The organism is Bifidobacterium sp., assembly GCF_022640935.1.
GTDB lineage: Bacteria > Actinomycetota > Actinomycetes > Actinomycetales > Bifidobacteriaceae > Bifidobacterium.
In genome coordinates this window covers 1-57,671 of record NZ_JALCCV010000009.1, presented here as the reverse complement: position 1 = coordinate 57,671, position 57,671 = coordinate 1, and the positions used below count along the sequence as shown (strand labels likewise).

Below are 57,671 nucleotides of genomic sequence, written 5' to 3'. Positions count from 1 at the left end.
TCATTGCGCAGCTTCTGCTCCTCATCGGTCTCCTCGGAGCCATCATCGACGATAGCGCCGATGAAGGGCACCGCATTGAACGCGATCGTGCGCACGACCTTGGTCGGCTCGGGGAAGTCGATCGCCGAACCGTCGAACACGAGCTTGTCCGCCCCCTGCTCGACGGCGGCCGCAGCCTCGTTCATCAGCTGCTCGACTCCTGCGCGGCCGGCGCCGGAAACCGCTTGGTACGAGCTCACGATCAGCCGCTTCAGGCCGAACTGGGCATCCAGCGCCTTCAGGACCGGGATGCAGGCCATCGTCGTGCAATTGGGATTGGCCACGATACGGGTCGGAATGTCGTCCAGATCATCGGGATTGGCCTCGGCCACGACCAGCGGCACGTCGTCGTGCATGCGCCATTGCGAGGAGTTGTCGACCACATACGCGCCGGCCGCTGCGAAACGCGGCGCCCAGACTTTCGACGTGCCCCCGCCCGCGGAGAATATGGCGATATCGATGCCCGACAGATCGGCCTGCTCGACGTCCTCGACGGGGATATCGACGCCGCGCCATGTGAGCCGGGTGCCGGCGGAGCGCGCCGACGCCAGGAAACGCAGGTCGCGCACCGGGAAGTCACGCTCGTCGAGCACGCGGCGCATGACCATGCCCACCTGGCCGGTCGCGCCCAGCACCGCTACATTCACGCCGCGTTCGTGCATCTGCACCATATCTGATCGACTCCTTCACGCCGGATTCGCCTGCCATGCATGCGCGTTTGGGAGTTATCGCCGCCAACGCGCGCATGCCCGGCATATGCCTATGCCTTATAGTGTCCACATCGCAGCGACAAAACCGACGAAACGACCTCATGCCTATGGTCGCGCCCGGCAATGGACCCATTCACCAGCATGGAGGCCGCGACGACGGAAATGCACGAGTCGCCTCAGCGGCCGGTGCCGCCGTAGACCACGGCTTCAACCTTGTCGGCGTCCAAGCCGTAGGCCGTGTGCAGCGCCTTGACAGCCTCGTCCAGGTCCTCGAGCGGCACGAGCGCGGCGATGCGGATCTCGGATGTCGAGATCATCATCACATTGATGTCATGCGCGCTGAGCGCGTTGAAGAATTTCGCCGCCAGCCCGGAGTGCGTTTTCATGCCCACGCCTACGACCGCCACTTTGCCGACGTTGGAGTTCACATCGAAGGATTGGTAGCCGAGGTCCTCATGCTTGTCTTCGAGCACGTCCTGCACATGCCTGGCCGTCGAACTGGGCACAGTGAAGGAGATGTCCGCCGTGCCGGTCGAGGCGCCGGCCTGCACAATCATATCGATGTTCACGCCGGCCTGGGCGAGCGAAGTGAAGACCCGCGCCGCCATGCCAGGCTGGTCGGGCATGCCGCGCACGGTCACCAGGGATTCGCTGCGGTCGTGCGCCACGCCGGATATCACCGGCGCCTCGGGGCCGAGGTCCGGGAAAAGATCGCCCATTGAGACATTCGCGTTATCGGTCATAGGTTTCTGGCCTTTCGATTCGTTGTTGTATTGAGTGAGTCATTGGGCAGGTTGCGCCGGATGGAATCGCACTGGGTGCGGTTCCATCGTGCGGCAGTTCGTGCTGGGCTGCCGCACGCGTTTCCGGAAAAATGAACATCCATTCGAACCGCGTCCTCGGCTGTCCCTCATGCCGCTTGGCTGAGGTTCGGCAGCGTGCGGGGGTCGACGCCGTCAGGCACGATCAAGGTTCCCATGCGGTGTGAAAAAGAGCTGCGCACATGCAGCGGCATGCCGAAGCGCTGCGCGTATTCGACGCAACGCAGCGCCAGCACCTTTGAGCCGCACGAAGCCATTTCCAGAATGGAGTCGTAGTCGATCGCAGGGATGCGGCGGGCCGTCGGAACGATGCGCGGATCAGCCGTGAAAATGCCATCGACGTCAGTGTAGATTTCGCACACGTCGGCGCCGAGCGCCACCGCGAGCGCCACCGCCGACGTGTCGGAGCCGCCCCGGCCCAGCGTCGTCGCGTCACCGATTTCGCTCACTCCTTGGAATCCCGCAGCAATGGCCACGCAGCCCTCTTCCATCGCCTGACGCACACGCGCCGGCCGCACAGCCTTGATGTGCGCGGTGCCGAACTGCGCGTCGGTCATGAAGCCTGCCTGCGAACCGGTGAAGGAACGCGCCTTCGCGCCTTCGGCGTGGATGGCCATCGCCAGCAGACTCATCGAGATGCGTTCGCCCGCGGTCATGAGCATGTCCATCTCGCGCGCCGGCGGATTCGAATCAATGCTCAGCGCCTGGTCGATGAGGTCGTCCGTGGTGTCGCCCATGGCAGAGACCACGACAGCCACGTCATTGCCCGCCCGCTTCGTCTCGACGATGCGCTTGGCGACGCGCTTGATCGAATCCGTGTCAGCAACCGATGAGCCGCCGTACTTCTGCACGATAAGAGCCACGACTGTCCAATCCTTGTTTTCGCTGATTTGCTGCGATCATTGTACGCAAATGGCACGATTATGCGGATGGTCGATTTGCCGCCGCTCGCCCTACGCCTCGCGGCGTCCGGCGAGCGCGCGTCCGAGCGTGATTTCGTCGGCGTATTCCAAGTCGCTGCCGACGGGCAGTCCGCTGGCCAGCCGGGTGACGAGGATGCCTAGCGGAGACAGGAGCCGGCTGAGATACGTGGTTGTCGCCTCGCCTTCGATATTGGGGTCCAGGGCAAGGATGATCTCCTTGACCTCGTCGGTTTTGAGGCGGTCCAGCAGCTTGGGGATATTGAGATCATTCGGCCCCACGTTGGCCATCGGGTTGATGGCGCCGCCCAGCACATGATAGGTGCCGTGATACTCGCGCGTGCGCTCGATGCTCATCACGTCCTTGGGCTCTTCGACCACGCAGATGAGGCTGTGATCGCGCCGCGGGTCGGCGCAGATCGGGCAAGGGCTGCTCTCACACACGTTGCCGCAGATGTCGCAGAAGCGCACCTTCTCCTTGACCTCGCTGATAGCCTCGGCCAGATCCTGGGATTCCTCGCCGCTGGCGGAAAGCAGGTAGAAGGCGATGCGCTGCGCGCCTTTCGGCCCGATGCCGGGCAAACGCGCGAATGCGTCGATCAGGCGCTGGATCGCGCCATCGTAAGCCAATGCCATAGGTTTTCCTCGGTTTTCTCTGCTGCCAGTCTCGCGTCTGCCCAGTCTTGTTTTATTCAGTCTTCTGCACTCAGTTTTCCTGCTGTTTGCGGGCCTTGCTGGGCGGTTGGATGTTCCTCGGGTTGTGCGGATCGTCGGCGGCGAAATCTTCGACGCCTTTTACCTCGAACAACTTCTCGATCTCTTCCAGGCCCATTGCTGTCGCCGCGCCGAGTGATTCGTCGTTCAACGAGTACTCGTCGTCTTCGGACGCGACTTGCGGATCGTTTGGGGCAGAGCTCACGGCAGCTGCGTCGGTATCAGGCCCAGCAGTCGCAGCCGCTGATGAGCTATGCGGCTCGTTATCAGCATCATGTCTTGCAGCCGACTGGCCCGACACCGCCGACGCATCAGGGCCGAGCCGCCCTGCAACGGCGAATCCGGACGCTGATTGCGTGTCTGCCTGCACATGTGGCCGCCCGCCAGGCCAAGCATCTGATTGCATGCCCGGTTCCATGGCGACGCCAAGATTCTGCGGCTGCACCGCCCAAGGGTCTTCGTCCTGGTCGTGTGCGCCGTTATGCCCGGCGAAGCCGCCGCCGCGATCCGGCGGGGCAATGCCTTCGATCTCGTCGTCGGGCATCGGTTCAGGGGGCATTGACCAAGGGTCCTCGTCATTGCTCATATCTGGGACGGCTACATGCCTGTGATGCGGTTGAGCGTGTTGGGGCCCGTGAGAGGAGCCTGCCAGCGGCTGTTGCTGCTGTTCGCGCGGCAAGAATTGCGATACGGCTGGAGATTGTTCTAGCGGATTCGGCTCTGCAGGGCCCTTGCCCGCCGCTCCCGCATCCACAGCGGAAACGCTGCCGTCTTCTTCGTGCTCGTTTCGGCCGGCATCCTGTACCTGTACGGTGGGCGACGAATGCAGCCAAGGATCTTCATTATCAAGCCCAGCCGCCGGTTCATGCGCGGTTGCGCCCTCCTGGTTGTTTTGCGCCGTCCGGTGAACGGGTTCGTCTGAGTTGTCCGAGCCGTCGGCTGCGGGCGTTTTGCCCTCTTTGGGATGGCCGGAGGCATGCGGCGCGACGTGCGCAGCGAGGCCGGCCGAAGCCAAACCGGCCTTCTCCATGACGATCTGCTTCTTGACCTGTGCAAGCTGTTGCGTGTCCATGCGCGCGGTCGGCTCCACCCGCTCGCCATTGGCCGCGACTGTTGTCGGCGCGATCATCGTGTTCTCTCCGAAAATCGTGCGCACGCCGGCGAGAACGACTTTCGCCGCCTTGCGCCCTTGATGCTCCTGATCTGAGGAGACGGCGAGCGCGAAAGCATGCTGGCTCAACGGCCGGTCGAAGGTCATCGCGACCCGTTGCTTGCCCGCCGAATTCGAAGCGAGGGCGACGCGCACGACCTTGTCGCGCGTGACGTATTCGCGCACATCGTCAGGCAGCGCGGCGACGACGGCGTCCCACCGTTCATCCACGCTGCGGGCGTCCGCCACCGACACCGCACCATCGCCGGCACCCTGCGAGGCGGCCGGCGCAGCATTCGTTGCAGGGCTTGCGCCGCGCGCCGCCGTTTGCGATGCGGGCGAGACCGATGCACCAGCGTCGGCAGACGCGGCAACCGACGCCGATTCGAAGCCCTCGGCAGCAGCGGGCATATTCGCGGCGGCGTGAACTGCGCCGGCATGTTCAACGGACGCGGAAATGGGTTCCGTATTCCTTTGCGCAACAGCATTGGGTGTGGCATTGGTCTGCCCGGGGGCATTTCTTCGGTTCGAGCCGGCAAAACCGCTGCGGGCCGAGCCCTGCCGATCCCGCCCTGAGTGCCCGGCGGCGCCCGGTGCAGACGCGATGCCGTCGGCATCCGCATGCGCATTCGTGGTGCCCACAATGAGCGTGGTCTGAGGATCGCGACCGGCCAGCAGGCGTGCGGCCAGCAGCTCCAACCGCATGCGCGGAGACACCGCCCCGGTCATGGCGGCGAGCGCCGCATTGATCGTTTCGGCCATGGTGCTCAGGGCAGTCAAGCCCAACGCCGAAGCCTGCATGCGCAAATGCTTCATGTCCTCGGCCGCGGAATCGTCGCCGAGCATGCTTTCCGCGCGTTCTCCGCCCAGAGTCAGCACGAGCAGATCGCGGACTCGCGAGAGCAGGTCTTCAACGAAGCGGCGCGGATCAAATCCTCCGACAACGACTTTCTGCACGACGCCGTACAATTTTCCGCCATCGCGGCCGATCACAGCGTCTATAGCTTCGCCGATCAGAGCATCCGGCGTGAACCCGAGCAGAGAAATGGCCGAATCACGCGTGATGGTGCCATTCACCGAACCGACCATCAGCTGGTCAAGCACGGAGAGCGTGTCCCGCACTGAACCGCCACCGGCACGCATGGCGATCTTGAGCACGCCGGGCTCTGTTTCGATATGCTCCTGTCTGCAAATCCCTTGCAGATACGGGCCCATAACCTCCGTCGGCACAAGTCGGAAGGGGTAATGATGCGTGCGCGATCGGATCGTGCCGATGACCTTCTCCGGCTCAGTAGTAGCAAAAATGAACATCACATGCTCGGGTGGTTCTTCGACGATTTTCAGCAGCGCGTTGAAACCTTGCTGCGTGACCATATGGGCCTCGTCGAGGATGAAAATCTTGTAGCGATCACGCGCAGGGGCAAATGTAGCGCGTTCGCGCAGTTCGCGGGCATCATCGACCCCGTTGTGGCTTGCCGCGTCGATCTCGACGACATCGATCGATCCCGGCCCTCCGGTCGCCAGATCGCGGCAGCTCTCGCATTCGCCGCATGGATGCGATGTCGGCCCTTGCTCGCAGTTGATGCACCGGGCGAGAATGCGGGCGGAACTGGTTTTGCCGCATCCGCGCGGCCCCGAGAAAAGATACGCATGGGTGAGCTTGCCCTCGTCGAGCGCGCGGGAGAGCGGCACCGTGACCTGATCCTGTCCGATCACGCCGGCGAACGTGTCGGGCCTGTATCTGCGGTATAACGCCAATGCCATTATCTTGCTCCCTCAAGCGATCCCATCACGTATTTCATTCGCTGCAGCCGCTGCAGCCTGCATTCCCGCGGCTCGTGTGTCCACGCCCGCTGCATCCACGCGGTATATGCGTCCGCAGGCTATATATTCCCACAAGCTGCGTTTCCTTGAACCCATGTTCCCCGCAAGGCGCGACCCTTGCCCAAGCGCGATCACCGCTCAAGGCCGGTCTGCCGCGTCGGCGCGCCGACCGGAAACCGCATGCTATGCCTTTGCAGGAACAAGCAGGTTCAGGCCTTGCGGTCGCACTGTGACCGTTACAGGCAAATGCCCTGCGTATTCGCCATCCGCCATCAGGGCAGGCGGCTCGACCCCTTGAGACGAGCCCTCGATGTGGATGGCGCGCACGCGCTGCCACCCGAATAATCCGGTAGTGAACAATGTTCCGTTGTAGGCTTTCGACAGCGCATTCACGATCTGCGCCGGCGACGGCATGCGATTGAGCCATACCAGATCGAGCAGCCCGTCATCGAACTCGGACTTCGGCGACAGCTCGATGCCGCCGCCGACATGGCGCGAGTTGGCGACGGCCAACAGCGGTGTCACGATGGTGCGCTCGTCTGTATTCCCGTTTGGCAGCACGGCCCGGATATGGTAACCATACTGTTGCAAATGGATGACTTCCCTAAGCGTTGCAGCGAAATACCGCATCGGGCCGATGGGCAACCTCGAATGATTCGCGCGGTCGTTGATGCTCGCATCCAGCCCGCACGACAGCATTCCCGCGAAATACCGCGCACTCGAATCCCTAGTTGATTCCAACAACTCGCCGTCCGAATCACTCGCGCCTCCCGCCACGAATCTGATAACACCCATGTCGACTTTACGTCGGCTTCCAGCGACAATCGACGCGACGATGTCATGAACCGCGTCATTCATGCGATTCACGGGCATCCCCAGACCGCGGGCGAAATCATTGCCCGAACCCATAGGAACGATGCCGAGCGGCACACCATCCGATGCAGCAGCGTTGAGTCCCAAGGAGACCATGCCGTCCCCGCCCGCCACGACGAGGAAGCCAAAATCATCTCTCCGAGCCCGAACCTGCGCGAGCGAATCCTCATAGCTGCGACCCGTCAGATCAAGCACGCCGAAATCATGCCGCAGGCCCTCCTCGTTCAGGCGGGACAACACTTGTGCGCCGATCCTGGGCCCGCTGCCGCGGCTCGCGGAGGGATTGCCGACCAGGGCCACGGTCGCATGCGCAGTACTCATAGTGGCAACGATAACCGCACGGCTGCCGCCGCACCACCGAAACGGCAGCACCAGAGCAATAATGTGCGCACGGTCACACTGGCGCCGCTGTTCAACCCGGCCACCCGCTGCGTCACCCATCCGATCAGAGACAATCCACAGGCCCGGCACGGGCCGATCTGGAGATCCTGGAGATCAGCGGCACCCGGGTGCGCACCGAGACGTTGACGGCCACGACCTCGCCATCGATACGGCAGGATTCGAGCCGGCCCTTGTGCGCGAGAACGATACGTTTCGCCTCGGCACAGGGCTCCCCATTGCCATTCCATAAGGATGTTGCGGAGGAGAGCGCCGCGAGGTCGGCGGCGGAACGCGCCCGGGCCTGGACAATGAACAAGCTTCCGGCAGCTGCGATGACGGACAGCATCACGGCTGCCAGCATGATGAGTATGGCACCCGCTATCGTCCCGGTCCCCGGATCGCTGCCGCGCGCATCACACGGCGAAGCGACATTCGTTTTCTTTCGTGTCTCGGATTCAATCATCTCTTCAGCATCTTTCGCCTCCCTTGCTTCTTTCATTCCTGTCGCTTTCATAGTTCCATGACCTCCTTGCCTCTGCGGCGTCCTTGCATTCCGACGAACTTAAGTCACTGTTCGATCCCAGTTGCGGACGCATGCACCCGCGTCGGCAATATGTTCAATGGCCCCGGCAAAACCGGGCATTGGACGTTCACAGTGAACGCTCCTTCGCCGTGCGAGACTCTTGCTACAGCGCCCGCGCCCGCCACAGACCTGGCGACGGCATTCGCGTCTGCCTCGCCCGCGGTGATCACGAGCTGCCTGGCTGCTGCCGCAGCCGCATCCTGGCAGTCCATGCTCACCGTCACGGCCCTGGTGAGCGACATCAGCAGCGCCGCCATGACGATCACCGCTGGGAGCACCATCGCGAATTCAGCAGTGACAGCGCCTTGGTCATCGCCGGCTGGCGCATGCTCGAGCAATGACCGCAAGGCCGAATCCCGTCTGCGGCCCAGCGTTTGCCACCATGCTGCCGCACGCCGCTGCGCCACGAATCGACATACAGCAAGTCGGCTCGCCATGGCGATCACCCCACATTCAGCGCTTTTTTCACCAGATTGCTGAGCAGAGTCCTGATGGCATCCGATTTGAGCAGCGCCACCAGCACGGCCGCGAAGCCAGTGGCGGCGACCAGCACGACCGCATACTCAGCTGTCGCCGCGCCTTCGTCCGCTTCGCCGGCCAGAGTCCTGACATTGGCGTCGAAGAGCACCGCTTCGCGCCTGGCGCGGCGCAGCAGACCTGCCATCTGGTCTCTGGCATACTGGAAGACACCCGCCTGGCCATCACTGGTGATGGGAATTTCCGTATTCATGATCGTTCCTTTCCTCGGAATTGTCCGGTCGCTTCGCCGGCATTCCCAGTGTGGCTGAAAGGCGTCGCGGATGCGCCCGATTCCGGGTCATGTGGTCAAAGGGTCCTGGTTGTCCACAACCTCGGCGTGTCGGTGCCGCTGCATCCACATATTCGAAAAGCGTCATCCACCGTGCCGGGTTGCAGCCCCATGAGCCGGCCCCCATCGACGCCCATCTGGAACCACGCATCTGAACCGCTGCTTCGGTCGACGGCTCGGCTTCTTGACAACCGCATCGTCGCATAGCGACAGACCACCTGACCCTATGCCGCGAAAGAAGCGATGGCCGGTACCACCCCTATGAGGATGAATGATGGGAGGAAGCACAGGCCAGTAGGGATGAGCAGACGCACCGACAGTCGGGAAGCACCTTGTTCGATGGCCGCACGTTGCGCTTCGTCCTCCTGTTCGATTGCGGTTTCCAATGGCCCCACAGGCGATGAGCCATGCACCCACGCCTCGCTCAACGCATCATGCAGGGTTTGCATCGTTTGCGCATGCTGCGTATGCTTCTGCGCCCGGAGCGCATTGTTCCAGGCATCTCGCCACCCACGCCCGGCGTTGAGCGCATCAGCGACGGACAGCAGCGCAACGCCGAAACCTCCGCTGACGGTATCCCCCACTGCCTGAAGCGCCCGAGGGAGCGAGGAACCCTGCCGCACAGCCACGGCGAGCATCGCCAGCACCAAGGTGTTGGAAGGCACGGGGCGCCGGATGCTTTTGCCGCCGACAGGCGCATCAAGCAGGCCGCGCTTCGGCCGGCGGCACGCCAGCAAACAGCTCAGAAAGGCGCATATGCCAGCCAAGAACGCATAACCCATGGCGTCTCCTTGAATGTATATCGATTGATGCGATCAGCCGTTCCCGACGCGCCTATCGACGCGCATAGCACAGGGCATGCCGCTGCGAGTCGGCGCGATAGAAGATCTTATTCCGGCGCAACGTGGTGCAGGGAACGCAGCATCGCATGCACCCAGACAATCCCTATGGCGTAGGCTGCGGCGCCGGCCGACAGACAAGCCCATCCTGTCGCCGATCCAAGCAGAAAGACCAAGGGCCTGGCTCCCAGCAGCTCTCCGAGCATCAACGTGCCGAACGGAAGCGCTGAGAGAAGCCTGATGGTGGCCTCGGGCATGGCAAAGGCGCCGCGGGCGAGACCGTGCAGCATTTGCGAACGGCGGTGCGACGCCACGACCGCGTCAAGGCATCGCCGGGCTTCGCACCCCAGGCGTTCGCTCAGCCGATACGCCAGATTCAGCTCGGCGGCGACGCAGTCGATCTGGTCTTGCGTCTCCTGCTCCAAAGCCCGCGCGCGCAGCATCATGCGCAATCGTTCATAGTCCCCTGCAGACCGCCCAAAAATCCGCATACCATGGTCGCTGGGAATTGCTGCGGCGAAAGCCTGGCGCAGCGAAGCCCCCGAGCGCACGCGAGCTTTCAGGGCGGCGAGCGTCGCCGCGATGCCGATGCGGGCATACGCCGTTGCGCGCACAGCGGCTATCGCTCGAAGACGCCGCTGCGCACGCCACGCGTGCCATGTTGCCGCCCATGCGAACGAGGCCAGCGCGGCGCATAGCGCCGTCGTTCCTGTCAGCCATTGCATACGCGCACCAGTCCTTTGTCTGCCAAAACAACGCATGAAACCGGCGCGGCACCGCCGGCACAACGATATTGACACGGTCAATCCTGCATCCATCGCCGTGCGAATTCCCGCCACTGTTCCGTGTGGATCGGCGGCCCTCTGCCGTCCCACCGGGCGAGCTCACGTGTGGTCAAGACCCCGAATTCGACCCGAAAATCGCCGATTTGCGAGATGCAGCGTCCCCGTCGTGCACGCTGCACATGCACGACGACGTCGAAAGCGTTTTCGGCGAGCATAGCCAAGGTCTGCGGACTCAATCCGGCGAGCAGCCCCAACGAGGTCAAGCGCGCAGGCACTCGTTCAACGCTGTCGGCGTGCAGTGTCGCCATGCCGCCGCGATGCCCCGAATTGAAGGCGCGCAGCAGATCGGCAATCTCCTCTCCTCGGCATTCCCCGAGGATCACGCGATCCGGCCGCATGCGCAACGTGGCCTTGACCAGTTCACCGAGCCCTATGGCGCCGGCACCTTCGACATTCGCCGCCCTGCTCAGCAGCGAGACATGGTTATCGCGCCGTATGCTGCCGAGCTCACGCACCTCTTCGACGCTGACTATGCGTTCGGCCGGATCGCAGGTTTCCAACAGTGCCTTGAGCAGTGTGGTTTTGCCCGCGCCAGTGCCGCCGGTGATGAGGATGCTGGCATGGGCGCGCACCAAGGCAAGGAGCATTGCCAGCCATGGTTTGGGAAAGAGACCTTGGCTGCGCAATGCACGCAAATCGTCGTGGCCGCGCTTGGGCAGACGAATGGATATCGCTGCCCCTGCCGTCACGATGGGCGCTATTACAGCGTGGACGCGAATCCCGCTGGCTCCCGACGCATCGCCTATCGGACAGGCGTCATCAAGCCGGCACCCGAGCTGCGCACACAGCCGGACCGCGTATTCGCGGATCACGTCGGGCGAACGAAACGGGATGCTGGGATGCGCCTCGACCATGCCGTCGCCGTAATCAGCCCATACCCGGCCGTCGCCGGTCACTGCGAGGTCGGTGAGAGCTGGATCGCATGCCATGTCTTGCAACGGGCCGAGCATCAGTTCGTCAGTCATAGTTGACCGCCTTTGGCCAACGAGGCCTTGATCCGCTCCGCCAGAAGACGCACGCTGCCTGCGCTTCCCATCCCGAGGCGCCGGATGCCGGCTCCGTCAAGCAGGCTGCGTTGCAATCGTTTGGAGGAGCGGATCGGGCCGATGACCTCGCACGACAGATACTCTGCGGCTTCGTGCACGCTCAGGCTCCCCACGCCACCGCGCAGATCATGCGGCTGCATGCCGACGACCAGCAGCGAATCTTTGCGAACTACAGCATTGCGGCCACCGGTGTCGAGCGCTTCGATTCTCGCCATATGCGCCTTCGCCCGGGCCAAGCCCAGCACCGAAAGCTCGATCGCCATAACATGATGCGACCGGGCCAACGAGGGCACCACGTCCAGAACCGCCCCGTCGGCGGCATCGACCACAACCACATCATTGACTTCGGCGAGCGCTCGGATGGCCGCCTGCGTCTCCCACCACTCAGGCGCACTGCTGTTCCACGGATCGAAGGCCAGCACGCCGACATCCTCCCATCGAGGCAGGTCGCGGTTGAGCGATTCGCCGTCGACAACGCCCAGAGGGGCATCTACAGCTCCGAAGCGCGATCCTTCCTCGCCCTCGATGCCGAGCAGCACATCCAGCCCGCCGGCGCGAAAATCGGCATCGACCATAACACTGGCCATTCCACGCAGCCGCAGTTCCCAGGCCAACATCGCGCCGAATACACTCAGCCCGATGCCCCCGCTCGGCGATGTCAGCACAACCACATTGTGGTTGTGCTGTTCGGGCGCCTTGCCAGCAGGAGGCAATACCGTCTGATGCCGCGGTCTGCCCCGTTGCCCAGCTGGCCTATAGTTCGCCCCCGCGCCTTGGGAATCAGTGCCGAAAGCCGTGTTCGGCGGGCTCTGCGCGTGCGCCGTGTAAAAACGCTGTGGCGCTGCCGCGCCTTGCCTCGTAATTTGCCTCGTAGTATCCATAATTCGATTGAATCGTCTGCGCCGCTCTGCGCGCAAGCCGTACAGGCCTATGTGGTCGAAGGCTTCGAGTTATCCACATTTTGGCCGAGTCGCGAAGGATCACACGCCAAACACTTGCAAAAAAGGAGACCCGCCGAAGCGGGTCTCCTCTACAAGTCGAACCTAAAACAGAATCTCTGCACAACTTCATCGTCGTAACGGTAAGTCTTTCCATTGCCCGTTCAACGTAACAGCCATCGTGGCCATAAACTTTTTGTGGGCTTCTGCTCTTCAGTTTTCCTTGTACCTATTATTATGCCAGTTTCCCCATGCAATGCAAGCCGGAATCCTGCCTTTGTGCGCTTATTTTCCAAAGTGTTCGTTCTCGTCGAAGAACGAACGACGCATGGTGCAAACTGTAGCAAACGCCACTCGGAATGTTCATTTCTGTGTGCTTGCGACATGCCGCCGTGCGCTGTCGGCGTATCCTTGGCATCTTGCGCGTGCTTTCCGCCGATGCCTCATTGGCCGGTTGCAGCCATGGCAGGGCCAAAACCCGCGACGCAACCTGGCCCCGCCGCACCGCAAATCCCGCCGCAGGCACCGCCATAGGCCTCACGCAGGCCTTATCAAACGCTCAGACCGGATCGGCACCGTAATTCTTTGTGAACACGGCACGAATTCTGGCGCGTCTCTATGCCAAGGACCGTGTCCCCGCCTACAGTAGGAGCATGGCACAGATTTTTGACGCACCCTCCAAGGCACTGCTGCGCAGTCAGATCGCCGAGCATATCGCCGAAACCGACAAAATCGACAAGCGCGACGAGCAGTCGGGCGATAAGCCGCTGCCCCCCGATCGCTTCTTCGACAGGGAGCTGAGCTGGCTCAAGTTCAACAAGCGCGTGCTCGAACTGGCGCAGGACGAAGACCAGCCCGTGCTCGAACGCGCCAATTTCGCCGCCATTTTCGCTTCAAACCTCGACGAGTTCTTCATGGTGCGCGTGGCCGGTCTCAAGCGCCGCATCGATTCGGGCATCGCCGTCACCGCGGCGTCGGGGCTGAGTCCGCGCCAGCAACTGCGCGCGATCAGCGAGGCGGCACATCAACTGCAGCAAGAACACGCCCGCACGGTGATCGACGGGATCCTGCCGGCGTTGGAGCGGGAGCATATCGTGCTGCTCAGCTGGGACAGGCTGAGCACTGCCGAACAGGAGCGGCTGTCACGCTATTACCGTCAACAGGTGTTCCCGGTACTGACGCCGCTGGCGGTCGATCCTGCGCACCCCTTCCCTTACATCTCCGGCGGCTCGCTCAACCTTGCTGTCCTGGTCGAAAATCCTTCCTCGGGCAAATCGCATTTCGCTCGCGTCAAGATCCCCGGCAACCTCAACCGTTTGCTGCCTGTCGACGACTTGACCGACGAGGAAAGCCGCGAGGAACGCTTCGGGTTCATCACGATGGAGAATCTCATCATCGCGCATCTCGAATCGCTGTTCCCCGGCATGATCATCAAGGAGGCGCGCTCGTTCCGCGTCACGCGCAACGAGGATATCGACGTCGAGGAGGACGATGCCGAAAACCTGCTCAATGCAATGGAGAAAGAGCTGCTGCGCCGCCGCTTCGGCCCGCCGATCCGGCTTGAGATCTCCGACACGACCAGCCCGTTCCTGTCCCAGCTGCTAGCCAGCCAGCTGCGTGTGAGCGATGACGAAGTATACCGACTGCCCGCGCCCCTCGACATGACGGTGCTGTTCGAATTGCAGAGCCTTGACCGGCCTGATCTGAAGTTCCGTCCCTTCATCCCGATCACCAACCGGCAGCTCGCCGAGGTCGAATCGAGCCGCGCGCCGGATATATTCGCAGCCATTCGCAGCCATGACATTCTGCTGCATCATCCCTACGATTCTTTCTCGACCTCAGTGCAGGCATTCCTCGTTCAGGCGGCCGCCGACCCGAAAGTGCTGGCCATCAAACAGACGCTGTACCGCACGTCGAGCAACTCGCCGATCATCGACGCGCTGGTCGATGCGGCCCATGCGGGCAAGCAGGTGCTGGCGCTGGTGGAGATCAAGGCCCGCTTCGACGAAGACGCCAACATCGCATGGGCGCGCAAGCTCGAGCGCGCCGGCGTGCATGTGGTTTACGGCATCGTAGGACTCAAAACCCACTGCAAGCTCTCGCTCGTGGTGCGTCAGGAGACCGACGGCCTCAAACGCTATTGCCACGTAGGAACCGGCAATTACAACCCCAAGACCGCGCGCATTTACACAGATCTTGGCCTGCTGACCTGCGATCCGGTGGTGGGGCAGGATCTCACCCGCCTGTTCAACCAGCTTTCCGGCTACGCGCCGAAATCGAGCTTCCACCGGCTGCTCGTCGCCCCGCGCACCGTGCGCACCGGGCTGATCCAACGCATTCGCCGCGAGGAGGACGCCGCGCGCGCAGGCAAGGAGGCATGGATCAAGATCAAGGTCAATTCCGTCGTGGACGAGAAGACCATCGACGCGCTCTACCGGGCGAGTCAGGCGGGCGTGAACATCGATATCGTCGAACGCGGCATGTGCGCGTTGAAGCCCGGAGTCCCGGGTTTGAGCGATACCATTCGGGTGCGCTCCATCCTCGGCCGTTTCCTCGAGCACAGCCGCATCTATGCTTTCGCCAACACGGACGGACCACAGATCGGCGAAGGCCCTGCGGCCGGTCCAGAGGTATGGATCGGCTCCGCTGACCTCATGCACCGCAATCTCGATCGCCGGGTCGAGGCGCTGGTGCGCATCAGCGACCCTGACCAGGTCGAGGAGCTCATCCGCTACATCGATCTGCAGATGGCCGATTCCACGATTTCGTGGCATATGCAGGCAGACGGCAAGTACATCCGGCATGCGCACGATGAGGAGAATCGTCCGCTCGTCGACTGCCAGGAATACCTGATCAGAACCCACCAGCGCCACCCTCACACGGTGAGCTGAGGGCTCGCTGCTCTTGTATTGCCACTTATGCATGCACTGATTTGTATGACATTGATGCGCCGATATCCGAAACCGTTCGGGTGTCGGCGCATCGGCGTCATAGGCAAGATGGTCATAGTCATCGAGAAACGTCGTAGTATGGCACAGTTGTTCAAGGCACAGTTGTTCATGCCGTGGTCGTTTGTGAATGCAGCCGTTATGAGACGGCCACAGGGAAATCGAGCGCATGCATACAGAAGGGATGGGTCATGGCCAGACAGACCGTAGAGGCCGCGGGCGGCATCATCTACCGGCGGCGGCACAGTTCCGAAACCAGCGCCGAAACCTACGACGACAAGGCTCGGAACACTAAATCCGAAGGCCCAAAGATGCAGCCGCCATCACAATCCCCTGAGGAGATCCTGTCTCGGCATGGCAGCAAGCCACGATCGCCGCTTGACGATATCGAGCTGTGCGTGGTGCATCGGCCGAAATACGATGACTGGAGCTGGCCCAAGGGCAAACTGGAGCCCAATGAATCGCATCGTCATGCCGCCGTGCGCGAAATGGGCGAAGAAACAGGCGTGGCCGTGGCGTTGGGGCCACGGCTCGGCGAAATCGAGTACCCGCTCAACGCCGAGGGAGACAAAGGCAAGCGGGCCAAGGCGAAAAACGGCAGCACCAAACACGTCGTCTACTGGATGGCCCAGCCGATCGGCGAAGAGACGACCATGATGCGCTCGGCGGCGCTCGGCCCTGTGGCCCCGGCCGATGCGGGCGAGATAGACAGCACCGCCTGGGTCGGCGTGCAACGCGCCCGCCGCCTGCTCTCGCATGCGCAGGACCGCGATATGCTCGATCTGTTCGTCGATCGCGCCGAAGAGGGCGCGCTGCGAAGCCGGGCGCTGCTCATCGTCCGCCATGGCAGGGCCGAAGCGCGCAAGCAGTGGAAAGGCAGCGACGCCGAACGCCCGATCACGCCGAAAGGGGCCGCCGCCGCATATGCGCTCAACCGGGAGCTCGCCTGCTATGCGCCCATGCGGCTGGTCACCTCGCCGTGGGTGCGGTGCTTGGAAACCATCGAGGTCTTCTCCTGGCAGACAGGGCTGCCTATGATGACAGCGGACGAGCTGACTGAAGACGCTTTCGCCGAGAATCCGCAGGCCGCTTGCGAGCGCATTGACGCAGAGATCAACCGGCTGCTTTCGGGAGCATACGGGGCGCAGTTCGTTACGGCACGGCATCGTGCAGCACAGCCACAGGCAACACCGCGGCCACAGCCACCACAGCCGTCTGCTTCGGCACAACAACTCATCACGTCCCAAATCACTGCTGCAGATTCAGCCATCCGCCTAGGCGACGCAACGTCCTGCGCTACAATATCCTCTACTGCAGCATCTCCCAACGCAGCACTCCAGCTGGCCACGGCCATATGCATGCACCGGCCAGTCATCGGCGGCGTTTTCGATCATTTGCGCGCCATGTGCGCCTCGCAATCGCTGTCCAAGCAGCTGATCGCCTCGTCGCCATATATGCCGACCGGCAATGCGGTGGCACTGTTCATAGTTGAGACGGCCGACGGGCCGCGCATCATCGACATCCAGAGGATGGCACCACTTGTCTACTAATTCCCATTACGGCTCCGATTCCATTCGCCCCAGCCGCGAAGGCTTCGTCGCTTCCGGCACCGGGTCGGCACGCCCGGCGCGCCCGGCCCAGATCGACCCGGGGATCGTCGAAGGGCTTTCCGGCGGCACCGATCCGCAGGAAATCGACGAAATGAGCCATGTCTCGGCCGCGGCGCTCCTTGACCGCGTGCATCATAGCGAAGATCCGCAGATCGTGCAACGCGTGCTCGGTCTTGTGGACGCTGAAGGCGTCGATATTATCGCAGGACTCTGGAGCCATGCCCAGCCCGATTCCTTGCCGGGCATGCTCTGGCGGCTGTATTTGCTGCGCACTTGGATGAACCGTCACCGGGAGTCGGTTTCGCAGCTGTGGCGCATCGGCGAGCCGGTGGCGACATCGGCTTCAGCCGTAGCTGGTGTAGACCAGGCGCCGGACGCCGAGGACATCGCGCGCATCGCCGACTCGATCCTTTCAGGCGCCTTCACCGGCGATTTCGCCGTAGCGCTCGAACGCGCAGCCGCTTTCACTGATGTGGCCGCCACGGGCTTGCGCCTTGAGGCGCAGCACGTCGCGCATCGCAACGACTCGTCAACGGCATCATCGTCCACAGCCGGGACCGTCATGCCTTCAGAAACCAGTCCGACCGCAGACTCCGATACGGCGAAGCTCGCTGCTTCCTCAGGGCGTCAGTCGGCCCGCGACCCGCAGACCGCCGCCGCGCGGCTCATGCACACCGCCGGCAATCTCACCGTCACGTCGCGCGATTTCCTGCACGGGGCGAGCCTGTGGCGCCAAGGCAGGTTGGAATAGCGGCCTCATGCAGACCAATTCCTTTACCGCGTAATCTTTGCGACGTCGCAATGAGCGGGTTATACTGGGTACTCGCGCTGGATCGCGCTTAAGCCCCGGGCTCCATTTGTTGCCGCCGAGAGCGGCGTTTGCGCCGACAGGCGCTTTCGCGGTCCAGCGTTTTCATTGCTTTCCTTGCCGACAGCCGGGCCTTTCGCCCTTGCCTCATCCCGGGCAATCGTCACCTATGCCAACACCTCGGAAACACGGGGCTTGTCGTCAGCGTGCTTTCGGAGGGCTATTCTTAGAGGTATGCAACTTCATGTTTTGAATCACCCCCTCGTCGATCACAAGATGACCGTGCTGCGGGACAAGAACACTCCCTCCAATACTTTCCGCGAGCTCATCTCCGAGCTCGTCACCCTCGAAGCCTATGAAGCCACCCGCAATCTTGCCGTCGTCGACCACGAAATCGAAACTCCGATCGCCTCGATGGTCGGCAAGCATCTCGCTGCGCCGCGCCCGATGGTGGTGCCCGTGCTGCGCGCAGGCTTGGGCATGCTCGACGGCATGACCAAGCTCCTGCCGACCGCCGAAGTAGGCTTCCTCGGCATGAAGCGCGACGAGAGCACGCTTGATATCATCACCTACGCGAACCGCCTGCCCGAGGATCTCACGGGCCGCCAGTGCTTCCTGCTCGACCCGATGCTCGCGACCGGCGGCACGCTCGTCGCCGCCACGCAATACTTGGCCGAACGTGGCGCGAAGGACATCACCGCGATCAACATCATCGCCGCGCCTGAAGGCCTCAAGAAGCTCGAGGAGACGCTCGACCCGAGCATCGACTTCAAGGTCGTCGTCTGCGCGGTCGATGAGAAACTCAACGATCAGGCCTATATTGTGCCGGGCTTGGGCGATGCGGGCGACCGCCTGTATGGCCTGATCGACTGAACCGCTGAACGACGAGCGGTCAACCGGATTCGTCCGAATCCAATGCTGCCCTTGAAATCCGACCAGATCTCAAGGGCAGCATGCTTTTAATGCATAAACGTCAGGGATGGATTGCGCAGTGTGCGTGGTTTATGACAGTGAGCGTTCGGTAGCGGCAGAAACAAAACATACTGCGCCGACATCTGTCGTAACCTCGGCAGAGCCACTCCTTCGTAGCTGCCCGTTTCGGCTAACGGTACACGGTTAGCCGACGGTTAGCCGACCTTGAAGCCCTGATCCTCGATCATCTGGAAGATATTGCCCTTATCGGCGAATGGGGACTGCGCCAGCGCCGCGACATAACTGGTGAAACCCGGCAAAGGGTTGTTCGGGTTGCGCCGTTCGTAGTAGTCGTGGACTTCCCTGTCATACTGCGAAAGCGCCTCAACCATGCTCGGCGTCTGCTCGTCGCCGGGGTATACGTCATCGAAATACTGGCGTTCCTTCGGCGGGCGCGGCTTGAGCTCGGGCGTTTTCGCCGGATAGCCGAGCCCTAGGCCCAGCACGGGGAACACGTGCTTCGGCAAGTGGAGCAGCTCGATAATGCGCGGGATGTCGTTATGAATGGATCCGAGGATCACCGCTCCCAGGCCGTATGCTTCTGCGGCCGTCTCGGTGGCATGCACCGCCAGCACGGCGTCGGCATAACCTTGGAAAAAGAGGTTCGCCGACCGCAAGCTCGCGCCTTCGACATCCACGCCCAACTCCTGCGCGATGCGCAGATTGCGGTGTTGATCGATGAGGAACACATACAGCAGCGGCGCGTGGGCGATGCGTTCGAAGCCGCAGATGCGCGCGATACCCGCCCGAATCGATGTGTCTTTGATGCGCAACACCGACCAGGCACTCAATGATTCGCTGGTCGCCGTCTGCCTGGCCGCCTGTTCGATGGCGTCAACGACATCGGGATCGATCGGTTTGTCGACGAATTTGCGAATGGTTCTGCGATTGCGCAGAATCTCGACGGTTTCAGGCGTCTTATGCCCTTCACCCGTTGCAACAGCGCTTGTCGTATCAGTCATTGACGCTCCTTACCATGATGCCATTATCCGCTGCGCTCCATACAGCTGCGCCTGTGCAGACAGGAGCGCCGACGTATGAGCGGCTGCCGTGGCATCTCAGCGCGCATCCACGCCTTCCACGCGTCTACGAGCCGCATGCGCGTACCGGAGAACACGGCAACGCCGGGCGAGATCACTGACGAGGCACGAAAGATTCGAAGATGTACCGGCTGAACCACGCCTCACTCTGCCCGAGTTCGACCTGGCTGCGCACGGTCCAGGCCACGGCGGTCGCACCCAGGGCACGCGCGGCACGAACTTGGGGACTGCCGCCGTTCACCCAGTCGTAGGCGATGAAGTCGGGCCGCGACACCCAATCGCCCAGCAGCCTGCCCGCAGCCCATTGCCGCAGCGCGGACCTGTCGAAATCAGCTTGGTAGGCGAGCTGCCCACGGCAGACTTCCGGCCGGTTCTTCTTATACCAGCCCATGGATTGCGGCTGGAACGACTCGACCACATATCGGCCGTCATAGGCGCGAAGCAGCTCGTCGCCCTTCTCCATGAGCTCCCCGCAGCGCTTGTCCCATGGCTTGTCGTCGAATTTGAACTCCACGATCAGCGGCACGCGGCCGTCGACGAGGTCGAGCACATCGGCGAACAGCGGGACATGCTGGTAATAGCCCTGCGGCGCGGATTGAACATCGGGCGCATCCTGCATGGAAGTCTCGTCTGCTCCCGTGCCGAGCTCATCATCGGTCTGCGGATCGAAGTTCGGCGGCGCGATGGCCTCCGCATCCCCAGGCTTCGCGGGAGCAGGGAAGAGCGCAATGCGCGAGAGCTGTGCGTAGGTCAGATCCGCGATGCGCCGAGGATCGCCTGCAACACGTCTCAGGTTCGGATCATGCACGACAACGACCTGATCATCCGCCGTAAGCTGAATGTCAAGCTCAATGCCGTACCCGGCCTCGCACGCCGCGGCAAATGCGGCCATCGAGTTCTCGGGCGCGATGGGGCCAGAGAAATCGGCGGTGCCATAGCCCGATGTGAGCGCCATGCGCCTAGCGAGCGCCACATACTCCCCGCTGTGCGCCGCATACTGCTCAGTGAGCCCGGATCCCGCATCGTGCAGCCCGCGATGGGCATACAGCACATCCGGAACAGCTGGAACCCCGAGGCTTCTGCGTTCGCTTGAACTGCGAGGAGCCACAGCCCATCCCGCCGCTCCGGCAGCAATAGCGCCGCCCGCCAGCATACGTTTGAGGAATCCATTGAAAGCCATAGCCATTCCTTTCGTCACATTGCGCCAGACACCGCGCAACCGCTCGTTCACAAACCTCACCACTGCCGTTCGCCACTATCTTCTCACAGTCAAGCATTCCACAACCATGAGCCATAGGCGTGCCGTCGCCCGATTATTTATCAGTAGGATTGAAAGATCGGCCCTATCCCGCATCCATTACCGCTTCTTTTTCTTGCGGCCTTTGAAATAGATGTCGAAAACGATCCAGGCGGAGAGAACGAAGGCGACCACGTAGCCCATGAAGCCGACCAAGGGTATGCCGAAAACGATGGGTTTCATGCCGGCGAAATAGACGATCGAGGAACCGACGAACAGACCGACCACGATCAGCGCCATCGTCAGGCGGTTCGCCATATCCGAGAGCATGGCGAAGGGCTCCTGAGAACCAACGAGCTGCATGTTGACCCGCAGCTGGCCGCGTGTGAGCATATGCATCGCGACCTTGCTCTCAGCCAGCGTGCCGAGCATGCCGTGCAGGGCCTGGTGCCCTTCCATGCCGAGGGTTTTGAGTTCGTTCTTGCCGACGGCCGTCAGGGTCTTCTTGGATGCGATGTGATTCGAGATGATCTGGATCATATTGACATCTGGAATAAATTCGTCGAGCATGCCCTCAAGCGTGACCAATGCACGGCCCACGGTAGTGATCGAGCTGGGCAGTTCGATGCCGTGCCGCTGGGCCATCATCGTGAGCGCAGTGAGGAACTCGGCAATATCGAGTTCGGCAAGATCGACGGTGCCGAACTCCTTGATGATCATATCGAGGTCGGTCAGCAGCGCCGCATAGTCCTCAGGGTCGGCCTGCGCCCCCGCGAAGCGCAGCAGGCCATCAGCCAATGCCGGCGAATCTTGGGAGCCAACGGCGAAGATCATATCGCGCAGCACCATGCGGGTCTTCTGATTGAGCCGGCCTACCATGCCCAAGTCGATGAGCACGATGCTGCCGCCGGAAATGATGATATTGCCCGGATGCGGATCCGCGTGGAAGAAGCCTTCGTCAAGCATCTGCGCGGCGAAATTATCGACGAGCTTGGTGCCGATCTCCTTGAGCTCATAACCCGCTTCGGCAAGCCGGGCGGGATGGGAGAGCGCGATGCCCTCCACATAATCCATGACGACCACATGCTCGGTGCACAGTTCCATATAGGGCTTAGGGCAGTCCATGTAGCGGTACGGGGTGCAAAAACGATTGAATTCGCTGAGATTCCTGGCCTCGAGCAGGAAATCGGTTTCGGATTCGAAAGTGTCCCACAGCTCCTCGACGACACCGCGCAAATCGACGACCTGCGCGTTGGGCACCACCCGCGTCGCCAGCCGGGCGATCGATCGCATGATGGAGACGTCTTGCGCCATCGTCTCTCGCACGCCCGGCCGCTGCACCTTCACGGCAACGTCCTTGCCGCCGATCAGCGTGGCGCGGTGGACCTGGGCCAGTGAGGCAGACCCCAGCGGTGTGGTATCGATATGCTCGAATATCTCTTCGACCGGCCGACCATATTCTCGCGTCAGCGTCTCCAAAACGGTGAGGTACGGCATCGGATCGGCGTCGGCGCGCAGTTTCGCCAATTCGTCGCAGAACGGCTGAGGCAGGATTTCAGAGCGCATCGAAAGCATCTGCCCGACCTTGACGAAGGTTGGGCCCAGCGCCTCCAGCATGAGCCGCAAACGGACTGGCGTCAGCCCGTGCATCACGTCGAATTGGCGCGCAATGGCGGCAATCTGCCCGAGCCGCTTCACTTTGCCGCGTCGCGTGAGATGATAGCGCTGGGAGAAGGTATTTTTGCGACGGCCGAACAGGCCTATGGTGTCCACATCATCGTCTGGTGAATTGCCAGCGGCATTGCCGTAGTCAGCCGCCTCCAGGCCGTGCGAAGGCAAAGCCTGCGGCGGCCGTGCGTCACCGCTGTCGCTGCCGCCTCCGGAATGGTCGGCGGCGGTCTCCCCGCCTTGCTGAGTCAATGCCTCATCTGCCCTTCGCGTCGGCTGCAACGTCCTGCCGCCGGCCGTTTTTCGGCCAAACTGCTATCGCGCGCCGGGCAAACCGTAGGATATCCGTCAGCGGTGGTCCACCGAGGAGCTTTCGTCGACGGGATTCGCAGCGCACAGTGGCAGCACGGCCACCTATGCAAAACCTGCCGCTACTTGTCCGACTCTTCGGCATCGGCCTTGGCCTCGGCCTCTTTCTTGGCCTCGCTGGCCTTGTGCTTCAGCTCAGTGTTCAACGCTTTGCCCTGCTCCACCGTGATCTCGCCCTTTTTGACCAGATCATCGATGATCTCCTGGCTCTTTTCGACCGTGGTCGCCAGTGCGCCCACGCCTGCGAGAAACACCTTACGCAAGCCGTCACCGAAATCAAAGTTAGCCATCATATACCTCCTTCAAGGTCAATGTATCTTCACTCTACAGCACGCGTCCTATTGTGACATGTCTCTCAATTCACCGTTTTCCAAGCATATCAATCCTGTGCAAGCCTTAGCATCACGCCGATAATGCCGTAGACTGGCAATGTGATCCGCGGGCAAAGCAACCCGCGAAGCCCAAAAAGAAGAAGGATATATTCCATGAATCTACGCAAATATGTGGCCGAATTCATCGGCACGGCAATTCTTGTACTCATCGGCACCGGCGCAGTCGCCGGCTCCACTACTCTCACCGGCGCGACCGGGCTCAAGGGCTCGCCGCTGGCACTGAGCACTCTGGTCATCGCCTTGGCCTTCGGCATCTCGATCATCATCGCCGCCTATTCGATCGGCAACGTCTCCGGCGCCGTGCTCAACCCCGCGCTCACCCTCGGTATGCTGATCGACGGCCGCATGGGCGTCACCGATTTCGTCGGCTACATCATCGCCCAGGTGCTCGGCGCGTTGGCCGGCTCCGGTCTGTTGATCGCCTTCACCGGCTCCAACAAGTCACTCGGGGCCAACGGCTACGGCGACCTTTCGGCATTGAATACCGGCATGGGCGCGGCTTTCCTGATCGAAACCGTCTTGACGTTCTTCTTTATGCTTGTCGTGCTCGGCGTCACTGCGAAGCCTGAGTTTTCCTCGATCGCCGGCGTCGTCATCGGCCTGACGCTTTCCGGGCTCATCCTCATCGGCCTGCCCTTCACCGGCGTCGGCGTGAACCCCGCCCGATCCTTCGCCCCGGCGCTGTTCACCGGTGGCGAAGCGCTCGCGCAGGTCTGGCTCTTCATCGTGGCCCCGATGGTCGGCGCAGCGCTGGGCGCACTCGTGCACCGTTTCGTGCTCGCCCCGGTCTATCTCAACAGCAAAAAGGACTGAGAGCGCAGCTCAGACGGCTTTCGGCCGCTGGCTGATTGCCCGTAATTGAGCCACAACGCTCGCGAGGGGCTGCTCGCCCGATTCACACCCTTGGATCGTGCGAGCAGCCCCTCGTTCTATTGCGAAAAGAGATAGCGCATCGTACGGCTCTATTCTGGCCCTGTCCTTTTTATGACAGTTCTCAGTCGCAGCCGTCGCAGGCACGACAGAGCCGAGCGTGCCGTGCCTGCGACGGCTGCGATTGTTCATTGACGCAACCCAAGACACTATGGGTACGCGACCGGGAGCATGGCGTTCACGACGTACAACGACTATGCGAGCGCCTGCATCAGCCGTTCATCATAGACGTCAAGCGACTGGTCGGCAGCCACTGCACGAACCACGGCGAGCGCAGCCGCAGCATCGAACAGCTCGTGAACATCGCCATGCTGCAATTGGGCCCTGACCGCCCGGCCGTCAAGGAGAAATTCGGCTCTGCCTTCGTCCACGTTCTTGAGCACCACATCCGCGGGCTGAGCTGTAGATTCGAAGGCCTCACGGCTCAGATTCAGACGCAGGGAACCGGCATCAGATACCCGCAGGCTGTTCACCAAGCCAAAATAGGTGGTTTTCGTGTCCTGTGGAACTTGAGCCGCCAAGTGCGCGATGCGGGCATCTTCGCGGTTGAGCACCACGGTGCCGCCCGTCGTCTGCGCCACTCGGCCAAGCAGCTGTACGACGCCGTCGATTCCCTCGTTTCCGTCGTTGCCTACGCCTTCGCTGATCTCATCAGCCCGCCTGAGCTGTTCGCGCGATGCGTTGAGCAACAACGCATATCGCGGAGCGGTTTGCTCCAAGAAGTGCGTCAGATACGTCTTATCAGCGGCGTCATTGTTCTCGTAGTGCTCACTCGTGTCGACAGCGTCGCAACTGTCCCCATCGGCACCCGATACGACCGTGCTGGTCTCGCCCGTGCCCGCCTCGCCCATCCCAGCCGTGTTCGAGCTGATTCCATTCAGTTCGAGAACGGCGATATCCGCGGCGAGGCCGCCCTTGAGATTCACCTTGCCCAGGAGAGCGGACATCAGATCTGCGCCGAACCCGTCATTGGCGGTATCCTCGGAAACCGTAGACGTGAAAACGCGCACGCCGAGGTTTTCAAACATCGAGACGATCATGCGCCTTGTCGTCGCCGTGTCGTGCGCGCCGGCAACCAGCACAACGCCGTATGGCAGTTCAGCCAATGTACGCGTCAGAAATCCCTGATCGAAACGCCCGATAACCTGCCCCGCAAACCCGCCTTCGGCGTAGCGAAACAGGCGCGAGGCCAAACGCATGAGCTTACCCAATGCCGGAGTCACGAAAGAGTACCACGGGGTGCCGGGCGCCAGCGTGGATTGCACAGTCTTTCGGTCGCGTTGGGGTTCAGGCTTTGGCTGAGTCCGCACTGCCGATTGCGGCTCTGTCTGCGGCTGCGGGGCGTTCTGCGCTGGCTCGGTAGACGCTCCCTGCACAGTCGGAGCTGCAAAAAAACTGGCAGGTTCTAGATCGGCGATCTCTAAACCCACATTTCCCAAAACGACATTGTTGAGGACAACGCCTGGCGTACTGGGAGTTTCAGCGTCTGCAGCCTCGCCGTTAGCTTCGAAATCCTCCATCGATTCTCACACCCCCTGCTGGTAGTCCTGCGGCATGTCTTTGAATTTCGACGTCGCGCCCAGGAACGCCAAGTGGAAGGTGTCAGTCGGCCCGTTGCGGTGCTTCGCCATGATGATATCCGCTTCGCCGGGCCGATCCTCCTTATCGTAGGCATCGGGCCGATGCACGAGCAGCACCACGTCGGCGTCCTGTTCGATCGAGCCGGATTCGCGCAGATCGGAAAGCTGAGGTTTGCGGTCATTGCGCATCTCTGGGCCACGATTGAGCTGGGAGAGCGCCACGACCGGCACCTCGAGCTCCTTGGCGAGGAGCTTCAACGCACGCGAGAATTCCGAGACCTCCTGCTGGCGACTTTCGACGCGCTTGCCTGAGCTCATGAGCTGCAGATAATCGATCACAACGAGTTTCAAGTCGTTGGTCTGCTTGAGGCGTCGGCATTTCGCGCGGATCTCCATCAGGCTCATATTCGGGCTGTCGTCAATGAACAGTGGCGACTCCTGCAGCGTGCCCCAGAACGTATTGAGCGTATTCCAGCGCTCAGGCGTGATTTCGTCGGCGCGGCGCAAAGCGTTAAGCGGGATGTTCGTCTCGGCCGAGATGATGCGCTGCGCCAGCTCCACCTTGCTCATTTCCAACGAAAATATGACCGAGGTCATATTGTGATGCAGCGCGGCGGAACGCGCGAAATCGACGCCCAACGTGGATTTGCCCATGGCCGGGCGGCCTGCCACCACTACCATTTGCCCGGGCTGCAGACCCTGGGTCACGTCGTCGATGTCGCGGAAGCCGGTCGGCACGCCCCGTTCCAGCTCGTGGTTCTGCAGCTTGTCGAGCTGGTCGAGCGCGTCATGCACCACCGATTCGATCGGCGAGTAGTCCTGCCGCACTTTGCCCACGCTCATCTCGTAGACTTCGGACTGTGCCAGATTGACGACATCCTCGGCCTGCGAGCCTTCGGCGGAATAGCCGAGCTGCGCGATTTTCGTGCCGGCGGCGATCACGTTGCGCAGGATCGCGCGCTGATGCACGATTTCGGCGTAGAACGTGGCGTTCGCGGCGGTAGGCACCGAAGCGACCAAGCTGTGCAGATAGTCGGTCCCACCTACCTTTTCGAGGTCCCCTGCCTTGAGCAGCTCGTTGGCGACCAGCACCACATCCACCGGCTGGGACGTGGAGAAGAGTGTGATGATGGATTCGTAGATCGTCTGATGCTTGGGCTGGTAGAAGTCGGTGACGCCGATCATCTGCGAGACCTCGCCGATGGCGTCCTTGCTCATCAGCATGCCGCCGAGCACCGCCATTTCGGCGTCATCGTCATGCGGCGGCACACGGTCGAACAGCCCGTCGCGCACCGCTGTCCCGGTCGCGCCCGAAACGTACGACGCACCGCCGGAATATGTGCCTTGTCCGCTGCCGGAACGCGATTCGTCCCACGAATTTCCCTCTGCCATACGCACGAGTATAGGGAGACCGGCGGAGCGCTCCGTATCTTTCGCAGTGATATTCTCACGACACGCACGGGCCAGCCGCAGTGGATAATAATATCGAGTTATCCACATTACAGGCGTGTCACAGGGGATAATGCACTGACTTATCCACATGATGGGGATAAGTCAGTGCATAATGTGGGGATAGCCGAGCGGCTGCCCGATGTCGATTTGCATATGAACGGCGTCGATGATATGCGAGTCGAAGGGGGGGCGGCTGGACACCCTCCGCATCGTGAGGCATATGAGTTGCGTCGTTTCGCAGCTCGGTCCCATGGCCCATGGAAGATTGGCGATTCGCACGCAGCCGCGCTATCGGTCGGCCTTAAGACACTTGTCGCGACATGTCGGCGTTCATCGTGCCTGTCTTCGCCTTGCCTGAAGTACAATGGGCAGGCTTCTCTCCTTGGCGCCGCCGACACTGACGGCCTATGGGAAACCGGCTCGGGATGCATGATGAATGGTGATGGATGAATTGACTCACGATGTGACGCAGCGGCAGGACAATGCCACGGGAACCGATCCAGACGGCATCACCCGCGCCCCGGACCTTCGTGATTCCGACCATGTCGACCGCAGGCAGGCGACGCGGCAGCTGTTCGCCTTGGCGCTGCCGACCTTCGGTCAGTTGATCGCCGAACCGACCTTCGTGCTCATCGACACGGCGATTGTAGGCCATATCGGCGATGCGGCGCTGGCCGGGCTGTCGGTCGGTTCGACCATTATCCTCACGACTGTGGGGCTGTGCGTATTTCTGGCCTACGGCACCACATCGAGCGTGGCCCAGCTCATCGGCGCGGGGAAACGCCGCAAAGGGCTTGAAACCGGTATCGACGGGCTATGGCTCGCCTTGGCTATCGGCGTCCTTGTGTCTGCAGCGTTGTTTGCCGCCGCACGCCCGCTGTGCTGGGCGATGGGCGCGCGCGGCGCCGTGCTGGTCAATGCGGTCGTTTACCTGCGAGCCCTCGTGTTCGGCCTGCCCGGCATGCTGCTCGTCTACGCCGCCAATGGCATCTTCCGCGGGCTGTCGAAGGTCAATATCACTTTCATCGCGGCCGTGGCGGGCGCCGCGGTCAACACCGCGCTCGATGTGCTGTTCGTGTTCGGATTGCACTGGGGCGTAGCCGGTTCGGGCGCCGCGACTCTGGTGGCGCAATGGTTCATGGGGCTGTTCCTCGTTGTGCCGGCGTTGCTGTGGGCGCGCGCGGACGGCGCAAGCTGGAGGCCGCGCCTCGCCGGCATCCTCGGCACGGCTTCGAATGGCGCGCCGCTGTTCATTCGCACGCTGGCGCTGCGGGTCTCGCTGGTGGCCACGGTCATGCTGGCGGCCCGCATGGGCACACAGGTACTGGCGGCGTATCAGGCCGTCGATTCGAGCTGGAATTTCGTGCTCAACATGCTTGATGCGATCGGCATCGCGGGGCAGACCTTGGTCGCCACGCAGATCGGCGCAGGACGGCGCGGCAACGCTCATGTCATGACGTCGATCGCCGGCAAGTCGGGTCTGTTCGCAGGCGCGGTCATCGGCGTTGGACTGGCGGCCGCAGGGCTTGTGGCGACCGGCTTGTTCAGCCCGTCCCCCGACGTGCAGCATCTCATCATGGTCGGCATGCTCGTGCAAGGGGTTTTTCTGCCGCTCGCCGGCTGGATGTGGGCGCTTGACGGCATTCTCATCGGCGCCGAGGATTATCGCTATCTCGCCCTGACCTGCACAATCACAGCGCTGACATATCTGGCGTCCCTCGTCGGCGTCAACGCGCTTGACGACGCGGCCCAGCCGAGCGCTTCATGGCGCATGGCCATCCTCTGGGGCGTGCTCAACCTGGTTTTCATCGGGTTGCGAGCCGTGTTCAACGGTCTTCGCACCCGCAGCAGCGTCTGGATGGCAGACCGCCCGACCTCTTCTGCATCTTCCGGCTACGGCTCGGCGCAGCCAGCACAAACCCAATTGTCATGAAACCATGCAATGCGATGAAACGCCACATTCCCTAATAATGCCCAAAGTTGTGCGCAGCATTGAAGTGAAGGGAATGCGCAACCCGTCCTGCTGCATGCGATTTTCATTCGTCAGACTGGTAAATCGCGATAGGAAAGCAAGCACAGGCCATGTCTAGGCAGATTCTACAAGACGATCACGCCATGTTCGAGACCCGGTTGGATCGGATGTCAGGAAGGCATGTCGGACAGGTCACGCTGATAATGCTCCACCCGACACCACCTGGACACGTCCCGGCCAGAAGACACCACAAACGAAATGGGTCCAAACACCATGCCGCAAGCAGACAATACCCACAATAGGTGTGGGAAAGTCACATTCCCGTTAGCGGGCTGTGCCACTATGCGCATGAGAATCCAGTGACCAACGACATTGGAAAGATCTGATTGCCATTGTCCGTCTTCGTGTCCAGCACCGTGTTCAAAGCCGCCTCGGCCATCGCACTGAAGGGGTGTCGCACCGCGGTCAACGCCGGCCAAGAATACCGTGCAATACTCGTACCGTCAAACGATATGATCTGCACGTCATCCGGAATGCTCAAACCCATATCGTGTATCGCCTGTACTGCACCCATCGCTATCAGATCAGAACCCGCGAAAATGGCAAGTGGGTGGTGGCGGTCGGCCAGCCGCAGCAGATGCTCAGCGGCGTGATAGCCGCCCTTCTGATCCCACGTGGTGATGTATGGCTCGGGAACAACGATCCCTGCGGCATGCAAGGCTTGTTCCCAGCCGATCCTTCTCAGATCGATGCGCGGGGCGTCAAGTTCACCGGCGATAAGAGTGACACTTGTTGCACCGTGGTCCAGAAGATACTGTGTTGCCATGCGAGAACCGTCAATGATGCCGGATCCTATGGTCTGGAATCCCGGAATAGGTTGCGAGCGGTCAAGCAGCACCCTTGGAATCTCGGGTGACCTCAGAGAATAGAGATTTTCGTCGTGGAGGAATACGAGGAAAAGCAATCCGTCAACCCCGCGATTCACGAGATCCGTCACAATCTGTCGCTCACTCTCTGGATCGCCTTGGGTGGTGGTCAGCAACAATGCATGCCCGCGCTTGGACGCGGCGATATTTATCTGGTCGATGAATTCCGCATAGAAGGGATTTGACAGCATAGGGGCTACAATGCCGATGAGATTAGTAGAACCAAGCTTGAGAGCCCGAGCGCTGGCATTGGGACGGTATCCCAACACCTGTATCGCATCGAGTACGCGTTGCTGTGTATCTCGAGCGACTGGACGGGGTCCCCCATTCACCACATAACTCACCACCGCCGAGCTAACCCCTGCGAGTTTGGCGACATCGGTTCTCGTTGCGGCTCGGCGTCTAGTTTCATCCCTGTGCATACTCGAAAACCTTACACTCGGCATATGCTGTCATACAAGCGTTCGCATTCTGGCAGCGTACGCGCGGTCGCGTACACGTACCATTTTATCAACTCGTAACACATTCTAAATGATCAAATAAAAACCTTTGTTTTCAACATGTAAAGTCTAATTTGACAAAAATGAATCTACTGGTGTAGATTATCTGATATATAATAAAGGCGTTCATAAGTGCGCTACCGCGCGACGATGGACGCCACATCAGACGAAGTGCTCAAGGAGGAGCAATGGGCAGAGATATCACATATTTCATGCGGAGGCACCGCTACTGGCGAGGCATCCACGGCATCGTTGCATTCTATCCATCATTCGGGAAGTCCAAATGACCCAGATCACACCGTCACCGGTGAGCGCCAGCACCACAGCACGAGAAAACAGGCAGCACACATTACATATCGGCAACTCGGCTTGGGCCGCCACGTTGTTGTTGCTCCCCACCTTCATCGGATTCATCCTCTTCTACCTGTACCCCACAATTCGAGGGCTGCAGTATTCCTTTACCAATTACAATCTGCTCAGTCGGGGCGAGAATGTCGGCTTGTCAAACTACGTCGATATGCTCAGCGACGAAGACCTGCGGAATTCACTGCTCAATACCTGCCTGTTCGCCGTACTCAACCTTATCGTCCAGCTCTTTTTTGGCTTGCTGCTGGCGGCACTTATGCAACGGCTGCGCGCCAAGCCATGGGTGAGGTCATTGCTACTCCTGCCATGGTTGGTACCCAATGTTGCAATAGCGCTCATCTGGGGATGGCTGTTGGACGCCAACGTCGGCTTCCTCACAAAACTTTTTGCATCAATGGGATTACAAGGGGTCACCTTCTACAATAGCAGACTGGCCCTGCTGATCGTCGTGGCTATCAGCGCTTGGGCGGGCATAGGGTACACCTCTCTGCTCCTGTATGCGGGGATGCTTCAAATACCAGCCGATCTGTATGAGGCAGGATCTATTGACGGGGCAGGCGAAACCCGCATGTTCTTCAGCATCACGCTGCCCTTGATACGGCCTGTGCTCGCCATGGTGGTTGTGGTGACGCTTATCGGCTCCTTCCAGGTCTTCGATCTCGTCCAGGTTGGTTATCGCGGCAACCCTCTTCCCGAGGTTCGTGTGATCTACTACTACATCTACAGGCAGGCCTTCGAATACTTCCACATGGGGTATGCATCGGCGATATCCATCCTGCTGGTTCTCATCCTCGGGGCATTGACATTCCTGCAGATGCACATGATGCATGCAGGCGAATCGGAGCTATCATGACGGCACAGCGGAAACTCACACACCACCTTAAAGGCGACAAAGTCATCGCGTGGATCCTTGTCACCGCGACAATCATCGCAACCATGTTCCCCTTCTACTGGATGGTGCGCAGCAGTCTGACGCCCGCGGCCGATCTCGTAACAGACGCGAACAGATTCTGGCCGTCCAATCCAACTCTGATCAATTTCCAGCGCATACTAGGCCTTACCAGCACTCAGCAGGCGATTGCCGCAGGCGGCACCGGCGCCACCATAAACTTTGCCCGGTACACGATCAACTCATTCGTTTATGCTGGTTCAATCGCCATTGCGCAGACGCTCTCCTCCGCCGCAGCGGCATATGCATTCGCAAGGCTACATTTCAAAGGCAGAAATATACTCTTCGGCTTAGTGCTGGCGGGACTGATGATCCCAGGCATTTTCACCCTGCTGCCAAATTTCGTGTTCATAAGACAGACGGGACTGCTCAATACCATGAGCGGAATCATAGCACCCGCACTGCTAACCAGTCCCTTTGCCGTCTTCTTCCTGCGCCAGTTCTTCCTCTCTATACCCCAGTCCGTGGAGGAAGCAGCCATGCTCGACGGTCTAGGCACGATTGGCAGATTCTGGAGGATCGTGCTCCCCATGAGCAGAGGACCGATCTCAACCATGCTGCTGATCACCTTCGTGGGGATGTGGAAGGACTACATGTGGCCAATGGTGGCAGGGCGTGGTGAGCAGACGCGTCTGCTCACCGTTGCGCTTAGCGTATTCCAGCAGCAGGCTCCCAATCGCTCACCGGACTGGACTGGACTGATGGCAGGCGCAACATTATCGGTAATCCCAGTCATCATCATATTGATCATATTTGGCCGTATGCTCGTCGAGTCGCTCAGTTTTTCCGGATCGAAGTAGCACAGCGGTTGATTCCGATGGCCCATTTCGCCATCAAACACGTAACTGACCAATGAATAGAGACAACCATCTAAGAAAGAGAACACCAATGAAATGCAACAGATTCATCGCCACCGTCTCGACAGCAGCGCTGCTGCTCGGGGCCGGCGCTTGTGCGAGCACGAGCACGGGAACAAACGTCACACTCCAATACTGGCTCTGGGACAACACGCAGGCCCCTTTGTATGAGGCCTGCGCCAACGACTTTCATAGCAAGAACCCGACCATATCGGTCAATATCACGCAAACCGCATGGAATCAGTATTGGCAGAATCTCACTACACAGATCGCAGCCGCATCCGCCCCGGATGTGTTCACTGACCATGTGTCGTACTTTCAGCAATATGTCGCCAACAGTCAGATATTAGACATCACACCGTATCTGGAGAAAAGCAACATCGATCTCAAATCATTCCAGCCCGGTCTCGCGGATCTATGGAAGCTGAATGGCAAGCGGTATGGTCTCCCCAAAGATTGGGACACCGTTGCCCTTGTCTACGACACCAAGGTCGCTCAAGAGGCTGGGTACGACGCGAACGCCATGAATACGCTGAATTGGAATCCGCAAAACGGCGGCACTTTCGAAGAGTTCATACGAAAGGTCACCGTAGATGAACAGGGAAGGAACGCTCTTGATCCGAGTTTCGACAAAAACCATGTGAAGCGCTATGGCTACTACCCCGAATGGGCGGACGGGGCTGTGGGACAGAATGGGTGGGGCAATTTCGCCGCCTCCAACGGCTTCACATATTCCGACGGCAGAGGGGTTGCGAATTCCTATCATTTCGACTCTCCCAAGTTGGTGGAAACCGCCGCATGGCTGCAGCATCTGATCGCCGAAGGACTCGCCCCCAAATTCGATCAGCAGTCGACCCTCGGCACCGATGCCATCATGAAAAACGGTAACAGTGCATCGACTGTTGTGGGATCGTCCACAGCCAGCACATATCTGGATTCAGGCCTTGCTGGAAGATTCGCCTATGCCATGCTGCCAGAAGGCCCTCAAGGACGCAAAGTGGCGATGAACGGGCTTTCCGACGCCATCTGGTCCGGAACCCAACATCCGGAAGAGGCATGGAAGTGGGTTGCATATCTAGCCTCGTCAGACTGCCAGGACAAAGTGGCAGAGTCCGGGATCATCTTCCCTGCGCAAAAATCCGCTACGAAGATCGCCATCGATGCTCGTAGCAAGAAGGGTTGGAATTCCATGGCCTTCACCACCCCGGTCGAAAAGGAGGAGACCTTCACCCTGCCCATTTTCCCGAACAGCTCCGAAACGGGAACGATCGTACAGGATGCCCTTCAAGCTATCGCTCAGGGAGGAGATCCAACCCAAGAGTTGACCAAGGCAAATGAGGCAGTTGAAAAACTGGCCACGAAAAACTAAGTCCACGGGCCGAAGGTGGTAGCCGAGATAATACCCGGCTTCCACCACAAGTCCGTTCTTTCTCAACAAGGAGAACGTCCCCATGCTTCAGCACAATACGGAACAAATGTCTGTACTCCCCTCGCTACAGGTGACCGGACAAGGGCTGTTTTCCCGACCAGACTGGGCGGGAAAACAGCAGGACGGCACACGGGAATACTTCATCCGAGCTTCCCGTCTGTCCCTGCTTCACGGCATCGAGCATGGGGAGGTCTATCGCAACGGCCAGAATTCCTGGTCACCCACCGGATGGACGGGGTTGCATGAGCCCCCCATCCGGATACGCAGCAGTTCACGACGTTTGACAGCCGACGATCCCACTTGGGATGATCCTGTGCGACATCATTCTTCATGGTTGATAGCAGTGAGTTCTCATGGCCATGACGCTCATGGACACACCCTTTTGGTGGGTTGTCTGCAGGGAGATACTCCAAGATTACATGCCGATGCGGATCTCATCGCCGGCTGGACGGAAACAGGGACACAGGCCACTTGGGTAATCCTGACCGGCCGAGATAAGGATGTGTTCAGCAGGTACAGCCAACTCCTTGCCAAGCTACACACGCCGCGTGCCGGCAAGATCAAAAGGGTGTGGTCCTCCTGGTATTCGCTGTATGAGGACGTCTCCCAAGCCGACATCCAAGCCATTGCACCACAGTTGCCGCGATATGGATTCGATACATTGCAGATCGACGACGGGTGGGAGCTGCGTGTCGGGGATTGGACACCCAACAGCAAGTTCCCCTTACACATGTCCGATCTAGCCGCTCAGATCCGCGATCAGGGCATGAGCGCAGGAATTTGGATCGCTCCTTTCATCGTTCTGCCCGAAGCACAAGCTATGCAGACTAACAGGCAAATGCTGCTGCGCGACGGAGACGCTGAGCTCCTGACTGCTGGGAGCAATTGGGGCTCCCGCTACTTCACCTATGACTTCTCGCGGGCCGATGCGCGTCAGTGGCTTGCAGATCTCATAGGGACCGTCGTTCACGATTGGGGATTCGACATGCTCAAACTTGACTTTCTCAATGCCGGAGCAATACCTGGCAAACGCAGTGAAGCCGTGGACCGTGAATTCATCTACAGAGATGCATTGCAGGTCATCCGGCAGGCCGCCGGAGAAGATGCCTTCCTGCTAGGGTCGGGTGCACTTATCTTCCCTTCACTTGGCATTCTTGATGCCGTGCGAATCGGCCCTGACGTAGCACCGATGTGGGACAACTATGCCACCACTGACATGTCTGACGCGCTGGCCAAGAACGCCCTGCGCAACAGCGTGAACAGACTGTGGATGAAAGGGCTGATTGGCCTCGATCCCGATATCGTCTACTTCCGTCATCAACGCAATCTTCTCAACGACACACAAATGCAACTGCTCCGCGACTGCACGACACTCTGTGATGTCAGGGGAATCTCAGATCCACCAAGCTGGCTTTCCCCCTCCGAGCTTGCAGCGGTGCGCTCATACCTCTTATATGACCCTCGAATCAGGCAACTGGGACGATACCGGTATTTACTCGACGATCGAGAGGTTGATTTCGCCGCCGCATTGGATCAGCAGCACAGTCTGTATGCACTGTGATCCACAAGAAGTCGGAGACTATCACCATCTGTGACTTCCAGATCGAAATCGTCGTCGAGATTGCATATCGGTCTTGTCCTCAGCCGTCAATGTGAGTGGCGGGCCTCGACACGCACATTGACGGCTGAGGACAAGCAGCAGTGCGATGCCTGTGCCGATAGGAATCAATGCAACCGTGGCACTAACAACTCTTCGAACAGAGCAGAGGAATCCTGATGAGGCCTCACCCACTGGTGAAAAGTGTGACCACAGTGGCACTCCCGTTTTCCGTTGGGCAGGTAGGTGTGATTTTCGCGTGGACAAGGGCTATGCATAACGGCAGCCAGATGGCGATCAGGCCGTTGACACCTTGCATGCCCAAAAAGCGCACACGCCCGAGCGAACAACACTGGGAGAAGATCACCACGATGCCCAAAAAACACTAGGCTGATCACGAATCCGCCGGATGTATCGATACGCGAGAATGTCTCCCAGTCTGGTAAGAAATGGCACCGATAGAGCCATAGCCACGGTTGGGGCGGGCATTGGACAGCATAAAGCCGCGGGGGCAATCGGTCGAGTTGCCGATGAGCGGCTCATACAAGTCTTAGGTGGATCCGTTAACCAGTTCGATTACGATGATGACGAGTACGAGCGCAGCCATTTTTTGCTGGCCGAGGTAAAATCAGACGCAGCTGGCGCTGTTGCCGTTTTTGCCGTACTCGTGTGCGCGCTGGTGGCCCTCCCGAAATCACACTATCTATAGCTCTTAATGTTCGCGTGAAGTGCACATATATCATAGTTATGCCGCGTCTTGTGGTGTTGCTGAATGTATTTTGTAAGATTACGTGCACATCCGTCATGAAATCTGAGATGGCCCGAAACTCGTCCTACATGTTTCTGATCAGTGGTTGAAGCAAAATTCCCAAGCGTTCTATGAGGCTGCAAATCAACCATCATATTGCCCGGTGCCATCATCCGAAACATCGCGTCGGCAGCTCACCGGATTGAAATTGTTGATCAGGGAGTGTCAAAAAAGCAATATTTGACGTTCTTTGTTACACGTATGGAATCTCGCTCCATGAATTTTTGTCAATTCTGGAAGTAGAATTCTACGAATTAATGTATAACGATGTATGTTGGAGCAATGGACAGTCGCGGGCCTATCTTTTCGTTATGTTTGCAGTTTAGCTCACATGAGCATAAACAAGCGTTAGATTATCTGCGCACCGAAGAGCATAAGCGCGATCTGGGCATTTTGAATGACTGCATGTCGAAGGGGTGCCGATGATGTTGATGATATTGACCACGCCGGCACAGATATAGCCGAGCGCCATTCACCAAACCCGTCAAGATGATCCAAATAACGATGAAAATAACTGGGAACCCTACACCAGCGCCGTGCACAACCCGCCAACCGAAAAGCGCTTGGAACCCGGTTCCAGTTCCACAGCGGCTAGGCCGTCGTGGAACTCCTATGCCTTGCGATCTGCGACATCGAAGACAGAAAAGCCGACAAACGCCTCGTCGAAGGCCAGATCACCACCAACTGGGAACAACAAACCCTCGCACAACTCGTCGCTGCCCGCTCCCGCCCGAATCAACTACCACATACAAAATCAAGTCCACTTCAACAGCGCAAAGTGCAGAAGCAAAACATTCGTCGGGCTCACGCCATGTGGGTGCGCGCGGCATCGGCCATGGTGCGCACCAGGCTTTCGCGCCAACGCGACCAGCCGTACTTCTTGGTGATTGACTCGTTGGCCGTAGCCCCCAGCGATGAACCGTCGGCGCGCGTCAGGTCGAAGAGCATGGCGAGCGTGATGGGATCATGATCGAGCCGCGCAGCCAGCTCTTCAGCCACAGCCGGATCCTCGGGATCTTTGCCCGTGGCATATTCGGAAAGCGTCAAATGCTCGCGCACCAGCAGCGTCGCGATGCGCACGATCTCCTCGTCGAAGCCCAGCCGGCGCACGATGACGGGCACGTGACGCGCGCCTTCGGCGGCGTGATCCGCCACGCCCGGTCGCTTGCCGATATCATGAAGCAAACCCGCCAGCAGCAGCGCAGCATAGCGAGTTGCGTCGTAATGGGTCCCGTCGTAGTGCGACGCGGCACCGTTATCATGCGTGTCGTTGCCGCCCGCATCGCGACGCGCTGGGATTCTCCCATCGTCAGCTTGCACAGCCGGCACATCGTCAGCCGGCACATCGTCGGCCGGCACAGTGTGCTGCACATCGCCGGATTCGTCGGAACCGCCATTTCGCCAACTGTGTCCCAGCCGCGAAACTGTTTCGATCATATGCTGGTCGATCGTATAGCGATGCGCCGCGGAGGTCGAGGGCCGATTGCGCACACCAAGCCATTCGGGTATCCAACGCCCCGGAATATCGACGAAATCAAGCTCCTCCCACACCTGTGGGAGCGCCCTGCCCGACCCGAGCAGCGCGATGAGGAGCTCACGCTCACCACCGCTCCAATCGTGGTCACGCATCGGGCAATGCGCGAGGTTCTGCAGCGTCACCGGGTTGATCGGCAGTCCTGTCTGCGCGGCCGCCACGGCGACCTGCAGGGGCAGATCAGCATGCTTGGCAGGTTTCATGCCGGGAGCGAGCGCCACCTCATGCTCATGTTCCACCACTCCAGGTGCTAGCGCGTGGAAGGCCGGCGCTTCGCGTTTGCCGCCCGAACGCGGGTTAAGCAATTGGAAGAAGGCGAATCGAGGCCGATCATGGGTGATCGAATGCTTGGCCCGCGATGAAGTGAACTCCCAGGAGAACGCGATCCGGCGCCCGATGCGGGCCAGCAACATCTGCATGTCATCGACGGACCGCGCATCGCGTTCGTCCTGAGGCAGCGTCGGATCAGCCAATCCCAGAGTCTGCGCGACCGCCGGCTGATATTGGGTGAGCAGCAGGTTCGTATCCTTGGCGGCAGCAAGATGAATGCAATCGCGGATGTCCAGCAGCCGTTCCACTGCGTCATCGTAATGGCCATGCGGCCGGTCTGCCAGCCAGGAGGCCGCAAGCGCCGAGATGATCACGGCATCGCGCAGACCGCCACGCGCCTCCTTGATATCTGGCTGGTTGAGATAGGCCATACGGCCGAACCGCTCAAGCCTCGACTGCGCGGATTTCAACAGCTCCGGCAGCCGTTTGCGGGCCGCCTTGCGCCATCGTTCAAGGATCGAGCTGGCAGTGGACGTGATTAGCGCCTTATCCCCCGCTATCGGCCTGACATCGAGCCAACCCACGGCGGCCGGCAGATCGTGGTCGGTCACGCCTTCGCATTGCTGGCGTGTGCGCACCGAATGGTCCAGATCGAGGCCACTGTCCCATAGCGGATACCACAGTGCGTTTGCGAGTGCATTGAGCTGGGTGTCGTTCAACGTATGCGGTTCGTAGATCAGCACCAAGTCCAAGTCCGAGCTTGGCCCGATCTGCCCGCGCGCCAGCGAACCGACTGCCGCCAGCCCGACGCCATGCCTGGGAAGCGCGAACGGAAGCGCGGCCGTCTCCTCATCCCATAGCTGCCGGATGGCGCCGATCGCCAGCGCCGTTCGCGCAGCGCGCTTGCGGGCACCATCGCGATACACGCCGTCGTCATCCGGGCGGCTCAGCTCCATGAACCGCTCGCCAAGACCCTCAACTGCCGACGCCACGGGTTTCTCCCTCTTCTCTCGTTTCAGGACTCTTCTCGTATTGCCGCGGCCAAGCCTGCAACGACCACGATATGGATTCGGGGGCGACCATGGCAATGGATCGCCCCCGAATTATGTGCACGTGCCTGCGCCTCGGACCTTGGCACGCACTATTGCGGTATCGCGGCTTGCCGAAGCTGCCGTCGATCAGGCCACCGGATCAGATCGCTGCGGACCCGGTCTCTCCGGTGCGCACGCGCGACACCGAATCAAGCGGGGCGACCCATACTTTGCCGTCGCCGATGGTGCCGGAGGCGGCCGCTTTAATGATGACCGAGACTAGCGTATCGGCATCGGCATCGTCGGAAAGCACTTCGACGCGGATCTTCGGGATCAGGTCGACTGTGTATTCGGCGCCGCGGTAGACCTCGGTGTGGCCGCGCTGGCGGCCGTAGCCGTTGGCTTCCGAAACCGTCAAGCCGTGGACGCCGGCGGCTGCCAGCGCCTCTTTGACGTCGTCGAGCTTATGCGGCTGGATAATAGCAGTTATCAGCTTCATTTCACTTCAACTCCTTGAGAACCGAGCTGGCAGTGCCAGCGAAATCGTATGCCCGCTCGCCTTGGTCGACCAAGTCGACGCCGCTGACCTCCTGCGCCTCGGTGACGCGCCAGCCGATCGTCTTTTCAAGCGCGAAGGCGATGATAGCGGTGATGACGCCGGAATAGAGGATGGCGACCAAGGCGATGCAGATCTGGACGACGAGCTGCCTCCAGTCGCCGCCCGCGAACAGACCGGTTCCTTCGCCGAAGAGGCCGATAAGCACCGTGCCGGTCACGCCGCCGACGCCGTGCACGCCGACGACATCGAGCGAATCATCATACCCGAGCTTGAACTTCCAGCCGCACGCGAAGCAGGTGAACACGCCTGCGATCGCGCCCAAGACCATGGCCCACAACGGCGAAACCACATCCGCGGCCGGGGTGATGGCGACCAGGCCTGCGACCATGCCGGAAGCGGCGCCCATGGCCGTGTAGTGCCCGTTGCGGATCTTTTCGGTGAAGCCCCAAGACAGCATGGCCGCAGCGGTTGCGGCAGTGGTGCTCACCCACGCATAGCCGGCGGTGCCGTTCGCGCCGAAGGCCGAGCCGGCGTTGAAGCCGAACCAGCCGAACCACAGCAGGAAGGCGCCGAGCATCACGAAGGGAACATTGTGCGGGCGGATCGGCTGCTTGTTGAAGCCTTTGCGTTTCCCGATGATCAGCACGATCACGAGCGCCGCCACTGCGGCGTTGATATGCACGACTGTGCCACCTGCGAAATCATGCGCTGCAGCGCCGATCGCCTGGGAGATCGCGCCGTCGCCGGACAGCAGGCCGCCGTTCCACACCATGTGCGCCATCGGCGCGTAGTCGAAGGTGATCCACAGTGCCACGAAGATCATCCACGTGCTGTATTTGATGCGTTCCGCCAGCGCGCCGCTGATCAGAGCCACGGTGATGATCGCGAAGGTCGTTTGGAAGGCGACGTCAATGCTGGCTGGGTATCCGTTGCCCGACGCAGACGCTGCCGCCGCAGTGAAGGTGCCTTGGTCGGCCACCATCGTGTCTTTGAGCAGGAAGCCCGTGGCCGGGTCCCCGAAGATGCCGCCGATATCACTGCCCGCGTAGGCTATCGACCACCCCCAGAACACCCACACGATTGATGTGACCGCCATTGCGCCTGCGGACAGCATCAACATATTCAAAACGGCCTTGGCCCGAACCATGCCGCCATAGAAAAACGCCACTCCTGGCGTCATGAGGAGAACCAAGGACGCGGATGTCAACATCCATGCTGCATTTCCTGTGCCCATGCCTACCTCCCTCTCTCATAGGGTTGTAGCGTCCCGTCCGTCGGACGAAGCCGCCGAAATTTCTTTTCTCGTTGCGCGGCCTCCGAGACGGAAACCACCATTGTTATCGAACGCCAGTCTGGTTTTCGACAAGTTACGGGACGTTACGGCTGTGTAAAACGTTGCCGCAACGCATGTTGTTTCGCGTTTCAGTCTAATCGCAAACGCCGCGTGACACCCGAGGTTGCTTGGCGTTTCGCCGAAATGACACCATCGGCCCGGTGTGTCGAAATGGACGCACACGTCCGCGATTCGGACACGGATTCGGATGAGGGTGTTCCAGACCCGGCGTGCGGGAGCCCTCGCACTGGTTGTTCAGGCCAGAATGCCATCGACGAATGCCGGGGCGTCGAAGGGCGCGAGATCGTCCGGGCCTTCGCCCAGGCCTACGAGCTTGACCGGCACGCCAAGCTCCTGCTGCACGGCGATGACGATGCCGCCTTTGGCCGAACCGTCGAGCTTGGAGAGCACCACGCCAGTGACGCCGATCGCTTCGGCGAAGACCTTGGCCTGCGCCATGCCGTTCTGGCCTGTAGTGGCGTCGAGCACGAGCAGCACTTCGTCGACCGGCAGGATCTTTTCGGTGACGCGCCTGATCTTGCCCAGTTCGTCCATGAGATTGGCCTTGTTCTGCAACCGCCCTGCCGTGTCGATGATGAGCACGTCGGCGTCGGCGTCCTTGGCCTGTTGCGCAGCCTCGAAAGCGACCGAGGCCGGGTCGGCCCCGTCTTTTTCGGAGCGCACGACGCGCACGCCGACTTTCGCGCCCCAGGTTTCGAGCTGGTCTGCTGCAGCGGCGCGGAAGGTGTCGGCCGCGCCCATGATCACCTTCTTGCGCTCGGCGACGAAAAGTCGTGCGAGCTTGCCCGCAGTAGTGGTTTTGCCGGTGCCGTTGACGCCGACCATGATGATGACGCCGGGCTGAGCGACGGTAGCGTCAGATGTGCCGGGCTGAGTGGCGGCCGGCTCGCCCGTGACCGGCTTATCGGCGTTCAGCCGCCGATCCGTGTCGGTGCCGACGAGATCAAGCAGTTTGGCACGCAATGCATCACGCACCTGCACCGGGTCGCTGGTGCTTGTGACCCGCGCGTCGTTGCGCAGTTCCTCGACCAGCTGCGCGCTGGCGTCCGCGCCCACATCCGCAAGCAACAGCGTGTCCTCGACATCTTCCCAATCAGACTCCGCCAGATGGTCTTTGGCAAGGATGTTGAACAGCGCGCGCCCGAAGGGGTTAGAGCTCTTCGCCAGCCTCGCCCTCAGCCGCGTGATCCGCGAACCAGCCGATTCCGGCGTCTCCATCGGGTGCCCCGCAGCCGGGGAAGCCGCCGCCGATGCCGCGGATTCAACATCGCCCGTTGCCGTGGGCGCGAAAGCAGGTTCGGATTGTGCCTGCGCGCCGCCAGACGTCGCTGCTTCCAGCGAAGCAGAACCGGGAGCCGAAGGCACTTGGGCAGCGGGCGCGCCCGCTCCGCTCGACTCATCCGCTTCACTCGCCGTATTCGATTCTCCGCGATGCCTGCGCGAGCGCACAACAAGCACAGCGGCGATCAAGGCCGCGATCACGACAATGGCGATCACGACGATGGCGATAATCATTGAGCTATCCATATTCATACGCCTAAGCCTAATGCATTCCGCCGCACTGCATAGGCTTCTCGCGCGCAGACGCACACGCGAAGCGATCGCCCGCAGGCTGCTACTTGCCTTCGGCCGCTTTCTTGCGCCCGCGCTGCTTCATGGTGCCGGCGGCGGCATCCGCGGCATCGAACACGACGGCCTTCGCGCCCTCATCGAGCTTGCCGGGCGCCGTCTGGTAGGAGACCATGCCCTGCGGGGCCGGCTTGAGCGTAAAGAACCTGCCGATCGCCTCGACGAGCACGTCATTGCCCACCGTCACCGACGAAGTCTGCTTGCCCTCGGGCTTGCTGAACTTGACCGCATTGGGGTCGCGCCCCGTGCACGCCTGAAGCGCGACCTGCTTGGCCTTCTCGTTGACCAGCACCTTCACATAGGCCGGATACCCCAGCCCGACCGCAGTCGCCTTGTTGAACCTGACCTTGGAATCCATCACCGTCATCGTCAGCTTGCCCGCCGGCTTCGCAATAGCCACTTCCTCAAATCCTTGAAGAGTCATTCCCGATTTTCCTTAATCTATCGTTATCAATGCATTCATTAGTATTGTTAATTATTTCCGTCGGTATTATTTATGCAATTACCTATGCCTGATTCATTTATTTATTAGCACCACACTGCAATATATTAACAGTTCATCAGTATATCTAAAATCATTTTTATCTACGGCAATATAGCTAAGGGCTGCAGACGTTTTCTTGGAGATTGAACGAGAGTATTCCATGTTCAGCCAAGAAGTGCGCCCTGTGACTTTCAAGGACCGTCTGCCGGCAATTGTTTTAACTCATTGAGAAGGATTGGACGACGTGCCAACGTCACCATGAAGTACGAAACATTATCTTCACTGGTAACTACAAGGTTCCACGTACTGGGTCAGGTAGTGACAAGTGCCGACTCAGCCACTGACACCGTCAACAAAGTGACTCCTGGACTCGTTGCTGAAACATCGAAAGTGATCGACTGCCAGCTAGAGGCGCTGCCGGTCGCCATGCGCCTGTGGCCCAGTCCGCTCTCGGTACTAGCCTTTGTGCTTGGTGGAATCAAACTCGTTGAACAACACATGAGAATAATTAGTAGGGCAACGCTATGGTCAGATAGAGCAGCATGGGTAAATATTCGAGCGGGAATCCGGTTGCATATACATGCTCAATATGCCCGGGAAGCCAATGGGCCATTCCCGGACAAATCGATCAGGGGCGGCATGAACCGAGGGTAACGCATTGCCCCATTCACGGTGACGGCGCCACTGTGAATGATGAATGCAATCTTTCGGGTAAATGCAATCACGATCTATACCAATACCAGCTATACCAATATTGAAAATAATGTGTGGTACTTCACTTCGGATAACCAACGATTTGACGGTTCCCCAACACGAGGCGACTGATCTACTCGATGCCGTCGAACACAGCATCTCATCACTTTCGTTTGTTCCAATACGTATTCTTTTATCTCACCGTACCGTATATATGCGGAAAGGAAATGTCATTGAATAACCGCCACATCACTGTAGCCGGTCTCATGTCGTTGTTCGTCACGATTGCGACCATCACGATTTTTTTGCATTACTTGGATCTGCACGCAGCGGAAATTTCCACCGTCTCCATCGTCTTGCTTGTCGTCGGCTTGGCGGCGGGTTCCTTGATTCCCAGCATTCTGACGACTTGGCTTATCGTCTTACTCAGCGTGCTCGGCATTGCCATCTTGCTGCTGGGCACTGTCCCGATAAGCCTATCGTCGAAATTGATGCTTCTGGCCGTGTTCCCAGTCAGCGCCGGTCTTACCTCAATCAATCGCTACGTTTTGCTGAGGTCCGGTTGGGGAAAGTCCAATAGGCGCGATATTGAACGCTATGCTTTTCACTATAACCCTGTGACCAAATTGCAACAAACGCACAATGCAGAAAAAATGTATCAGAAGACAGTTCGTTTCATCCAGAACGATCCCGATGCAACGCTGTGGTTCAACATCACCGCCATTCACTGGGCCAACAATACGCAATTCAAACAATTCCACGCAGCCAAGTATGACGAGGTACTTCGCAAGATTGCCAAGGTGCTGAAGGATTATCGCTTACCCTCTGAATCGCTGTATTACCTGGGCCGCGGAACGTTTCTGATTATTTCTCACCACCTATCCGCGGACGATTATGCGAAACGCAATAGGTTTACCGAAGAGCATCTGAATGAGATCGCGCTTCTGGGAACCACTCCTCAATTCAAATGGGGAAGTCTTAAAGTCGACCACTCGAATGCAGATCGGTTCCCGGCGTTGGAAGATGCCACCAACTATCTGCAGCGGAAGATGGAAACTAACCTCGTGGTTGAATATCTGAAGGGCGAAGAATCCTGATGATTACTAGTTTCTGGTGGGTATCGATCATTATCACGTTGTTGTTTTTCATTTCGATAGCAGTAATCTTTGTGTGCCAATGGATCGTATATTTTCGCATCGAACGAACGGCATTAGCGCAAATGAAACTCAACGAAAAAGAGGGGAAAAGGAGGTGAGGAAATCATGATTTCAGAAGCGCTGATGATTTTTACGTTGGTCTCGATTTGGATATCACTGCTTATGTCCATGACGACCCTTGGCGGCGCCATTCATTTTTGGCTGCAAAAAAGCCAAGAGTTGGTATACATTACACCTCTGCCCTCGTATCCGAAGGTAACCATCGTCGTGCCTGCGCATAATGAGGAAATCGTCATCGCCCAAACGGTGCGGGCTATCTTGGACCTTCACTATCCCGCAGAACGCGTCGAGGTCCTGTTGTTTGCCGACAACTGCAATGACCGCACGGCGCAGGAAATGCGGAGAATCGCTGATCTGCCGCAATATCGCAGCCGGGAGGTGAAGATCATCGAGAGAGTCGGAAGCGGAGGCAAGGCAGGTGTCCTGAATGACGCACTGAACATCGCTCACGGTGAATACATAGGTGTGTATGACGCGGATGCGATGCCAGAAACGAACGCCCTGTACTTTTTAGTCAAAAAACTAAATGAAGATCCCGCCAGGTACATGGCAGTGTTCGGTAGGAATAAAACGCGGAACGCCAAGCAAAATTTCTTGACCAAGTGCATCAATCAGGAGATCGTCGTCACTCAGCGAGTCCAGCATTGCGCCATTTGGCATATGTTCAAGATCGGCCGCATACCCGGCACGAATTTCATTATCAATCGAGATTTCGCCAAGTCGATAGGCGGGTGGAGCGATGGCGCACTCACCGAAGACACCGATATCTCCTTCAAGATCATGCAAAGCGGCAAATTAATCGCTCTGGCTTATAATTCCGAGGCGTTCCAGCAGGAACCCGAACGCGTCCACGATTATTATTTTCAGCGTCTACGGTGGGCGAAGGGCAATTACCAAGTAGTCACTCGCAATTTCACCGTGCTGTTCAAGCCCAGCAACTGGCGGGTAAAACTCGAAGTGGTGTATTATTCTGCGATTTTTTTCTGGTTCAATGCAGCAATCGTGCTATCGAATGTTATATTCCTCGCGAATATCTGTGTCCTCATAGCAAGGGCATTCGAACCCAACCTGGCCATTCCGTTTACCTTCGGTGACAGCAACAGTTCCCTCATGCAAATACTGTTATTGAACTGGCTGTTGATGATCGTCTTGTATATGCTGCAAATCTCTTTTGCACTGTCCACGCAATACGGCCAGGCCACCACGGACCAGATATGGATATCGCTCGCCTCGTATTTTACGTATTCACAACTCTTCATCCTCGTTTCCCTGCACGCGGTGCTTTCCGTATTCCTCGACGCTGTGCTTCACCGCAATGGCAGCGTGTGGGTGAAAACGAAACGATTCAACGATTAGAGGGATACTCTGTGATGAAACATGTAAGATTCATGTGGATCAGCGCCGTCGTAGTAGCCATTATCTATATCGTTGCCTTGCTTTCCGTGCGTGTGGGCAGCATGGCCAATGTGCAACAATCCCAGTATGAACACTGGAAAGAACATTATGTGGTGCCGAAAACCAAGAACCAGTCTTTCGTAAACACCAGCAATGACCCCAACAATCCCGTTGCGCTTTCAGAGGGACAGGGGTACGGGTTGTACCTCACCGCCGTGGCGGGTGCCCGCGGCTGGGCGGAACAGCAGGATTTTGACCGCTTGCTGAACTACTATTTGGAGAATCGCGATGCCGTTGGAGAGCGACACACCACTGAGACGTATCTCATGCAGTGGCGCCAATATAAAAGAGGCCAAACGTGGTCCAGCGAACGCAATAGCGCCACCGATGGCGACCTGTATATCGCGTTCAGTCTTCACCAGGCCAGCACCGTGTGGCCACAGCGATCTTCCTATTACCGGGCGATCGAACGCCGATTGACGGCTGACATCCTGCGATATGAATACAACAGCACCACGCACACGCTGACCGTCGGCAATTGGGCCAACGAGAAATCACCGTATTACAATCTGCTCCGAACGTCAGACGTCATTCCGAATTTCTTCCAGGCCTTTTATGAGTTCACCCATGATAGCCGGTGGCTCACCATAAAGCACGCCATGCTCGACCGCATGGTGGATCTCAGTGACGACCATGACACCGGACTCGTTCCCGATTTCGCATGGGTAACGAGCACCAATGCCAGCGCGGTACAGGGGAAAACGGTTGCAACCAGATACGATGGCGATTATTCGTCCAACGCTTGCCGTGTGCCCATGATGCTCGCCGCAAGCAACGACCCGCGCGCGCAAAAGGTGGTACGCAAGTTATTGCGTTTCTTTGATCAACAGGAAGTTATCACCGCCGGCTATTCACTTACCGGGCACCAACTCAACACCTATCAATCAGACAGTTTCACCGCGCCGCTGGTGTATGCGGCCAGCCGGGATTCACACCATACCTATGATCGCATCCTGGCCAAGAAACCAGGACTGCTCACGGAGGCGCTCCACGAGAGCAGCTACTACGACGCCACGCTCACCGCCATGGCGGTGATGGAAGGAATGGATAAATGAACACGCTGAAGATCATGACCATCTTCGGAACCAGACCCGAGGCAATCAAAATGGCTCCGGTCATCAAGCAACTTGAAGCCGACCCCGGCACAACTCCCATCATCGTGGCAACCAGCCAACATCGAGAAATGCTGCAGCAGGTATTGGAGATTTTCAACATTCAGCCTGACTACGATCTGAAGATCATGGCGCAGCAGCAAACGCTCTCTGAAATCACCAGCAAGGTCATTCTCGGGCTCGACACGATTCTGCAGGAGGAACAACCAGATCTGGTTCTGGTGCATGGAGACACCACGACAACCATGGCGGCGAGTATGAGCGCTTTCTATCACCAGATACCCGTCGGCCACGTTGAGGCAGGTCTTCGAACCTGGGATAAGTATTCTCCGTATCCCGAAGAGATGAACCGTATGCTGACGGACGACATATCGGATCTGTATTTCGCGCCGACCCAACTCAGCAAGGACAATCTCCTGCAGGAGCATCACCCCGAATCGCAGATTTTCATCACCGGGAATACGGCAATCGATGCGCTGCGGTACACCATTCGCATCGATTACCACCACGATGTCCTCACGGCAATACCTCGGGACCATAGGTTCATCCTGCTCACCATGCATCGAAGAGAGAACCAGGGGCAACCGATGCGCGACACCTTCAAGGCCATCAAGGACGTGGTCAGGAATACGCCCGACCTTGATGTCGTATATCCCGTGCATTTGAGTCCGCGTGTGCAAAGCGTCGCCCATGAGGTATTTGACGGCGTGGACCGCGTCCATCTCATCGCCCCGTTAGACGTGGTTGATTTCCATGGAATCGCCGCGCGTAGCTCTTTCATTATGACCGATTCCGGCGGCGTCCAGGAAGAGGCCCCCTCACTGAACAAGCCGGTACTGGTGCTGCGTGATTCCACCGAACGCCCCGAAGGCGTCGCGGCCGGAACCCTCAAAGTAGTGGGGACAGCGACCCAGGCAGTCAAGGATGCCATGCTCAGCCTGTTGAACAACCCGCAGGAATACCACGCCATGGCAACGGCCCACAACCCCTACGGCGACGGCCACGCCGCCGAGCGCATCGTGAGCATCTGCCGGGACTACTTGTCGAGGAAGAAGTAGCGGGACAATGGCGGGGATGTGCAGGGTAGCATTCGCAGTTCCCCCTACCCCTCCCTCCAATGGCTACTGAAAACTCACAGCAATAGACAGTAATTAAATTCAGCAAATATCACCAAGACACCTCCCGACGATCGGGCCATGACAGCAACAGATTCTAGTGATACCCGCAATTCTAATGAGTCGGGAGTTCACAAAATCGTGTCAAAATATGACGTATCGCACTCAGTGAAACGCTGAGCAACCTCTGGAATTCATCTTCGCTGAACGAGCAAGAACAGAAATCAATTCAGTCCATCTTGCGAATGCCACTCTTACTCTGCACATCACTTTCAATTCCAAGTATTTCAGAAGGCTCAGGGTAATTTGGAAAGCCCTTCCAATAATTTGAATAATCAGAATCGGACCCAATACTAAACCTGAGAGGCTCATTTGACGTTTGAAGGATCGCCGTACTGAGAATTAGTTGTGATGACTCTGGAACAGGTAATCCAATAAACTCGAGATCGGAAGGTTCCTGGAGAATTCTAACCATACCTGTTTCACTCACAAGCTTATGCTTAACTCTTCCCCAAGGATCAGATTCCGAATGCTCATAATTACTAACAGCTAACCCTAGCCCTGCAGCTTCAATACGTTGAACTGAATTATGAATTGTAGTGAATACCGATCGGACAGTATATAAATCAGGTGGCTGTTTCAACCCGCCATGAGAAAACCCATTCCTTACTTCCAGAATGGTCTCTGTCGATAGCGAATCTGCAAATTGTCTAAGCTGTTCCAATATCTCTTTTTTTGCCCTCGTACGTAAATCGAGAAATGGGATTGTATGACGGAAGGGAAAGAGTTGGAGTGTGGTTTTACCTGTAAAAGATGGATAATCGCCCTCTGGTCGTTTGCTATTGTTCTCGACATCACTACTATCGAGCAAATTATATAAATGACGATACTGATTAATGAGTGGTCTTAAAGTTAATGATTCAATATCACCATCTGCCCCAGCACTAGATAACAACATGTGATTAGCAAAGCTAAGGGCCTTCCCCACTGTATATCTAAATGGATTTTCATCCTTATAATGATCGGACATAAGCGACCAGGTCAAAAAAGCCAATAACTGCTTTAAATATGCCTCTAATGAAGTAAAGAGATGCGTTACCCCACCTCTCATACTCAACAGATAGTCGACTTCATCTTCACTTCCGGGGATTGCTGCAGTAGCGTCATGATGTGCCTTCATGAATTTGGTATACCCGCCATGGTGCGACCTCTCTGTAAAACCGAGTCTCCAAGATAGAATCTCTTCCAAATCGAAGGAATCAGCATTTAAAGAATTTAATCTGTCAGTGTCTAAGTGAACGAATTTGCATACAAAATCGGTAGCTGCTTTATACGGAAGAATCGAACGTTTAAGTACCTCTCTTGGATCCGCGGATGAAATATAATTCATGAGCCTATCATCAAAACTAGAACCATCAACACTTCGTAATATCCAATCTAAATTTTTCCTGTAATCATCTCCAAGATCTTGATAGGAGGAGCGCAGCAAATTTCTTAAACGAAGCTCAGGAAGACTGGGAAACATACCAGTTACTCGGGTACCTAAATGCCCGAGTTCAAAATATGTACCCCATTGCCCTAAGTAATGCTTCCCGTTCAATACAGGAATTCTAATTTCTTCTGGTGGAACAGTAATCGTCATATTTAAGACTAGCTCATCAATTGCGCTCCGAATTACAGCATCAGGAGCACACATAATTGCCTGCATTAACTCGGATCTATTACACTTGAGATCAAAGGAATTATTCAAATTCGCGACATCCGAAGTTAGTCTTTCAACAAAATCTTCCGGAAGTAGATTATAGACACTAGAATCTTCACATAATTTCTTCGCTATAAGAATTAATTCAATATCACTGAATGCATCGCCAACGAAATATGGAATTGATGTTTCGGAGCCAGCATCATAATCTTGCTTCCTCGTAATTGAAATTCGTCTAAAAAAACCAGCCCAATCAGATAATTCACCACTCGTATCGTTAAGCACATCGTCAAATATTGCGCGATATGCGTTTATGGGAGCTCTCATACTTGATGACAACCATATTGTATGTGCGGAGCGATTTGTCCTGTCCGAAGAGTGTTGAAGACGTAAGTCACGTCTCGGCGGGATACTTCTTCGAAATGATGTCTGTATTAGCCCAAATGGACCAAAAAGATAACGTCCAACATGAAAGACTCCCGTCTGAGCCCCATCAAATAATCTTATAGTATCGGTATAGCCAAGATTGCGGACCTCCGTTTTCTTGATCTTCTGCAAACGATCGTACAGGTCTCGACCAAATGAAAACGGGAATAGCAATGATTTCGATTTTATTTCCTCACCAATTTCTTTAGCTATGTCCAGTGCAGAGGTCTTTTTTAGGTCAATAAGAATGTCGCAATGGAATAGAGTCAACAGAGCCAACAAGTTTGCGTCATTCGGAGTTGGCGTGAACGGAATATTTCTAGTCGATTCTTTCACTAGCCTCTTCATAAACTCTCTACGCACCGCGACACCTTCTGGCGTCAGGTTCTGACAAAGTTGCCCAAGTGCACTGCTTTTATAGGTATCTTTTATCACACACTCCGCGAGGCACTGCCCAAGTAACCAAAAATCTAGGATATGTTCTGCCTCCTCACGCCTACCATATTTTGCGAAAAGCTCCTCACTCGACAAGGTAATTGGTCTAATATCATTGGTCAATGCAATCCCTTTCAATAGAATTCTTTCGCCTATTAGGCTTTCATACATAAATGCATTATTTATTTCATTTGCGTAATATTAACAAATGATTTATATACAGAATATAAACAACCTTGTATTAATATTGTGTGGTTCATTGTTTCTTGCACGGTCTGAAGTGGACTGAACTCCAATACTTGAATCCAGCTTTTGAACCAGTCCTCGAATACCATTGCCGGAAATTCTGGATGTCTGAGAAAAAAACGAATCCGCCATCGCCTGATACGCGTGCAACTGTCGAATTCCTCAGACGCACAGAATCTGTATAGCATCCGGCCTTGGGACTTCCGTATATTTATCCGATAACCGCGTTGCCTCAGCATGCTACTATGCGGCCTAGCAATTCCTGATGCTTAATTCTTAAGTTGTTATCGTCCCGCTACTATTTCAAAGAACACGTGCACACAGAAGACAAGATGCCCCCTCACACCCACGGTCGCAAGTCATGTTGTATCCACGGAAGATCACATTGTGACTATTCTGACAGGGGCAAGACCTGATACCGCCCATGGGCCTCGAAATAGCACAACGCAAGGACGACGTGATTTTCCAAGGCCCTAAAATCCAGTTCATATCAATACCTAGACAAAGTCTTTTCTGGTAAAGTCACGATGGCCATAGTGCCTATTCTCTTCCAGAGGGCTAGGCTTTCTTCGGATTCCTTTGTGAATATATCATCGAGTTCGTATTCCCCAATAAACCGGTACATTCCAGTTTCCTTTTCCTTAAGAAAAGCAAAACGATTAGTGTTGGTCCGGGTTTTATACTCTTCGAAATGGTCGTATTTCTCGAGAATGCGTTCTTGCGATTCCCCTATGGTATTATGATATCTTTCGTCACCCTCATTCGCGAACCACACTGCCACAGTTCCATTCGAGAAGAAACCACTGTAAGGATGCCAGTTCTCGATACCGAACAAAATTAGAATCGTTTTCTGATTACTGAATCTTACCGAGGATGAAACGCTGAGCGCCCGCTCATTAGTAAGCTGAGCTATCTCTTCATAATATATCCTAGTAGGTCCACCCATAATAGGCACTCCTTCGTTGGCAATAAAATAATCAGACAGGTAATATGATAGTCCTAATCCACCGATAGTGAATAGTAATTCACCATAGAAAAATATGAAGCTCGTCAGCTTTTATGTATGCGCCTCGGATAAATCAGAACGACTTTCAATAATCATTGTTTTGTTTACTGCTTAATCAGTGCTGAAGTCAAACAAGTTGATTATCCTTCGATTGTTCGATTTGCTTCGTTTGTTACGCTCTACAACAATCCATTGTTCTAGTCCGTATACTCACTGCGAGAGACTATCCGACGGCCCTCGCAACATCCATTCACTCTATGCATGGTACATTTTGTAACCAAGTAGAATCTGGATCAAGGGAGAGGTCGGTTGGATGAGTAAACGATATTTTGATTTAAATATTGAAAAAGTTCTGGACAATTGGGAGATTTTTCATGCAGTTCGAGAGATCATCTCGAACGCATTAGACGAAACGCTTCTAACGGGGTGCCAAGAGCCAACCTTTACAAAAGACAAGCAAGGATTATGGCATATCCGAGATTACGGTCGTGGCCTGAACTATGAACACTTCACACAGAACCAGAACATAGAAAAAATCAAAGCGACCAATGTGATTGGCAAATTTGGAGTTGGCTTGAAAGACGCTCTAGCTGTTCTCAACCGTTCCGGTCGAAGTGTTGTTATCGATTCAAAGTTTGGTCACATCTCGTTAGCCATGCATAAAAAAGAAGGGTTTGATGACGTGCAGACGTTGCACGCTGTTTTTTCAGAACCCTTGGATTGCAAATTCACAGGAACGGAATTCATACTTCAAGTTTCAGATAAGGAGATCGAAGATGCAAAAAAGTTATTCCTCTATTTTGAAGATAAAAGCCCGTTGGACATCACTCCTTTTGGTGAAATATATGGCAAAAGCGGAGATAGCGCCAATATCTATGTAAACGGAGTCAAAGTATCCGATGAGGACAATTACTCTTTTGATTACAATATCACGAGGAAGAATGCTGCGTTGAAGAAAGCTCTTAATCGAGAGCGTTCAGCGGTGGGACGTACCGCCTATTCCGGAATTGTCAAAAATATGTTGCTCAATTCATCAACCCTTGAAGTGATTTCCGAACTTCTTTCTCAGCTTAAGAAAATTCCGAAAGGAACTCAAGGCGATGAAATCAATTATGTGGATGTCCAAGCGTATGCAATCAAGAAGTATAATGCGCTAAAACCGAGTGTCTTTATGTCATCGTTCGACGCCTTTGATTTAAGTGAAGACGACAAAGAGAAAATCCGAGAAAGTGGACGTGAACTGGTCATCGTACCTGAAGCAGTTTTTGATCGTGTGAAAGACGACGAGGACGAAAATGGCAACCCCATTGGGACATTTGATATCGTGCGTCAAGAATATAACGACAACTTTAAATACGATTGGGTCGACGAACGCGCACTTTCAGTAAAGCAACAGAGCATTTGGGATTTACGAAATTCATTACTGAAATATTTTGAACTATCAAAGTGGGAAAAGCGAATTCGGATTTCCAATACGATCAATGAGTTCACTTCCGGCGACGTTCACGGTGTCTATGATTCTCAACTTGGTCTTATTGTCCTAAAGAAGACGGTATTAAATAATAAAGAAGTTTTTTATGAGACACTGATTCACGAACTTGTTCATGCAACCACAGATTATGCCGACAACACTCGTGACTTTGAAAATGCACTTGGGAAATATGTTGGAAAACTAGCTATTGACGTATTCTCGGATAGCAATGTTCCGACAGATACTACAAATCAGAATAGTTCCTCGGAATTAGGGAGAAAAACAACCGAGCTAATGAGCAAGTTCTTCAAGAAGAAAATTTGATTGAACGCTTCCAAATTAATGTGTGGCTGCCTCATTGATACGCTTCTCCCAACCGTCCACGACGAGCTTGGTCTGAGCTTCGGGAATCGGGTCCCCGAGTTCAGGCTCCTCGGATGAGGCTTCCGGCTCCTCGGGCGAGGCAGGCGGTTGCGACGGCGATGAACTCGATGGTGAACTAGAACTATCGAGAGCTACTTGATAGGCGGCGACTGCTTGACGATCCGACGGAGCGTACTCCCACAGAGTTCCCCAATCGATGAGCGTATCGATGGCGCTCTGATATTGTTCCCTTGTCACCAACTTCGACAACAACAGCCCGTTAAACACATAGCCCGTGTCCGTCTTTTCTGCAAGGGCGTCCACAACGAAAAGCGGGTACTGGTTGGGACTCACCAACGAACGCAGTAACTCGAACGCACTGCGAGGTAGTGCCCGGAGTCTTGCGCACTTTCGGTTTTGTCGTTCCGCGTGCGTTTTCAGTTCGCTTTGTTCATGGTGTCGCCGAGCCGGGACATGTCCAGGTAACGCCGGGTGGACCAGTCGTTGGACGTCACGTAGCGAATCCGTGCGGTGATGAGCATCAGCGCGCTCCTGCCGTCGGGGAACGCGCCCACGACGCGGGTCCGACGCCGGATCTCCCGGTTCAATCGTTCTATCATGTTGTTGGTCCGGATCCGCCGGCGATGCTCGACCGGATAATCCTCGAGCAGGTACGTGGTGGTCTCGCCGATGCCCTCCCGCAGGCACTTGGCGGCTTCCTTGAGTTTCCTGGAGTCCATTTCGACGGCGACCTGCCCGGCCTTGGCCAACGCCGCTTCGCGTGATTCCATGGCGAACACGGCCTTGAGGGCGTCGGCGGCCCACCGCGTGTGCCGCGGGGAGACCCTGGCGAGTACGTTGCGCATGAAATGCACCATGCAGCGTTGATAGCGTGCTCCGGGCAGCAGTCCGCCGACCGTCGAGACGAGCCCGGCGCACCGGTCGCCGGTCACCATCCGAACGCCGGCAAGCCCCCGTGAGATGAGCGAGGAGACGAACGAGTTCCAGCTGGCGGCGTCCTCCTTCATGCCCTCGGCCACGCCGATGACCTCCCGGTGCCCGTCCGACCCGACGCCGATCGCCACGAGCACGGAGACGTTCTCGATCGCACCTCCCCAGCTGCGCTTGTGCCACACGCCGTCCATGAACACGTACGGATACGGTTGGGACAACGGTCGCTGCCGCCATGCGTCGATGTCCTCGTAGATCTTTTTGAGCTTGTCGGACAGGGTCTGGGACGGCATCCGCTCACCCCACAGGGCCTGGCTGATGTCGTCGACGCGACGCGTGGAGACGCCGGCCAGGTACATGTCGATGAGCGCTTCCTCGACCGATTCCTCCCGGCGTCGGTACCGTTCGATGACCGCCGACTCGAACAGGGCGCCCTTGAGTTTCGGCACCTTTACCGCCATTTTCCCGGCCTTGATCGTCAAGGCTCGCTCGTAATGACCGGCCCGATACGCCTTCCTCGCGTCCGAACGCCCGTATCTCGCAGTTCCCGTCAGCTCGTCCGCCTCGGCGTCGAGCATCCGGTTGAGGATCTGCGTGACCTTCTCCGTGACCATCCGGTCGAGTTGGGTCTCGAACATGGCCTGGTTGACCTGTATGATTTTCTCGGGCATGGCCCGTACCTGCTTTCCAATCGGTTTTCACTTTCAGCGATTGAAAATCGTACACACAGGACGGGTTATGCTCCCACCACCTCAAAACTGCGCAAGAATCCGGACGTTATCCACTGCGACACTCGGCATCGTGGTCGTAGAGGTAAGGCACGGCATGGGTGCAGAACTCAAGGAGATCAGTGCCAAAAAGCATCGGGCGCTCTGCCCCCTGCGGAGAGAACGGCGGCAACACCTTTCCCTTCAACACAGCCAGGCTTTCTTCCCATGGCTGTGAGTCCTCGCGATGCATTGGTATGCGCAGAAGATCATAACCCTGCGGCAGAAGAACCGGAGCCTCGGCAGTTCCGCTGTCATGCAATTCCTTTTGCATCTGAACGGCTAGTGCCAGGGCGGTGGGAACCGCGGCTATGGAATCGGACTGAGCGATAGCGCCAACGATGGTTTTCAACACGTCGGTATGAAGTCGGGAACCGTTGTTCCGGTTCAATATCGTCGTCGCCACGTTGATCGAAATACAATTCCAGAGCACTTTGGAAGCCATCTGATCACACTTGAGACATCCCAGAATAACCTTCTGTATTCGTTCAGTATCACTGTCTTTGAGATATGATGCCGCCTTGCCGGGGAAATATTTGTCCCCGAAAATCTTAAGCTGATCATCCCTGGGGAAGCCGGGATCGAGTAGGTCGTCAACAAGTACGAACTGTTTGAATTCCGCTTCATGTAACACATCACGATCGGTGGAAAGCCGGAAATACGCATCGAAGTGCTCGGCTCTGCAGATGGACCTCCGTGGATCGTCTTCACGAGTGTTCGCGTTACTCCAGTTTCCTGCAAGAGCTGCTCTGGCAAATGGAAAGAGTGATTTCAAGGCTTCACGATCGGGAGCCTCCCGCAGACCCTTCAACTCTGTGGCCAAGGACTGAGCACGCTGCTCCTCGCCATTATGCTGTCCAGGATAAGAGGTTCTGCCTGTGACAGGACTACATAGGAGCGCCTTGTGCCCCATGATCCAACGGTGCAGCGAGGGGCGGAACACCTCCAAG

General features: G+C 57.8%; 45 protein-coding genes (1 of these 45 running past the window's edge). 15 read left to right on the top strand and 30 right to left on the bottom strand.

From position 1 onward, the window contains the following. From LKG04_RS03940 to LKG04_RS03880, 13 genes are all read right to left on the bottom strand, one after another. Positions 1-710: the 5' portion of an aspartate-semialdehyde dehydrogenase gene (locus tag LKG04_RS03940; protein WP_291760177.1), read on the bottom strand. The gene continues 361 nt to the left of window position 1, outside the view; only the first 710 of its 1,071 coding nucleotides appear in the window; it begins with the start codon at positions 708-710; the stop codon falls past the left edge of the window. Positions 711-925: 215 nt separating this feature from the next. Then, the gene (locus LKG04_RS03935; RefSeq protein ID WP_291760180.1) at positions 926-1,492 is read right to left on the bottom strand and encodes an ACT domain-containing protein; all 567 of its coding nucleotides are present in this window, start codon (positions 1,490-1,492) and stop codon (positions 926-928) included. A gap of 167 nt (positions 1,493-1,659) precedes the next feature. Beyond that, complete coding sequence (locus LKG04_RS03930) at positions 1,660-2,433, bottom strand: aspartate kinase (RefSeq protein WP_291760183.1); 774 nt, start codon at positions 2,431-2,433, stop codon at positions 1,660-1,662. Positions 2,434-2,523: 90 nt separating this feature from the next. Further along, positions 2,524-3,126 (bottom strand): recombination mediator RecR, encoded by a 603-nt coding sequence (recR, locus tag LKG04_RS03925; protein WP_291760186.1) that lies wholly within the window; start codon positions 3,124-3,126, stop codon positions 2,524-2,526. Positions 3,127-3,196: 70 nt separating this feature from the next. Then, on the bottom strand, positions 3,197-6,118 hold the full coding sequence (gene dnaX, locus LKG04_RS03920) for a DNA polymerase III subunit gamma/tau (protein WP_291760189.1): 2,922 nt from the start codon (positions 6,116-6,118) through the stop codon (positions 3,197-3,199). Positions 6,119-6,361: 243 nt separating this feature from the next. Beyond that, entirely contained in the window at positions 6,362-7,372 is a 1,011-nt protein-coding gene (locus LKG04_RS03915) for a diacylglycerol/lipid kinase family protein (protein WP_291760192.1), read from the bottom strand. Positions 7,373-7,496: 124 nt separating this feature from the next. After that, positions 7,497-7,931 (bottom strand): Rv3654c family TadE-like protein, encoded by a 435-nt coding sequence (locus LKG04_RS03910; RefSeq protein ID WP_291763292.1) that lies wholly within the window; start codon positions 7,929-7,931, stop codon positions 7,497-7,499. A gap of 68 nt (positions 7,932-7,999) precedes the next feature. Continuing rightward, the gene (locus LKG04_RS03905; RefSeq protein WP_434734888.1) at positions 8,000-8,452 is read right to left on the bottom strand and encodes a TadE family type IV pilus minor pilin; all 453 of its coding nucleotides are present in this window, start codon (positions 8,450-8,452) and stop codon (positions 8,000-8,002) included. A 5-nt stretch (positions 8,453-8,457) separates the two neighbouring features. Continuing rightward, positions 8,458-8,745, bottom strand: coding sequence for a DUF4244 domain-containing protein (locus LKG04_RS03900; RefSeq protein WP_291760196.1), 288 nt, complete (start codon positions 8,743-8,745; stop codon positions 8,458-8,460). Between the two features lie 302 nt (positions 8,746-9,047). Further along, positions 9,048-9,605: a type II secretion system F family protein gene (locus LKG04_RS03895; protein WP_291760198.1), complete on the bottom strand. Its 558-nt coding sequence runs from the start codon at positions 9,603-9,605 to the stop codon at positions 9,048-9,050. A gap of 107 nt (positions 9,606-9,712) precedes the next feature. Then, positions 9,713-10,387, bottom strand: a complete 675-nt coding sequence (locus LKG04_RS03890) for a hypothetical protein (protein ID WP_291760200.1) — start codon at positions 10,385-10,387, stop codon at positions 9,713-9,715. Positions 10,388-10,464: 77 nt separating this feature from the next. Then, entirely contained in the window at positions 10,465-11,472 is a 1,008-nt protein-coding gene (locus tag LKG04_RS03885) for a CpaF family protein (protein WP_291760201.1), read from the bottom strand. Beyond that, positions 11,469-12,434 (bottom strand): hypothetical protein, encoded by a 966-nt coding sequence (locus LKG04_RS03880; protein WP_291760202.1) that lies wholly within the window; start codon positions 12,432-12,434, stop codon positions 11,469-11,471. Before LKG04_RS03880 ends, LKG04_RS03885 begins: the two co-directional genes overlap by 4 nt. 710 nt (positions 12,435-13,144) lie before the next feature. On the opposite strand from LKG04_RS03880, the gene LKG04_RS03875 reads away from it, so the two are divergent. The 4 genes from LKG04_RS03875 to upp all read left to right on the top strand — a co-directional run bounded on the left by LKG04_RS03875 (position 13,145) and on the right by upp (position 18,730). Next, complete coding sequence (locus LKG04_RS03875) at positions 13,145-15,382, top strand: RNA degradosome polyphosphate kinase (protein ID WP_291760204.1); 2,238 nt, start codon at positions 13,145-13,147, stop codon at positions 15,380-15,382. 248 nt (positions 15,383-15,630) lie between these two features. Further along, complete coding sequence (locus tag LKG04_RS03870) at positions 15,631-16,989, top strand: NUDIX hydrolase (protein WP_363300795.1); 1,359 nt, start codon at positions 15,631-15,633, stop codon at positions 16,987-16,989. Then, complete coding sequence (locus tag LKG04_RS03865) at positions 16,979-17,800, top strand: hypothetical protein (protein ID WP_291760208.1); 822 nt, start codon at positions 16,979-16,981, stop codon at positions 17,798-17,800. Before LKG04_RS03870 ends, LKG04_RS03865 begins: the two co-directional genes overlap by 11 nt. 291 nt (positions 17,801-18,091) lie before the next feature. After that, complete coding sequence (gene upp / locus LKG04_RS03860; RefSeq protein ID WP_291760210.1) at positions 18,092-18,730, top strand: uracil phosphoribosyltransferase; 639 nt, start codon at positions 18,092-18,094, stop codon at positions 18,728-18,730. A gap of 254 nt (positions 18,731-18,984) precedes the next feature. Here the strand turns inward: upp and LKG04_RS03855 are convergent, their stop codons facing one another. The 4 genes from LKG04_RS03855 to LKG04_RS03840 form a co-directional block, all read right to left on the bottom strand. Then, complete coding sequence (locus LKG04_RS03855) at positions 18,985-19,791, bottom strand: nitroreductase family protein (protein ID WP_291760212.1); 807 nt, start codon at positions 19,789-19,791, stop codon at positions 18,985-18,987. A gap of 172 nt (positions 19,792-19,963) precedes the next feature. Then, positions 19,964-21,049, bottom strand: coding sequence for a glycerophosphodiester phosphodiesterase family protein (locus LKG04_RS03850; protein ID WP_291760215.1), 1,086 nt, complete (start codon positions 21,047-21,049; stop codon positions 19,964-19,966). 177 nt (positions 21,050-21,226) lie between these two features. Further along, positions 21,227-22,930, bottom strand: coding sequence for an ABC1 kinase family protein (locus tag LKG04_RS03845; RefSeq protein WP_291760287.1), 1,704 nt, complete (start codon positions 22,928-22,930; stop codon positions 21,227-21,229). 275 nt (positions 22,931-23,205) lie between these two features. Continuing rightward, the gene (locus LKG04_RS03840; RefSeq protein ID WP_291760291.1) at positions 23,206-23,433 is read right to left on the bottom strand and encodes a phasin family protein; all 228 of its coding nucleotides are present in this window, start codon (positions 23,431-23,433) and stop codon (positions 23,206-23,208) included. A 195-nt stretch (positions 23,434-23,628) separates the two neighbouring features. Between LKG04_RS03840 and LKG04_RS03835 the strand changes: the two genes are divergently transcribed. Continuing rightward, positions 23,629-24,348 carry an MIP/aquaporin family protein gene (locus tag LKG04_RS03835; RefSeq protein WP_291760218.1) on the top strand — a complete coding sequence of 240 codons (720 nt, stop codon included), beginning with the start codon at positions 23,629-23,631 and terminating at the stop codon, positions 24,346-24,348. Positions 24,349-24,659: 311 nt separating this feature from the next. On the opposite strand, the gene LKG04_RS03830 is transcribed toward LKG04_RS03835, so the two are convergent. After that, positions 24,660-25,985 (bottom strand): hypothetical protein, encoded by a 1,326-nt coding sequence (locus tag LKG04_RS03830; RefSeq protein ID WP_291763287.1) that lies wholly within the window; start codon positions 25,983-25,985, stop codon positions 24,660-24,662. A 6-nt stretch (positions 25,986-25,991) separates the two neighbouring features. Then, positions 25,992-27,437 (bottom strand): replicative DNA helicase, encoded by a 1,446-nt coding sequence (gene dnaB, locus LKG04_RS03825; RefSeq protein ID WP_291760223.1) that lies wholly within the window; start codon positions 27,435-27,437, stop codon positions 25,992-25,994. A gap of 502 nt (positions 27,438-27,939) precedes the next feature. Between dnaB and LKG04_RS03820 the strand changes: the two genes are divergently transcribed. Then, complete coding sequence (locus LKG04_RS03820) at positions 27,940-29,430, top strand: MATE family efflux transporter (RefSeq protein ID WP_291760225.1); 1,491 nt, start codon at positions 27,940-27,942, stop codon at positions 29,428-29,430. Between the two features lie 379 nt (positions 29,431-29,809). Here LKG04_RS03820 and LKG04_RS03815 read toward each other — a convergent pair whose 3' ends face one another. Continuing rightward, complete coding sequence (locus LKG04_RS03815; protein ID WP_291760294.1) at positions 29,810-30,817, bottom strand: LacI family DNA-binding transcriptional regulator; 1,008 nt, start codon at positions 30,815-30,817, stop codon at positions 29,810-29,812. A 361-nt stretch (positions 30,818-31,178) separates the two neighbouring features. Between LKG04_RS03815 and LKG04_RS03810 the strand changes: the two genes are divergently transcribed. From LKG04_RS03810 to LKG04_RS03795, 4 genes are all read left to right on the top strand, one after another. Further along, entirely contained in the window at positions 31,179-32,114 is a 936-nt protein-coding gene (locus LKG04_RS03810) for a carbohydrate ABC transporter permease (RefSeq protein WP_291760227.1), read from the top strand. Continuing rightward, a complete protein-coding gene (locus LKG04_RS03805) occupies positions 32,111-33,010 on the top strand; it encodes a carbohydrate ABC transporter permease (RefSeq protein WP_291760228.1) in 900 nt (299 codons plus the stop codon). Before LKG04_RS03810 ends, LKG04_RS03805 begins: the two co-directional genes overlap by 4 nt. An 88-nt stretch (positions 33,011-33,098) precedes the next feature. Further along, positions 33,099-34,436, top strand: coding sequence for an ABC transporter substrate-binding protein (locus LKG04_RS03800; protein WP_291760230.1), 1,338 nt, complete (start codon positions 33,099-33,101; stop codon positions 34,434-34,436). An 82-nt stretch (positions 34,437-34,518) separates the two neighbouring features. Then, complete coding sequence (locus LKG04_RS03795) at positions 34,519-36,057, top strand: glycoside hydrolase family 36 protein (RefSeq protein WP_291760233.1); 1,539 nt, start codon at positions 34,519-34,521, stop codon at positions 36,055-36,057. A gap of 1,648 nt (positions 36,058-37,705) precedes the next feature. On the opposite strand, the gene LKG04_RS03790 is transcribed toward LKG04_RS03795, so the two are convergent. From LKG04_RS03790 to LKG04_RS03770, 5 genes are all read right to left on the bottom strand, one after another. After that, complete coding sequence (locus tag LKG04_RS03790) at positions 37,706-39,697, bottom strand: nucleotidyltransferase domain-containing protein (protein WP_291760236.1); 1,992 nt, start codon at positions 39,695-39,697, stop codon at positions 37,706-37,708. Positions 39,698-39,896: 199 nt separating this feature from the next. Beyond that, positions 39,897-40,235 (bottom strand): P-II family nitrogen regulator, encoded by a 339-nt coding sequence (locus LKG04_RS03785; RefSeq protein ID WP_291760239.1) that lies wholly within the window; start codon positions 40,233-40,235, stop codon positions 39,897-39,899. A gap of 1 nt (position 40,236) precedes the next feature. After that, positions 40,237-41,529, bottom strand: coding sequence for an ammonium transporter (locus LKG04_RS03780; RefSeq protein WP_291760242.1), 1,293 nt, complete (start codon positions 41,527-41,529; stop codon positions 40,237-40,239). A gap of 354 nt (positions 41,530-41,883) precedes the next feature. Beyond that, entirely contained in the window at positions 41,884-43,176 is a 1,293-nt protein-coding gene (ftsY, locus tag LKG04_RS03775) for a signal recognition particle-docking protein FtsY (RefSeq protein ID WP_291760245.1), read from the bottom strand. A gap of 88 nt (positions 43,177-43,264) precedes the next feature. Then, positions 43,265-43,702, bottom strand: a complete 438-nt coding sequence (locus tag LKG04_RS03770; protein ID WP_291760248.1) for a hypothetical protein — start codon at positions 43,700-43,702, stop codon at positions 43,265-43,267. A 980-nt stretch (positions 43,703-44,682) separates the two neighbouring features. Between LKG04_RS03770 and LKG04_RS03765 the strand changes: the two genes are divergently transcribed. The 4 genes from LKG04_RS03765 to wecB all read left to right on the top strand — a co-directional run bounded on the left by LKG04_RS03765 (position 44,683) and on the right by wecB (position 49,297). Further along, positions 44,683-45,552: a hypothetical protein gene (locus LKG04_RS03765; RefSeq protein WP_291760249.1), complete on the top strand. Its 870-nt coding sequence runs from the start codon at positions 44,683-44,685 to the stop codon at positions 45,550-45,552. A gap of 165 nt (positions 45,553-45,717) precedes the next feature. Next, on the top strand, positions 45,718-47,028 hold the full coding sequence (locus tag LKG04_RS03760; protein WP_291760252.1) for a glycosyltransferase family 2 protein: 1,311 nt from the start codon (positions 45,718-45,720) through the stop codon (positions 47,026-47,028). Then, positions 46,998-48,182 carry a glycosyl hydrolase family 8 gene (locus tag LKG04_RS03755; protein WP_291763284.1) on the top strand — a complete coding sequence of 395 codons (1,185 nt, stop codon included), beginning with the start codon at positions 46,998-47,000 and terminating at the stop codon, positions 48,180-48,182. The genes LKG04_RS03760 and LKG04_RS03755 overlap by 31 nt, the downstream gene beginning before the upstream one ends. Continuing rightward, positions 48,179-49,297, top strand: coding sequence for a non-hydrolyzing UDP-N-acetylglucosamine 2-epimerase (gene wecB, locus LKG04_RS03750; RefSeq protein ID WP_291760257.1), 1,119 nt, complete (start codon positions 48,179-48,181; stop codon positions 49,295-49,297). Before LKG04_RS03755 ends, wecB begins: the two co-directional genes overlap by 4 nt. 286 nt (positions 49,298-49,583) lie before the next feature. Here wecB and LKG04_RS03745 read toward each other — a convergent pair whose 3' ends face one another. Continuing rightward, positions 49,584-52,040, bottom strand: a complete 2,457-nt coding sequence (locus LKG04_RS03745; protein ID WP_291763281.1) for a hypothetical protein — start codon at positions 52,038-52,040, stop codon at positions 49,584-49,586. A gap of 613 nt (positions 52,041-52,653) precedes the next feature. Next, positions 52,654-53,109 (bottom strand): hypothetical protein, encoded by a 456-nt coding sequence (locus LKG04_RS03740; protein ID WP_291760264.1) that lies wholly within the window; start codon positions 53,107-53,109, stop codon positions 52,654-52,656. Between the two features lie 373 nt (positions 53,110-53,482). Between LKG04_RS03740 and LKG04_RS03735 the strand changes: the two genes are divergently transcribed. After that, the gene (locus LKG04_RS03735; RefSeq protein WP_291760267.1) at positions 53,483-54,964 is read left to right on the top strand and encodes an ATP-binding protein; all 1,482 of its coding nucleotides are present in this window, start codon (positions 53,483-53,485) and stop codon (positions 54,962-54,964) included. Between the two features lie 15 nt (positions 54,965-54,979). Here the strand turns inward: LKG04_RS03735 and LKG04_RS03730 are convergent, their stop codons facing one another. The 3 genes from LKG04_RS03730 to LKG04_RS03720 form a co-directional block, all read right to left on the bottom strand. Continuing rightward, positions 54,980-55,261 (bottom strand): hypothetical protein, encoded by a 282-nt coding sequence (locus tag LKG04_RS03730; RefSeq protein WP_291763278.1) that lies wholly within the window; start codon positions 55,259-55,261, stop codon positions 54,980-54,982. Positions 55,262-55,440: 179 nt separating this feature from the next. Further along, on the bottom strand, positions 55,441-56,625 hold the full coding sequence (locus tag LKG04_RS03725) for an IS256 family transposase (RefSeq protein ID WP_034886200.1): 1,185 nt from the start codon (positions 56,623-56,625) through the stop codon (positions 55,441-55,443). 106 nt (positions 56,626-56,731) lie between these two features. Beyond that, positions 56,732-57,671 (bottom strand): hypothetical protein (locus LKG04_RS03720; protein WP_291763272.1); only part of this gene is annotated, 940 nt, incomplete at its 5' end.

Coding starts and splice junctions, on each gene's coding strand:
- LKG04_RS03935 (WP_291760180.1), bottom strand. CDS start 1,492: ATGACCGATAACGCGAATGTCTCAATGGGCGATCTTTTCCCGGACCTC.
- recR (WP_291760186.1), bottom strand. CDS start 3,126: ATGGCATTGGCTTACGATGGCGCGATCCAGCGCCTGATCGACGCATTC.
- dnaX (WP_291760189.1), bottom strand. CDS start 6,118: ATGGCATTGGCGTTATACCGCAGATACAGGCCCGACACGTTCGCCGGC.
- LKG04_RS03915 (WP_291760192.1), bottom strand. CDS start 7,372: ATGAGTACTGCGCATGCGACCGTGGCCCTGGTCGGCAATCCCTCCGCG.
- LKG04_RS03910 (WP_291763292.1), bottom strand. CDS start 7,931: ATGAAAGAAGCAAGGGAGGCGAAAGATGCTGAAGAGATGATTGAATCC.
- LKG04_RS03905 (WP_434734888.1), bottom strand. CDS start 8,452: ATGGCGAGCCGACTTGCTGTATGTCGATTCGTGGCGCAGCGGCGTGCG.
- LKG04_RS03900 (WP_291760196.1), bottom strand. CDS start 8,745: ATGAATACGGAAATTCCCATCACCAGTGATGGCCAGGCGGGTGTCTTC.
- LKG04_RS03895 (WP_291760198.1), bottom strand. CDS start 9,605: ATGGGTTATGCGTTCTTGGCTGGCATATGCGCCTTTCTGAGCTGTTTG.
- LKG04_RS03890 (WP_291760200.1), bottom strand. CDS start 10,387: ATGCAATGGCTGACAGGAACGACGGCGCTATGCGCCGCGCTGGCCTCG.
- LKG04_RS03885 (WP_291760201.1), bottom strand. CDS start 11,472: ATGACTGACGAACTGATGCTCGGCCCGTTGCAAGACATGGCATGCGAT.
- LKG04_RS03880 (WP_291760202.1), bottom strand. CDS start 12,434: ATGGATACTACGAGGCAAATTACGAGGCAAGGCGCGGCAGCGCCACAG.
- LKG04_RS03875 (WP_291760204.1), top strand. CDS start 13,145: ATGGCACAGATTTTTGACGCACCCTCCAAGGCACTGCTGCGCAGTCAG.
- LKG04_RS03870 (WP_363300795.1), top strand. CDS start 15,631: ATGGCCAGACAGACCGTAGAGGCCGCGGGCGGCATCATCTACCGGCGG.
- upp (WP_291760210.1), top strand. CDS start 18,092: ATGCAACTTCATGTTTTGAATCACCCCCTCGTCGATCACAAGATGACC.
- LKG04_RS03855 (WP_291760212.1), bottom strand. CDS start 19,791: ATGACTGATACGACAAGCGCTGTTGCAACGGGTGAAGGGCATAAGACG.
- LKG04_RS03850 (WP_291760215.1), bottom strand. CDS start 21,049: ATGGCTTTCAATGGATTCCTCAAACGTATGCTGGCGGGCGGCGCTATT.
- LKG04_RS03840 (WP_291760291.1), bottom strand. CDS start 23,433: ATGGCTAACTTTGATTTCGGTGACGGCTTGCGTAAGGTGTTTCTCGCA.
- LKG04_RS03835 (WP_291760218.1), top strand. CDS start 23,629: ATGAATCTACGCAAATATGTGGCCGAATTCATCGGCACGGCAATTCTT.
- LKG04_RS03830 (WP_291763287.1), bottom strand. CDS start 25,985: ATGGAGGATTTCGAAGCTAACGGCGAGGCTGCAGACGCTGAAACTCCC.
- dnaB (WP_291760223.1), bottom strand. CDS start 27,437: ATGGCAGAGGGAAATTCGTGGGACGAATCGCGTTCCGGCAGCGGACAA.
- LKG04_RS03820 (WP_291760225.1), top strand. CDS start 27,940: ATGGATGAATTGACTCACGATGTGACGCAGCGGCAGGACAATGCCACG.
- LKG04_RS03815 (WP_291760294.1), bottom strand. CDS start 30,817: ATGCACAGGGATGAAACTAGACGCCGAGCCGCAACGAGAACCGATGTC.
- LKG04_RS03810 (WP_291760227.1), top strand. CDS start 31,179: ATGACCCAGATCACACCGTCACCGGTGAGCGCCAGCACCACAGCACGA.
- LKG04_RS03805 (WP_291760228.1), top strand. CDS start 32,111: ATGACGGCACAGCGGAAACTCACACACCACCTTAAAGGCGACAAAGTC.
- LKG04_RS03800 (WP_291760230.1), top strand. CDS start 33,099: ATGAAATGCAACAGATTCATCGCCACCGTCTCGACAGCAGCGCTGCTG.
- LKG04_RS03795 (WP_291760233.1), top strand. CDS start 34,519: ATGCTTCAGCACAATACGGAACAAATGTCTGTACTCCCCTCGCTACAG.
- LKG04_RS03785 (WP_291760239.1), bottom strand. CDS start 40,235: ATGAAGCTGATAACTGCTATTATCCAGCCGCATAAGCTCGACGACGTC.
- LKG04_RS03780 (WP_291760242.1), bottom strand. CDS start 41,529: ATGGGCACAGGAAATGCAGCATGGATGTTGACATCCGCGTCCTTGGTT.
- ftsY (WP_291760245.1), bottom strand. CDS start 43,176: ATGGATAGCTCAATGATTATCGCCATCGTCGTGATCGCCATTGTCGTG.
- LKG04_RS03770 (WP_291760248.1), bottom strand. CDS start 43,702: ATGACTCTTCAAGGATTTGAGGAAGTGGCTATTGCGAAGCCGGCGGGC.
- LKG04_RS03765 (WP_291760249.1), top strand. CDS start 44,683: ATGTCATTGAATAACCGCCACATCACTGTAGCCGGTCTCATGTCGTTG.
- LKG04_RS03760 (WP_291760252.1), top strand. CDS start 45,718: ATGATTTCAGAAGCGCTGATGATTTTTACGTTGGTCTCGATTTGGATA.
- wecB (WP_291760257.1), top strand. CDS start 48,179: ATGAACACGCTGAAGATCATGACCATCTTCGGAACCAGACCCGAGGCA.
- LKG04_RS03740 (WP_291760264.1), bottom strand. CDS start 53,109: ATGGGTGGACCTACTAGGATATATTATGAAGAGATAGCTCAGCTTACT.
- LKG04_RS03735 (WP_291760267.1), top strand. CDS start 53,483: ATGAGTAAACGATATTTTGATTTAAATATTGAAAAAGTTCTGGACAAT.
- LKG04_RS03725 (WP_034886200.1), bottom strand. CDS start 56,625: ATGCCCGAGAAAATCATACAGGTCAACCAGGCCATGTTCGAGACCCAA.